Below are 57,671 nucleotides of genomic sequence, written 5' to 3' on the forward strand. Positions count from 1 at the left end.
CCCAGTTGTGCGTAGTGTTCGATAGAACACTGCGTACTAAGAATAGATGGCAGTTTTTAACTGCCCGACCAACTTGGAATATCAACCAAATAACCGTAAAAATCAATGGTATTTGCAGGCTCGAAATATCATAAAATTAAGCTATTTGGAGAGTTTATCAGGCTTGGAAGGGCCGTTACAAACGGCCTCTTATGTTCAGTACGCAGTGTTCTGCCGAACACTACGCACAACCTTGGATTTGGTAAAGGAAAATCAGGGTATGCGAAATGCTAGCCCTTACCAAACCGCAGCAACGGCCTTTGTGATACGCACCCTACATAACCCCAACAGTATTAGCACCGTTACGGGTTTTGAAACACTGATTGAAACCATCAATGACGGCGGCGAAATCAATACAGCCTTTGCAGATATTATTCAAGAGGGTGATAAAATAGTGGAATGTAAAAGCTGGGAACTCAACGGTATAGCTTTTCAAAAATTTGTAGAGGGTACATCGGGCAGTGTGCAGCAGTTTAAAACGTATCTCTCCGACCAAACCCGCGTAACCTCCATGGACAAACTCGAATACTGGTTTGACTCCAAAAAGGGCGTAAATGCACCCCAAGTGAAAGAAAAGTTTAAGCTGATGATGTATAACAATGGAGCAGAACCTGGTCTAACTCCACAAGGACTGCAAGTTTTTGACTCTATTTGGGGAAATCTTGCTTTGAGAAGTAGTATTTGGAATAATATCCCAGTAAATCCAAATAAGGCTGATTATCAATCAAGATTTGCTGCTATTGCCGCGGACAGCAATAATTCATTTTATAATTTCATTAAAGTCAAATGATATGTATCGTATAGCCAACCAAATTTACAATACTTCTGACTTTTCAGTCTTTGGAGAATATTTGAGTTATTCTAATAAAGACAATAATCTGTACTTAAATTTGGAAAAAGTAAATACTAATAGTTCATCCTGTGGCCACTTTTTTTCAAATGATTACTTCTATTTCAGCGATAGTTTTGAAGACTATACTAATTCTGTTTTTGTGTACAAACAATACATAATGGAACTAAATACAGGTGAAATTATTGACTTAAAAAATATTAATCCACAATTTTTAACCAAAAAAGAAGGCGAATTTATTGGATTTGAAAAAAAGTATAATAAAAGCAGCTTAGTGATTTACAATGTAAATACATCTGAAAAAACTATTGTTTCAGAAGATTTTGAATTTGGAATCAAGCTATTCAATAACAATAATCTCGTAATAAATGATGGTTGGATATTAGTTAAATCCCTCTCCCTTCTCACAGGCGAATACGAATGGGAAGTAGATTTGAGTGAATACGGTCAAATCCGCTCGGTACTAACGGCAGTAGAGGATAACTTGTGGGTGTTGGCCAATGATTATAAAAATAATCGCCATAGCCTGCTTCGTCTTGATGCCAATTCGGGGCGACTAATGCAGGTTTTGGGAGAGGACTTAAAACTTTCAGATGCACATGTGAAATACATTGAGGAAAAACAAACCTTATTGAGTTTTAAGAGCAGTATCAGTTCTGTTCCTTCGCCAAGTACGCTTATTGAAATAGATGCAAAAACGGGAAAAATACTCCGCAACGTAACGGTGGAAAGTATGTTAGAACCCAATCTAAAAGTAGGTCTGTGGCAGTATCAAGATAACCAACTGTTTTTTACAGCTAATACGACTATGATGACCACCACCCATATTGGCGTATTGGATTATAATACCTTAGCACTTTTGTGGTATATCGAAGTACCAGGCCGAAAAGGTTTATTAAAAGATATACAGGTCAGCACAGGCAAAATATATGTTTTAGACCAAGTAGGCACTTTACACATTTTTGAAAAAGAAAACGACTAAGATACCTTTATGAAAACCCGAATCATCCTTTTAGCAGGGGCTGCCGCCGTCTATGTAGGCTACCGTCTATTCCAAAACTACCGTACCAAATCGGGTACGCAAAACTTAATCAAGCAGCTTAAAGATGCCTCCGCTGTCGGCATGACAGACGTTGCAGAGGCATTTGCCGAGGAACTTTCTATCACGGTGGCCAAGCAAGCCATTTCCAATCCCAACTGGCAACAAACATTTCAACCTTACTTGGAGGGGCAACAAACGCGGCTTGGAGATTTTGTGATACAACACGCCCAAACCCTCGCCGATGGGAGTTGCCTTTTGGTCACCACGGCCGATTACCGCGAAAACTCCCAAGCCAGCCGAGGCGTGGCAATCAACGACGTACATAATCTCAACTTTGTCCTAAAAACCACCGATACCCAACATATCCTCTACTCCGACCTCCACACCGATTTAGTGGATAAAACCTTACGCAGTGATTTTGCCAAAACGCTTTTTCAACACATTCAATAATTCATTTCATTTAACCATTTATTTATGTTCAAACACCTTGCTGCTTTTTTCATTATTGCTGTTTTATTTATCGGCTGTAGCTCCAAATCCGAGGAGTGCGTTGCCCCCACCATTGAAAAAAATCTGGTAGGTACGTGGAAAGCCGTCATAGTGGAAGATGGAAAAGCCACCGACACTGGAGAGCTTACGAAATAACAATCATTCATCTGTAGTTCAGTCGTTAGGTAGTTTTTATTTACTATTACGATGGAACTACTAGAAAAATAACCCACTTGTTTTTCTCCCTTAATTATCCCCACTCAAAAGTAAGGCAGGCTACCAAGATTGGGGAGGGTGGGGTTGAAAAAGACCAAGTATCTTTGCAAATTACCTACTGGAAATCAACCGATGCTTCCATGCGCCTGTTTGCTTTGTTTTTTATTTTTTCGCTTTCGTTGGCAGCACAGCCCGTGCTGACCATTACTGATGCCTCCAAAGCCAACGCGATTGCTCCCTATGTTTATGTGTATAGAGACGCCACGCACAAGCTGACAGTTGACCAAATAGCAAAGTTCCCGTTGGACTCGTTCAACATGCTGAATCAAAAAGAAGTGGTTCAGTTTGGCTATTTCTACGATAAAATCTGGCTACGGGTTGACGTAAAGAATAAAACAAGCGAAGAACTATACCTCACTCACAGCTATCGAGGGTTTCGTCGGATGGAGGCCGTTATTTTTGACGAAAACGGTCAGAAACAGGCGTTTCAGGCAGGAGAGTCAACGCCTGCATTATACCAACAAGTACACCAAAAGCCTCCCGTTTTTCCAATCGGCCGTACACCTTCCCTTGTTTATCTTTCTATTGTTTCAGGAAATGCCCACGGAGATTTTGTACATATCGGTGGTTTGGAACAAGCGCTTACGTATCAACGAACAAACACCACCTGGCAAAGTTTTTCATTAGGCATTTATGTGCTCGTGTTTTTATATGCCTTTATTTTCGCGGTTCGTCTTCGTGATCCCCTGATTGGCTGGTATGCCCTGTTGATGTTGAGCATTATCTTGTTTTACCTCGACTTTTACAGCTTTTTAAAAATAAATACCTATTTCAATACGGCGTTCGCCTACTTGCTTTGCTGGTCGCTTTTTCATGTTCATCTTCTCAATCTACGTTTTTACTCAAAAAGCCTGTATTGGGCTATATTAGGTTTCAACGGGTTATACTACGCAAATGCAGCCGTAACGCAACTGACCCAACTGGTTGAGCCCTCGTTTATCTCGCCCCTTTTTCGGCTTCTCCTTTGGCTCAAATTAGATTGGGGAGGATTTATTTTACTGGTATTATTTCTTTTATTAATCAGCCTGATTTATGTAGCTATCAAAAACCTAAAACAAGTCTGGCTGTATGCCATTGCGTTTAGCATTAGCCTTTCGGCCATGATTATCAGCATGTTTGCGTTATACAACATCGAGTGGCTGCCATATACTCCCTACAATAATTTCTTTGTTCCGGGCACGTTAATCGAAATCATTCTTCTCGGTTTTATTCTCGCCGAACGAACCAACCAACACCGCAAAGACCAGACCCGCACCCAACAACAACTCATTGTGCAGCTTCAGGAAAACCTGCGGCAGCAAAACAAACTCCTGCAACTTCGGGATGAAATCGCCCGTGATTTACATGATGAAGTGGGGGCTACGCTTACAGGAATAGCCACGTCGGCCAAAGTGATTGAGAAAAAAATGGGGCATGAGCAGGAGGAGGTCAAAGCCGTATTAGGCCAAATGACCACCGACTCGCAGGAGGCCATTCATACCATTCGGGACACGATATGGGCGCTCAATCCTGACAACGATGCACCCGACAAGTTGGTGGAAAAGATGAAATCGGTGGGTTTTAAACTGCTTATGCCCCACGGCATTGCGTTTGTTTTTGAGAATGAAGTGCCCGTTTCGCAGTTACCCGTTTTTTCGATGGAACAGCGGCGAAACCTGTATCTGGTCTATAAAGAAGCCTTGCACAACATCGCCAAACACAGTCAGGCTGCTAATGCTCAGGTTCGCATTTTTCAGCAAAAGGCTGATTTACACGTCCGTATCTCAGACGATGGAAAGGGCTTCGATGTTGCTCAGACTCAGGATGGAAACGGCCTGAAAAATTTTCAGAAGCGGGCTAAAGAAGGGGGATTTGAGGTGAAAGTCAAGTCGTCGGAAGTGGGAACAGAAGTAGAAATTATCATTCTATTTAACCACAAAGTTCACCATGAATAGCACAAAGAACACAAATCCATACAAAACTGATAATCAACATGATTAGCCTCGTCATTTTTGAAGATAACAAAGCCCTGCGCCAAAGTCTTTCCCTGTATTTTAACCACACAGAAGGCGTTTATCTGGCGGGTGCTTATCAGGATGCCAACGATGCCGTTGCCAAAATTCGTAAACACCGTCCAGATGTGGTGTTGATGGATATTCAAATGCCAGGGTTATCGGGAATCGAAGCGATGCAGCGCATCAAAGCGGCCTATCCTGATACCAAAGTACTGATACACACTATTTTTGAAGACGACCACCGCATTTTTTCGGCGGTTTGTGGCGGGGCGTCGGGCTACGTCCTCAAAAGCCCTGACCCGGATGAAGTTCTTGAGGCCATTCAGGATGTGTACAGGGGCGGCGCTCACATGTCGCCCGCCATTGCGCTCAGGGTGATGCAGATGTTTCAGAGCCAGTTTGTACAAGCCGAAGCTACGTATATCGAACTCACGGAGCGGGAAAAAGAAGTGTTGACCTGCATGGTTAAAGGCATGAGTTACAAAATGATAGCGGATGCTTGTTCGCTAAGTTTTCATACGGTTCACTACCACATCAAACACATTTACGAAAAACTCCACGTCAATTCTGCGCCCGAAGCCGTAGTCAAAGCCATTGAGCAAAGGCTGGTATAAACTACCAAAATTGGGGATGCGCCAGCGCGTAAACAACCAGTAATTTTGGTGAAACAAAACCAAACATTACTATTATGAAAAAAGCACTCCTTACCCTTGTTGTATTGTCGGGGCTTATTGTTCCCAGCTTTGCCCAGTCCAACTCCACTGCCGAAGTCGAAACGGCCTTACAAGAGTTTTTGGGTGAATACTCTGTTTCGGCCTATAATTTTTTCAAAAACCGCCTTACCGACGATTTTCGGTACAGCAATGGTAGTGGATTCAGTACGCGTGAGAGTGTTTTAAAGAATAATGAAGGCGGTAAAGGTGTACAGAGTAGCGTGTCTGATTTGAAGATTTTTCGTTCGGGTGATTTGGCTGTCGTCAGTGGCATTCATCACTACGGTACAGCACAGATTTACTTTACCTATACCATGCTGAAACAGGTTGTCAATGGCTCACCCAAATGGATGTTTGCCGCCTCTCAGCATACTGCTCAAAAAGCGCAGAAATAGTCCTCTTAAATCATTTTATAGAGTTGGTATCCCTTCGACCTTCAAATACCCGCCCGTCGCATTGGGTGGAGTGATGACTTGAGGAATGCCATTAACAACGTCGAGGGTTGGCTTGTGCGTATGTCCAGCCAAAATACCAAGCAAATTGGGACAAGAGAACACTTCTTTGTGAAATTGCATGGTAGTCTGCGAATGACCCGTTTCGGGCCAGCGCTCGCGGCGTTCGAGTTGGTAATTCTTGTCGTTTTGGGCGTTCCATTTTGGGTGTCCACAGCCAAACCCCAAGGAACGCTCAGGGGCATAAAGTGGGATGTGTACCATGAGCACAAGCGGCTGTTGGGTGGTGGCCTCTTTTCGGAAAAAAGCCAACTGCTCAGGCGTAATTTGGTAAGTGGAGTTGTCGAGGGCTAGAAAACGAACGCCGTTGATTTCACGAACGGTCATTAAAGGATGATCGTTTTGGTACATTGGGCGAAGCCTTTTTTGTGTCCAAGTGTCTCTCAACGAATGACTTGAACCTTCCATGCCTTCGTAATGCCAATCGTGGTTTCCTGTCACGTAGAGGTGGGGCAGTTGCGCTTCTTTTAATTGAGACGCTACCCATTCCACGGCAGCCTCCGAAGGAAAACTGAAAATGTCACCAATTAAAGCGACCAATTTAGATTGATCTTGTTTTGCTATTTCAAGTGTTTTCCGAAAACTCTCCTCTGGGTTTGTAGCCGCTCCCGTTTGAAAATGAATGGTTTGATTGTAAGCTTTGGCCATTCTTCCGCTAAATTGCTGAAAAGGAACGCCGCGTTCATCGTCTTTAAACAGGTGCGTATCTGCTAACATCGTGATGTTAAAACGTTCTTTGATGGCGGGGTGGTAAAAGCGTATTACGTTTCCATCGAGCGCAAAACTTCCCCGATTTTGCTCGGCAACAACATTTGAATTTTTCAATCCAGCTGCTCCCACGAAGGCTATTCCGCTTTTTAGTATGTTTCTTCTGTTCATTCTGGTATGTTATTTACGGGGTTTTGCGTCGGGTTGTGAGCAACCCTCAACACGAGTTTAGTCTTTGTTGATGGCTAAATAAAGCCTTTTGGCTTCCTCCAGCGCTTTGAAAATTTTTGTCCGTTCAGCCGATAGCGACTCCATTAAACTTGGTTTTTGGCGAAATAAGCGCAGGGCTTGCCAAAGGTGAGTAAGTCGAGTAAGACGATCCCAATACCAAAGCACAAAATAGCCTAAAAAGGGCAACGACACCGCAAAAAGAAGTGTCAACCACGTATTTTTGAATAAAAGCTGGGCAAGGTAAATTTCTACGCCGTAAAAAATGGGGAAGAATACGATGCCTACTGTCATCATGATTGGGGCGCGGTAACTGATGTCGGACGAAATTAGGCGAGCAATTTTTGAAGGCAAAATATACGGTATGTAGTTGGTGATGAGGCCAATTAAATACAAAGGAAGCCCCAGTAAAAGTGTTAAAAGTGTGCTGCTCAGGTGATTATATAACCGTTTGGTTTGGGTGAAAATTCGGTCAGAAAGGTGAAGCTTTTGAAGCGACTCCAAATAATTTGTCATCCTCACTTGCAGTGATTTTAGTCTGTCAGGATGCTGCGTTTCAAAGTATCGAACGGCCGTAATTAGCTGTTTAATGAGCCCAAATTCGTCTTTTTTTACTTTTTGGTTGAGTTGAAGCTCATCAAAAAGCTGGTTTTTGTACAGTTTTTCTACCTGCAATACCAAACTATCCTCTTCGGCATCTTCGGTGATAATGACGGTTTCGGTAAGTCGTTGCTGAATCAAATCGGTTAGGGTTTCAACGGCTTCAAACGAATCGGGGCGATAACTTTCCTTAAAGTCACGGACGTGAATGGGCTCGCCTACGTTGACAAAAACCTCCGACCGAAAGTGCGTTGGATCAGAATAATTGAGGCCAATGGGTAAAATTTGAACCCCTAAATTAAACCCGTGCTCGGCTTCGGCACCAAGGGCAATGCGGGCCGTTCCTGTTTTTATCTCTCGCAAACGCCGCTCAATTTCGCTCGTACCCTCGGGAAAAATTAGAATGGTACCTTTGGTTTCTAAATAATCATAACAGCGCTGAAAAGTTTGCTTGTTGAGCTCGGCGGGAGAGAGTGAGCTTGCGGCAGTATCTTTTTTGCGATAAACGGGAATCACATGAAAGTACTTAAAAATGGGCCGAGTAAACCGATTGAAGATGCTGCCATTGGCAATAAAGGCGACCCGTTGCCTCACCAAGGTAGCGATAATGAGCGGATCCATAAACGTATTTGGGTGGTTTACGGCCAAAATGAGCGGTCCTTTCGCCCGATGCAATTTATCAAGTCCATCCACCTGAAACCGTCGAAAAAATACCCTAAGGGCAATTTTGAGGATAAATTTCAATAACGTGTAAAAAAGCATAAAGGCTAGGGGATTAGTTTTTTGCTCAAAAAAACACTATTCATTTCTAGGCACGAATGCCGTCCCAAATCACGCTGAAAGTCATTTCCCAATCGGCACTTGAAACAGGCTTTTGGGTATAAATTGTTTGTTTAGCGAGTTCATGTAACATGCCCGATACCAACGTTACCAAAAGTTCGGGATTAGCCTCTTTGATTAAACTTTGGCGTTGCCCTTCGAGTACAAGTTGGTAAATAGGCTGTAACGCTTGGTCTTCTTCTTTGCGGGTTGTATCGTCTTCTTGAAAATAAGGCGAACGAAAATATTGTTCTAAAAAAGCACCGTATTCTGGGTTTTGAATGTTGTTTTCCAGAAAATTACGGGCCATTTTTTTGATTTTTATTTTCAAAGGCTCGTCGCCCGTGAGTTCTTGGGTAAGGTCATTGGTATTTTCGTGCATTAAGTACAAATACAACTCCCGAATCAACTGATTTTTGTCTTCAAAATAGATATAAACAGTTCCCGTCGCCACCCCTGCTTCTTTCGCTAAATCCGACATTTTGAGGCCAGCCAAGCCCACCCGAGCAATCATCTTTAGGGCCGTTTTTAGAATCAATTGTACCTTACTTTCGTCTTTGGTTCTCATGGCAGCTTATTTTTCACTTTTGGAAGCATTGATTAATTCATACGCACGCTCAACGTCCAAATCGCGGGCTTTTCTGACATCTTCAAAACGGTATTCAATCGGGAAGTTGGGTTGAACTCCGTGGCCTATGTCGGCGCCTGGAATGTTTAGTACCAACTTAAATACGGGAATGCGCACTTTTGCTTGCGTATGCGGCAGGGTCAGGTAGGGAGAAATAAACGCATTGCAGCCGTGGCGCCCGCCGCCTGTTTCGCGGCCTATCACTACCGCCCGAGGGTTATACTGTTGAATCATGGAGGGAAATATGGCTGCAGCAGAAAACGACCCGCCATTGGTGAGCAAATACACCTGTCCTTTGAAACCATAGCGACGGGTAGGTTTTTGAACGCGCTGGGCAGAACGACTGCTTCGGCGACCGTCAGGAAGTTTTTTTGACCAAAAATAACGCGTAAAAAAGCGTGGAAATTTGTGCCCGTAATAGTGTTGGTACGAAGGACGAAGGGTGATGGCCGCCGCCGTGTCATAGACAGTATAATCGGAATCGAGGAGGTACGACATCAAATTAATGCTCGCGTCTGATTTTCCCCCACCATTGGCCCGCAGGTCAATGATTAAGTGTTTGATATTCTGGGTTTTTAATGCCTTGAAAGAACGGCGATAAAATCGGCGATAACGGTCGTCACTAAAGGTGTTGATGTCCAAAATAGCCACTGTACTGTCTTTTTCAGATTGCTTCAATGTGCGCAATTTTGGGTTGGTCTTGACCATCAACTTGGGCGTTGCTACGGGTGTTTTTGGTGGTTGATTGCTGGTAGGTTTGGCAGGAACGCTGGCTTTTTTTGTGGGTTTGGGTGGTTTATTAAAACTAAGTTTAAGCCCCCGTTTTTTTCCTAATGAATCTTGTACGGTGATTTCAAATGTTTCTTTATTTCCGTACAAATAGCGATAAAAGCCGCCAAAATTGCCGTTGATTACCGTCGTTTTAAACGTTTGATTATAACCGTCGGAAGGAACAAGTTGGCGCATTTTCGCAACAATATCAGCCGCAGGTTGCCCATCAATGGAGACCACTTCGGTGCCAACGACCAAGGTAGTGTCGTCCGTTCGATTTTGGAGAATACGAAGCTTGTTTTCAACGTAATACAACCCCAAAGGAAACTCTTTTGGTTTGTTTTTTTTGATGTATTTTGAATACCCTTTCGACGGATAAATGTCGGTATGACCACAACGGATGTACGAAAAGATGGGGTTGACCGTGCGCCGAAATTCCAGCTCCGTCATGGGATGGTCGAGCAACTTTTCGGTTTGTTCAAAAACCCAACGAATAGAATCAGGGGAGGTGTAACGATAAATACCTGGGTGAGATTCTTCCAAAGCATGGCGCATGAGCTTAAAATCTTGCTTGATTTGTTCGACACTGTAGGTAGTGTCAGGAACGTATTGGCGGCTACACGAACTGAGCAGAAGAAAAATACCAAACAGGAAGGTGGAGGGTACAAATTGTTTTTTTGGGGTCATGATTGATTGTAATATTCATTGACTGCTTTACAAAAAAATACATAAATTGCTTGAAAACAAAAAACCTAGACACTCGGTTTGATTTCTCATAAACCATAAATAAAAACGTATAAGGCTATGGCACGTCCTAATCTCGACCTCATTGTCGCTCTTCGTCGAACGGCTCGTAAGATTGAACAAGGCTCTCCGTACCAATGGGGACACATGGGGAGCTGTAATTGTGGAAATTTAGCGCAAGAAATTACGAAGCTTACCAAAGCCGAAATTCATGCCCATGCCCTAGCCAACGGCAGGGGAGATTGGAATGAACAATTGAATGAATATTGCCCTACGAGCGGGCTACCGATGGATTTGCTCATCAATGAGATGATAGACGCAGGTTTGGATTCGGACGATTTGAAGCATTTAGAACGACTTTCGGACCGACGAATTTTGAATCGTTTGCCCGAAAACAAACGCCATTTGCGTCATAATTATCGCGATGACGTGGTGCTGTATATTTCGGAATGGGCAAATATGCTGGAGGAACAACTTTTGAGTACCATAAAACTTCCTCAATTTACTTGGGAAACGGAAGCCGTTTATGTTTAGTAAAATAAAAAAAGGCAAACCAAAACTAGCTTGGTTTGCCTTAACATAAAATAGAAACAGTGGTTATTTCTTATCCCACCACACTTTAGAGGTATATGAGTTGCCGTTGGCAAGACGCTTAACGGCTTCGTCATAATTGGTTTTGTTTAGCAAAGTCTCACGCGACGAATAAATGGCTCGGCGTGGAATTTGGCCGTTGGTCGAGCCCAAATTTGGCCCTGCTTTTAAGGCAGGATAACCCATTCTACGCCATTCGATAAAAGCTTCGTACGAACGACCAAATAGCTGAATCCATTTTTGGGTACCGATTTTTTCCAACTTTTCGTCTTTACTCAAACCCGTAAATGAGAGTTCCTTTTGAAAATCAGCAGGTACTGTGGTGATATTGTATGGGTTTTGCGCCAAAGCAGCCCTTACCCCATCCTGATAAAACTTCTCCGCTTGGTCAGGCGTCGCACCCCAGCTTTCGAGGGCCGCTTCTGCTTTGTAAAAACAAACATCTGAGTACGACATGGCCAAACATGCAATGGCGGGACTGTAAGCTTTGTTGAAAAATGTGGTTTGTGAGGCAGTTGAATAGTCATCTTTGATGATGGTTTTCAAAAGCTCATCCGTAAGGGCCACACCAATACCTTTATAGGCAGGTGCGCCAGCCTTCACCGAATTGACCGTGGGTTGCACAAGGCGAGCAAGGCGCGGGTCTTTAGAGTTTACCAATTGCGCTACCAAGGGGGCGGCCAAGTATTTGAGGTCGGGGCTACCCGCCAGCCAATGGTTCAATACTGGGTGTACGTTGGCGTTGGTAGCGTCGTTAAACGTTGGTACGGCTGCATTGTCGGTATTGCTTTCAAGTAGGGGTTGACTCATGGCCTCGGTAACGGTTTTTTGAGCCAAAGCCGCGTCTGCGTAACGGATACGCATCCCAAGGCGCAACTTGAGTGAGTTGCCGTATTTTTTCCACTGCGTAATATTGCCTTTGAAATAATAGTCAGCTGTCCCGTAGCTATCGTCGGTAGGCGTAATTTGAGAGAGCGCAGCGTCCAAGTCTTGTATCAACTTTTTATAAATAGCATCTTGCGTATCAAACTTGGGTTGATTATTGACTGCATCTACGCCCAAGGCAGTTTCGGAGAAAGGAACGTCGCCAAACAAATCTGTCAAACGTTGCCAAATCGAAATCTCTACAATCCTTGCAATGGCTAGTTTGGTACGTGCTTTGGGGTCATTTTCGCGCCCTTTGAGCAATTGAGTTCTGATTTGTGAAATATTCCGAATCAAGGCATAATGGTCATTCCAAAGGTTATCATCGGTTTGTTGGATGTACCTAGAACTCGAAATAAGCACGCCACCTGCCCAGTGCTGTATCCACGAGCCAAATTGGTTATTGGGGTATTCGTAGCCTTCCGAAAAGGCCGCATCTTTTTGAGCTTTGGACAAAATAAGTCCTGGGTCGATGGTGGAGAGGGTGGTGGGAGGCGTATTGATTTTTTCAAAATCTTCGGTACAGCCTTGCGCTACAAAAAGCGCCCCTACCATCACAAGCGATTTGATTTTTATAGATTTCATGAGTTGAAAGTCGTTAGAGGAAAGTGGTGGTTAGAGTTCTAAATTCAAGCTAAAGCCAAAATAACGTAACAATGGCAACGAGGTGGACTCAAGACCTAGCGACGAATTGTTGACGTTGAACGACGAGGCTTCGGGGGCGTAGCCGTCGGTTTTGCGTTGTAAGTAGAACAAATTGCGTCCGTAAACTCCCGCACGAATGTTGCGGAAAGGCGTTTTGCTGATGATTTTAGACGGCAATTGATAGTTGAACGTAAGTTCTCTGAACATGATATAACTGGCGTCGTTGAGCATTTCTTCCGACACAACGTTGTCTTTGTCAGGAGCAATGACGTTCCAGTAGTCTTGGGCTCTTACTTGTTTGGTATTGGCTTGGCCTGTGCTTGTCCAAGTACCGTCAGCATTTTTTTGTGCCACCACACCATCCGCTACGTATGAGCCATCGCGCCCAGGAAGGGTCTTTTTGTTGGTTCCGAATACCAATTCTTCCCGCAAACTTTGTGAAAATATTTTTCCACCTTGGCTTACGTCCATCAAGCCAGACAAGCTGAAGCCTTTGTAGCGGAAGGTATTGTTAAAACCACCAATCCAGTTGGGTAACGCGCTGCCAATTTCGTACAACGACTTCGCATTGGTTTTGAGCGGTAAACCCGTCGTTGGGTCAATCAAACGGTTGCCTTTGTCGTCGCGCAGCCATTGAAAACCGTTACCGATGATGGTTCCGAATGGCTTGCCTGGGGTAGCGATAACTTGTACGTTGCGGTCGTCGCCCAACAAGAAAGTCGAAACTCCCTCGGCCAATTCAACGACTTGGTTGCGGTTGCGAGAGAAGTTGAAAGTGGCATCCCACGAGAAGCCTGTTTCGGTCCGCACGGGCGTACCTGTAATGGACAATTCAATGCCGTGGTTACGAATTTCGCCCGCGTTGATGCGGCGTGACGTGAAAGTACTCGACGGAGGCAATGGAATATTGAGAATTTGGTTTTTGGTACTTGCATCGTAGTATGCAAACGTCAATCCCAAACGGTTTTTGAAAAAACGTGCTTCAAGCCCCAATTCAAGCGACGTTGTTAGCTCGTTTTTGAGGTTAGGGTCTGGAATAATTGAGGTAAACGACCCCAAAGGCTGCCCGCCGTGTGGTGTTTGGTCGAGCGCATAGTTCCCCGTCAACTGGTACGGGCTTCCTGAACTTCCCGCTTGTGCCCACGAGGCACGAACTTTTAAGAAGCTGAGGGTCGAGTTTTGGAGATTTAAGGCATCGGTTACGACCAAACTACCGCTGACAGCAGGGTAGAAAAAGGAGTTGTTGGCGGGAGAAAGTGTAGAAGACCAGTCGTTTCGTGCTGAGAAATCAACAAACAAATAGTCCCGAAAACCTACCGAACCTGCGGCATAAACGGAATTGATGGATGATTCTGAGAGGTTGAAAACGTAGGAATTGATGAGGGTGTTGTTGATGGAATACAAATTAGGCGCAATAAACTCCGTACCCGTATTTCCTGTGGTACGGGCGTAAAATTTCTGGTGGTTGGCACCGAGGTTGAGCGACAATGAAAAATCTTTTGACAACTCAGGCGTCAACGACAGCAATACGTCGCTGTTGTCTTCGCGAACGCGCGTCACTTCTTCGATAATATCCCCGTTGCGATTTTGGCTTTGGTAAGTGCCTTTTTCGCGGTAGCGAAGGCGCTGGTCAGTATAAAAGTCGGTACCTGTTTTGGCAGTCAAACGAATCCAGTCATTAAACTGATAACTCAATTTTATCAAACCAATCAAACGCTGACGGTCGTCGGAGTTGCGGGTATGGTCGCGCGTCCAATAAGGGTTGGCCGTTGAAGAGTTGGTGGCGTACGTTTTTTCCAAACCAATAAACGGGGTGGTGCCGTAGCCTAGTTGTTTGCTTACATCTTCCGCCGTCCAGGTCGAGTTTTCCAAAATGCTCATCGGAATGGAGCGCGGTTGGCTGATCCAAAGATAGGCAGGGTTGTCGGCGGCATCCGAAACCGTCGGGCGATTGTTGCCCCGTTGACCGATGTAATTGGCTTTTACGTCAAGGTCAAGCTTGGGAGTAAGTTTGGCCATTGTACGGAGGCTAATGTTATTACGGTTGAGGGTATTTCCTGGGGTATAACCGTCGATTTTGGTATTTCCAAACGATAAGCGATAGTTGACATTGTCGTTTCCACCTTCAAGGCTAATGTTATTGGCCATCTGTCTTTCTTTGTTGAAAAACGTTTGGAAAGTGTTGGGTTGAGGGGTTAGGCTCAATACATTTCCCCATTGGTCTTCGTACTGTTGTCCTTCCATTTTTGCTCCCCAACTGGCACGGGTAAAGCGGTCGCGTCCGCCACTCATTTTGGGAATGCCTTGAATATTAGCGGCTTTTGCGGCTGCCCACGTGTAAATTTTGCCATCGTTGCCACGGAAATGGGTAAATGTTCCGTCAAGTCCTTGGCCGTATTCATCTTGAAAATCAGGCAAAACTAGCGCGTCTCCAATCGAATAATCAATGCCGTATTTGATGCCTACACCCTTGCGTGATTTGCCCGATTTGGTCGTAATCAAGATGACCCCGTTGCTTCCGCGCTGACCGTATAGGGCGGCGGCGTTTGGCCCTTTCAACACCGACATGCTTTCAATGTCTTCTGGATTGATGTTTGAAATACCATCGCCGTAGTCGATTCCTCCCCAGCGGCTTGGTGAATTTACGTTGCTGTTATCCATCGGAATCCCGTCGATGACGTACAAAGGCTGGCTATTTCCCACCAATGAGTTGGCACCGCGAATCACGACCCGCGACGAACCGCCTGCCCCGTTGCCTGCGCGCGTCACTTGTACACCCGCAATTTTCCCTGCCAATGAGGTAGCTACGTTGGCTTCTTTGGCTTGAGCAAGGCTTTCTCCGTTGATTTCCTGAATCGAATAACCCAAGGCGCGTTTGTCGCGTTTGATACCCAAAGCCGTGACAACCACCTCACCGAGGGTTTGGGTGTCTTCGTTTAAAACAAGGTTGATTTCTGTCTGATTGCCAACCACCATTTCTTTCTTGATGTAGCCAACAAACGAGAAAACCAGGGTTTCGGACGGTTGGGCGACGAGGCTATATTTCCCTTCGCCGTTGGTAGAAGTTCCGCGATTGGTTCCTTTGACCAATACACTTACCCCCGCCAAAATTTCCCCTTTGGCATCGGTGATGGTTCCCGTGATAGGTTGTTCAACCGCGAAGGGTTCATGGCTAGCGGACGCTTTTTTCTCGACGGGTTGAGGTAAGGTCTCTTGCTTTAAAATAACTTGTTTTCCCGCCACTTCGTACGAAACTTGCAGCGGACTAAGCAGCGATTCAAGTACTTTGCTGAGGGGTTCGTTAACGGCATTTAGGTTGACCTTGCGCTCCGACTTAATGAGGCTAGGGCTGTACAAAAACTTGACCGATGTAAGCTTTTCGATTTTTGTTAAAACCGATTTTACCGATTGTTCGTCGGCTTTAAGGGTAATGCGTTGCTGAAGCAACTCTTGGGCGAATGTTTCGCGGGCGTAAGATACGCCAATCAGCAATACTGACAGTAGGAGCAGGGTACAGGTTACACAAACCGTCCGCATCGCCAAACTGCGTAGTCGTAAAGGATTTCTCATAGAAGAGGGATGATTAGGTATTAAAAAATGAATATAAAGAGTGGAACTAATGGCAACCTTTGGAGTAAATAACAATTTGAGCATCAATGGTTTCTGAGGTAGCGTCTATTGCCTGGCAAATCAATTTGATTTTTTGGGCGAGGGATTCTTCCGAAAGCGAAGCCGTGAGGGTGCAAGAGGAGAGAAGCTCGGCATCATAGACAATATTGACGCCATAGGCTTTTTCAATGAGCTCTAACACCTGCGGAACGGGCGCTTCTTCAAACTCGAATGCAGGCAGGGGTATAGGCTGGGCCAAGAGCTGGGGCTCGGGTACCAAGGCCCGCGCCAGTCGAAGTTCTTGCCGATTGAGCGTAATTTGTTGGTTAGGAGTCAATACAATTCCTTCTAATTCGCGGTTGCTCAATTTTTGGGCTTTTGAGGGGTCGTTTTGGGTAAATACCGATACTTTCCCCGTCTTTACTTGGACTTCAACTTGCTTGTCGTTGGGGTAGGCTTGTACCACAAAACTGGTGCCTAAGACTTTGGTGACAAGCTCGTTGGCATACACAAAAAATGGCGAATTTGGCTGTTTTTTGACCTCAAAAAAGGCTTTCCCCGACAAATAAACGCTGCGATTCTTTTTTCCAAAAAAATTATCAAAACTCAAACGACTTTTGGCAAAAAGGGTGACTTGCGAGCCGTCAGGAAGCTGAAAATGAAGAGGTTTGTCGCCTTGGTTTACCTTCTCAATTTTTGATTCATCGAGGGTCGCCACGTAGGCTTGGTAGGGTTGAGTGCGGCGTTGAAATGACTGCTGTCCCCACCAGCCGATACCTATCAAACTTATCACACTGGCTGCTGCCACGTACCGAATCCACGGCTGATTCCAGAGCGAGCGAATGGGCGCTTCCTCTTCGTCATGCAGTCGGTTGGTAGCCTGAATGCGCGACAACAACATCGCTTCTGTTTCGGGGGTGAGGTAGGTACGGGTATAGTCATTCAATCCCAAACGCACGGCTTCGAGCAACCGCACTGCTTTGTTCCATTCTTCTTGTTGGGACGGGTTTTCAGAAAGCCAGCGATTCCACCAGTCGATTGAAGCAGGGGTGGGGGTAAGTTGGTGCTTTAAAAAAGCATCGTCGATGACAAAATCTGCTGCCGAGTAAAAAGCGTATTGGTTTGGCACAGTGTTTAGGATTTTTGTCCGTAGATGACCAATCTCTCGCTTCTATACTCACTTACTGCTAAAAAAATCTTGAAAAAGATAAAAAAGGGAGGGAAGTAGCCAACTTCTTAATTTTTCGACAGCTCTAAAGACCAGATTTTGAGCAGATTGCCGATTCATGGAGAGGAGTTCGGCGATTTGGGTGTATTCCATGTTTTCTACAAAACGTAGTCGTATGGCTTCCTGCTGGCGCGGGGGGAGCTGGCTAACAAGGCGTTTGATTAACTGTTCCCGATCAAAAGACTCCTCTTCTTGCATCAGGAGTTCATCGCTCGAAGGTTCGGCCCAGAGGTCATCAAAATCGGGTTGAGAAACAAACAAATGCGGGCGCTCGTGGCGTTTGAGAAGGTGTAATATGCGGGTTTTGAGGGATTTGAGCAGGTAGTACCGTACGTTTTCTGGAACCGTAAGGCGTGTTTTTTTTGCCCAAATTTCGGCAAATACATCGTGAATACAATCCAAGACAAAAGCTTCAGAAACAGGCACTAAACTAAGTCCATAACGGTACATGGCTCTGACGTGGAGGCGATAAAGCTGGGTGTATGCGTCGTCGTCACCTTGCTGAAAATCCTGCCAAAGTTGTTGCTCGTCGATGGGGGTATCCATGTTAATTCTTTGGGTAAGGAAATGGACTAGCCGCTGAGGTACGGGTTTTAATCGTCGTCTCAGTGGCTAGTCAATCCTGTCATTGGGTTACTTTTTTCCCAACGAAATCATATTGGCAAACAAACGATAAGCACCAGGTACGCCCGCGGGTAATTCGCGGAAAAATACGATGCCTGTGTAAATGAAGTGGCCTTTTCCGTATTGGGTATAAATCAAACTTCCCTCTTTGGCTGCTTCGCCTGTGTCATTGGCCGAGAAAAGTGGTACGTAGTTTTTGTCCCACTCTACGGCAAAATAAATTCCGCGTTCTTGTATCCAGCCTTCAAAATCTTTGGTTGTTATTTTATTAGGTGTATTCAAAATCGGGTGAGCAGGCTGTAAAATCCGCATTTCGGCATCTTCTTCCGTCACGCGGTCGCGGCCAACTTTGAAGGGATACGGTCCCATTTCTTGTACTTTCAGCGTATTCCCAAAACCACCCGCCGTCACGTATTGAACCACCATTGTACCACCATTTTTGACGTATTCCATCAGTTTTGGTTGAAAATACTTGATGCGCTCTTCGGTGTTGTAAGCTCGTACCCCTACGACGATGGCATCATACACTGACAAGTTTTTGTTGAGTGCTCCTTCATCGAGCAACGTCACTTGGCAGCCCATTTGGCGGAGCGCCGCAGGAACTTCGTCGCCAGCCCCCGCAATGTACCCAATGTTTTTTGCCTTGTTTTTGATGTCCAATTTTACCAAAGCGGTTGTAGCACTTGGATAAATGGTTTGGGTAGGAATGTGCTTGTATTCGACCGAACGAAGGCTGTACGAATTTTCGCCGTTGTCAGTCTTGGTAATTACTTTGAGCTTGACGTCACTTTGCTGCGCCGATGGAAACACTTTGACCGAAACCGTTTGCTCTTGGTATTTGTCGCGGATTTCAAACGGCAATTGCATGGGTTCTACGCGCCAGCCCGTGGGTACGTCAAACGTCAACGTGCCTTTGACATTGGCGCGGTGGGCTTTTACTACGATGTCCACCGTTTTGGGTTGATTGTCAGCAAAAACATAGACTTTTTCCGAAACGTTTGCGGTGGCTTCGGGGCGAATTTCAAACGGTCGATAGACTTCGCCGTCCACGGGATCGGTTGATTTAAAGACCCACGGTTTGGTAAAGGTGAATTTTTGCCCACTGATTTCAAAGGTAAAGGCCGTTTGAAGCGTAGGAATGTTTTCGGGGGTTGATAATTTCGATTGGTCGTCGATTTGGAATGCCCCGTTTTTGATGGGTTTGACCAACCAATAAGGCTGGCTTATGGGTGTGTTGGCAGGTACAGTAGGCGCAAATGAAAATACCGAAAGCTCATTGTTTTTCATTTCCAACGTCATGGTTGTGTCTTTTGATGCCCCAACAAACTGCAAACGCGTTAGTTTGATGGGAAAATCGCTGCGCTTCACCACGCTAACTTTCAGCGGTGCGCGGTCGCCCACGGCTACAGCATAATCCGTCGGATTTGTTTCAAACCAAAGGCCAAGGCAATTTTGAAGCAATACTTCCACTTCGGCCTTTTTTTGCTGTACATACAGGTTTTTGGCGTCGAGTTTGCCCAATTCTTCGTAAATTTTCACCAAAACAGGCACCGACGACGCGGGGTAACTCACGTTGTAATTGCGGATGGCTTGGTCAATGAGCTGGGCTACTTGCTCGCTGCCTTTGACGCGGCTCCAAGTAAGATCAACGCCATCAAATACGTCTTTTTCGGCAGGGACGCCATCTTTGTGAAGCATAAAATCGACGCGGGCATTGCGGTTGGCGCCCGAACCAAACCCTTGGCTTTTGTGCGAACTGCGGCTTTCTGCGGCAATTTCGGCGTGCGATTTTCCAATAAGTGGGTTATAACCGCCAATGTCCACCGTGATGAATGAGCCTTTGTCGGTAGGTTTTTGGTTGTTAAAGCCTGGAGAAAACGAGTTCCAAACGATGCGCTTGGGTTGCCAAGTTTGTACTTCTTTGAGCTGCTCAGGGAATTTGGTGGGGTCGTTAGCCATTTTAAAGGCGATTTCGGCCAAAAATGCCGAAGAGTTGTGGTGACCGTGTCCCGCGCGGGCATCAGGTGGAAAGCGCGTAATAAGTACGTCGGGCTGGTTTTTACGAATGTGATATACGACATCCGACAGCACGTTGTTTTCACCCCAAAACTTCAGGGTTTCTTCGCGGGTTTTGGAAAATCCAAAATCGTATGCGCGCGAGAAAAGCTGCTCTGCGCCGTCAATCCGACGGGCGGCCAACAGCTCTTGCGTACGAATAATACCGATGTACTCGCCTTGTTCGGGGCCGATGAGGTTTTGGCCACCATCGCCACGGGTGAGGGCAAGGTACTGCGTTTTAACAAGCCTTTCTTTGGATAAATAGGTGAGTAAGAGGGTGTTTTCGTCGTCGGGGTGGGCAGCAATGTGCATGGCACTGCCTACGACGTTCAGTTTTTTTAGGTTCAGTAAAATTTCACTCGATGTGAGGGGCTTTACTTGGGCGTGGATGAAGTGACAAATTGTGGTAAGCAACAAGCAATGAAAAAGAAATAGGGGTTTTCTCATGGTTTAGACGGTTTGCGAGTATTTTGACAAAACTACAAAATCTAAAGAAAATGTAACAATGTGGCGGATGAGTTTTGCGCTGCGGCTGCGCGTAGGGTTTTCTAATGCTGTTCTAATTTGGTTGTAACATTATTCTAAGGCACAAACCTTACATTTGTCTTCTAACAAAAAGATACAACGGTATGGAAGCACTATCACCACTATTATATTCAGGACTTGGATGTATTATCTACGCACTCATTAAGGTGGATGGACGTATTCAGTCGGAAGAGTCATTAAATGCCCGTTTGATTTTGTTGGATCAGGGGCCTTTGGGGGTTCAAGCGGTTCATTCTTTTCAACTTTGTGAGCATTACCGAAAATCAGTTGATGAGGCGTATCGTTCGGCAATGAATTATTTTGTTTCACATAAAAAAGAGCTGAACCATGAGGTGAAGCAGTACTTTATTGGTGTGATGAAAAAAATTGTTAAATCGGATAACCGAGTGACGAAGGAAGAAATTGAATTTTTGAAGAAATTTAGGGAAGATTTGCACAATATTTAAGCAAACAAATAAGGGGTCAAATTTGTATGTAAGGTTATGGATATTAAACCACACCTTCTCTTGGTAGAAGATGAAGCAAAAGTTGCGGCTTTTATTAAGAAAGGACTTGAAAAACACAGTTTTGCCGTCGAAATAGCGGAAGACGGCCGCGCGGGTCAGCAGTTTTTTGACCAAAGTAGCTACGATTTGCTCATTTTGGATGTGAATTTGCCCCACATGGATGGGGTAGAATTGGCGACGTATGTGCGCACAAAAAATCCAGATGTCCCGATTCTCATGCTGACAGCGCTTGATACCACCGCCGATAAACTGGCAGGGTTTGACGCGGGGGTAGATGACTATCTTGTAAAACCATTTGATTTCATGGAGCTCGTCGCGCGGTTGCGGGCTTTGCTCAAACGTTCTCAGAAATCAAACGAACAACCGACAAATCGACTAAAAGTTGCTGATTTAGAGTTGGATTTGGATCAAAAACTGGCACTTCGCGGAGGAAATACGATTGAACTTACCGCCAAAGAATTTGCTTTGTTGGAGTATTTGATGCGAAACCGTGGGCGGGTTGTTTCAAAAATGGACATTGCCGAGCAGGTTTGGGACATTGATTTTGATACAGGGACTAACTTTATCGAAGTGTATATCAATTATTTACGCAAAAAAATTGACAAAGAATCTCCCACTAAACTCATTCATACCGTCGTAGGAATGGGTTATACTTTGAAAGAAAAATGACCATCCGTGGGCGTCTGACGCTTCTCTTTACGGCCGTAGTTTCTGCGCTGTTGTTGGTGTTTTGTGTGGTTATTTATTTGTTGTCGGAGCGGCATCGCAGCAATGAGTTTTACGAACGACTCAAGGTCGAAGCTACCACGTCGGCTCAATTACTCTTTGGGACGGAAACGGTTAGTTTAGAGCTTTTTAAGCTATTGGATAAAAACCATTTAACCGTTTTGACGGAGGAGGAAATTATCATTTACAACGACCGAGATTCGCTGGTGTACGAAAGTGGCACCGATTATTTGCAGGTGACAAAAGCGCTTTTGCAGCAGGTTCGGGAAGAAAAAGAGGTTCGTTGGGTGCAAAAGGGGCGTGAAGTGGTTGGGGTTTTGTTTGTAGATCGACATAACCACCTTGTCGTGCTTGCTTCGGGCATTGATATTTATGGGTTTAGCAAAAACCGTAATTTGCTTTTGGTGCTTGGGCTGGGCTGGTTGTTGGCAAGTTTTGTGGTGTTTTTTGTGGGTTGGGTATATGCTTATCGTGCCTTGCTACCGCTAAAAAAACTCATCGGAAGGGTAGATCAAATTTCGGCCAATCGGCTGGATTTACGGGTAGATGTGGCCAATAAACAAGATGAGATTGGGCAATTGGCCGTGCGTTTTAATCGGATGTTGGATCGGTTGGAAGAGGGTTTTAAACTGCAACGGGCTTTTGTATCGAATGCCTCCCACGAGCTTAGAACGCCCCTGACGGCAATTACGGGGCAGATAGAAGTGGCGCTGATGGACGAAGACCCCAAGGAATGGCAAGAGACGTTGATGTCGGTATTGGAAGATGTGCGTCAGCTCAACCAACTTTCCAATGGGTTGTTAGCGTTGGCCAAAGTGAGCATGGAGGAATCGGTGGTGAAATTTGAAAAAGTACCGATTGATGAGATATTTTGGCAGGTTCGTAGTGAGTTGTTGAAGGTCTATCCGCATTATACGGTGAAAGTGGACTTGAGCGAATTTTCAGAAACAAACTCCCATTTTGTGGTTGAAGGTAACGAAGCCTTGCTCAAAATTGCGTTGGTCAATTTGGTAGAAAATGGGTGTAAATTTTCCCCAAATCATACCGTTTCAGTTCGTTTTCAGGCACTAAGAAATACAATTGAATTGCATTTTCATAACATTGGCCCACCCATTACCCAAACCGAATTGCCTACTATTTTTAAGCCTTTTCGGCGGGGAATCAATGCCCGAAATATCAATGGACACGGTATTGGTTTGCCGCTGACTGAGCGGATTGTTTTGCTTCACTACGGTCACTTGCAGGTATATTCTACCCTTGAGGAGGGGACAACGTTTATTATGACGCTGCCGTTTCGGGCGGGCTAGTTTTTCTTATATATATAGCTACTAGGTTAAACGCATCAAAAAAGTAGCCTCAGCGAGGCTACTTTTTTGATGCGTTTAACCTGTATGGTTGCAAAGTGGTTGCAGTATTACCCTACTTTCACCAATTCCGTCTCAAAAATGAGCGTAGCTTTGGCGGGGATTGGCCCGTAACCATTTTTACCGTAGCCAAGTTGGTAAGGAATCAAAAGCGTATATTTGGCGCCTTCCTTCATCAAGGCAATACCTTCGTCCCAACCTTTGATGACGCGGCCTTCGCCCAAACGAAAATCAATGGGTTGACGGCGTGAATGCGACGAGTCAAACACTTGGCCGTTTTGGAAAGAGCCTGTGTAGTGTACCGAAACGTTTTTACCAGCTACAGCTTCTTTTCCCGTTCCCTCATTGTTTACGACGTATCCAAGACCAGAGGCGGTAAATTGTGCCGTTGGGTAGTTGGCCAATGCCCATTGCTTGAAGGTTTCTACTTCTGCTTTTTCTGCTTCTTTTTGTTTTTCCGCAAGTTGGCCAATGTGGGCATCAAGTGCAGCTTTGTCGGCCTTAAAAGCTTGGGCTTTTTCGCCTTGACGAACAATTTTTACGGCATTGATGGCATCGTTGGTTTTCATTTGATTGACCACTTCTTGTCCATCAAGTACGAAACCAAAAACGGTATGTTTGCCGTCGAGCCAAGGAGTTGGCACGTGCGTGATAAAAAACTGACTACCGTTGGTGCCTGGGCCAGCGTTTGCCATCGACAATACGCCTGGACGGTCGTGGCGTAATGTGGCATCAATTTCGTCGGGAAAACGGTAGCCTGGGCCGCCAGAGCCAGTGCCTTGTGGATCGCCACCTTGAACCATAAAATCGGAGCTATCGCCGTTGATTTTACTGATAACACGGTGAAATTTAAGCCCGTCGTAAAATGGCTGTCCCAACGGTTTGGCGCTGTTTTCCATTGTTCCCTCGGCCAATCCTACAAAATTGGCTACCGTCATGGGGCATTTTTCGTACAATAACTCTACGGTAATTTCGCCCTTTGCGGTGTCGAATATGGCGTAGATTCCTTCTTTTTCAGTCATTTATTTAATCGAAAAGTTAATAATGTCAAAAGCAAGAATTGCGGGGCAAAGTTCCGAAAAATGCGCATTTATACCTAGTTTAACTTCTCAAGCAAGCTTTGTCCGATCAATTTTGCCGAAGTACGAACGGCAATGGTAAAGCCAAAGAACGGCCCAAAATCCTGCCCAGCCATTAAACTGGTGAAATAAAGGCCAGGGATATTGCTTTGAAAATGAGCATCTAAACACGGAAAACCGTTGGTGCAATGAAGCGACGCCAGCAGGTTGGGGTGTAGAAAAGGCAATTGGCTTGTTTCTACTTTGTAGCCCGTTGCCGTAATTACGTGGTCAACCTCGATTTCTTCGCCCGAACTTAATTGGATTTTTAACGAATTTTGTGGCGTAACTTCTGTACTAATCAGTTGTGTTTGAGGGTGTAATGTTACGTTGTCTTGATGAATCCGTGCATCGAGCCAAGGTTCTAACTTTAATCGACCTTCTGCCCACAAACGATACCGATATTCTTCTTTGCCTTCGGGAGAAAGTTCTCGAAACCACGTTGGGTGATTGCCAATGGTGTTGACAACGTCCATTACCCAGCCCCAGTGTGCTTCGGAAAATTTGGGGGTTTCGTGGCGGTAACTGACGTGAACTTGGGCAGTTCCTTTTTCACGAAGGAGGGCTGTCCACTCAAACGCACTTTGTCGTCCGCCAATAATTAATACCCGTTTTCCTGAAAATGCCGCTAGGTCAACTGCGTAGCAGGTGTGTGAAAAAGACCCTTGGGGCAGCAGTTGTGCGATTTCGGTGGGAGTGAATGGGAAATAATAAAAACCGACAGCGACAACTACATGTTGGGCTTCTAGGACGTTTCCGTCGTCTAGTTTTACCAAAAAATAACCTTCTTTTTGTTGTAAATCAGTGACATACGCTTGGCGAATGGGGAGCGCAGTTTGCTGCATAAACCACCGCACATATTCCAAATAGAAATCAAGAGCGATGGGCTCTACCTCCGCTACGGTCAGGCCACGTTTTTGTAGAAAAGCCTCCATCGTATGCTCGCCTTCAACATCGAGGTGCCAATCGCAACCTGAGCGTAAGAACATTCCTTCGGGCATGTTTTTCTCCCAAAATTCCATCGGCTTGCCGACTATCACGTGAGAAACCCCTTGTTTTTTGAGGTGTGCAGAAAGGGTGAGGCCAAAAGGCCCCGCACCAATGATGAGCGTATGTAACATTTGAGTACGAAGGTTTATCCCAAAAAGTACAAACTAACGCGCAGCTACTTTCTCCAAAACTTCAAAAACGCCTTTTTCATCGTTTGATTTTGCCTGAAAACGAGCGGCTTCCTTGATGGCAGGATGGGCGTTTTCCATGGCATACGAATGGTGCGCTTGTTGCATCATTTCGAGGTCGTTGAGGTAATCACCAAAGGCCATGGTTTGCTCGGGTGTGATGCCGTATCGGTCTTGTAATACTTTGAGTGCCTGACCTTTGTTTGCCAATTTGTGCGAAATATCAAGCCATTTTCCTCCCGAAACCTTGACCTGTAATTCTTGTTCCCACGGTTGAAAGTACGGGTAGCTATTATTGGCAGAACCGTCAAAATCGCACAAGCTAACCTTGAGGCATTGGTCATCCTCAATGGTGGTTAAATCATCAACAAGTTGGTATTGTTCAAAATGCCTAGTTACTTGGTCCCAAAATTTGGGAACATTACTTTCAACGTACGCTTTTTTCTTTCCACATAAAATAATGTAGGTATTAGGAATCGTACGGGCAATTTCGATCATTTGACGCGCAATCGAAAGTTCCAGCGATTGAACGTACACTTCTTCGTCGCGGTGCATGACATAGCTACCGTTTTCAGCCACAAAAAACATATCATCCTTGATGGCATCGAAGTACTTCGCTAAGTTGTAGTACTGTCGCCCGCTGGCAGCGGCAAACAGAATTCCTTGCGCTCGGAGCTGAGAAAAGAGGGTAAAAAATGAAGCGTCGAGTTCGCTTTTGGAATTGAGCAACGTACCGTCCATGTCCGTTGCGATGAGCCTAATATCGGTCATTGAGTGCGAATAATGGTGAAAATAGGCTCAAAATTGCACAAATTCTTCTAATTTTTCACTACTAAGGCTCAACCCTAAACCAATCAAAATCAGCGTAACCAGCATCGTTGATTTGGGTCGTACGCGTACAGAAAATGCCCACTTTGGCGCCAATCCACCCGCCGACTTCGGCCTTAAACTCACTGCCAGTTTCGGTAAAGTTTTGACCATCAGTGCTATAGCTGAACTGGCATTTTCCACCTTTTGAAACTTTTACCCTCAAAAAAACGGGTTTTCCTTTTTCAAACTTGCCAATGACGGTTTCTTCTTCGGGGGCTTTGTCAGACGCTTTTTTACAAACGGTATAAACGAGCGAAACTTCACCATTTTTGGATGATTTTAGCCCAACGTTGGCGTAACTTTTCCCCATGACGACAAGTCCGACTTTTTCGTTTTCTAATTTGGGGTTGGGAGAAAAGGTCAATTTGGTCGTTGCCGTAAAACTTTCAGTTGGAAACTTTTGCATCAAAATGTTTGGAACGTCCCAATAATTTTTAGCATCGTCGGGGATTTTGTCGGAATATAGCCTCAGAAAACCAAGATTGCTCGTTGTGTGCCAAGTACCTTTTGGATTGGCCTGCCACTGCCATTGAAGCCCAAGCTTTATCGAATCAAATTCGTCAGACTCCGCAGGGGTTTCGATGGGGTAGGTTTTCCCAACATTTGGTTTTTTGTACGAAAGAACGGGGTCACCGTTGCCATCGCCGTCGTTGTCGGTTCCAATCACAGGCCAATTGTTAATCCATTTCATCGGTTGAAGGTGAACTACGCGACCATACACGCCTTTATCCTGAAAATGTAAAAACCAATCTTCGCCCGTGGGAGTATCCACCCATGCACCTTGGTGTGGGCCGTTGATGGGCGTGTTTCCTTGCGCCATGACCACTTTTCGCTCGTAAGGGCCATAGACATTTTTGGAGCGAAGCACCAGCTGCCAACCCGTAGCAACGCCCCCCGCTGGGGCAAAAAGATAATAGTAGCCGTTGCGTTTGTAGAGTTTAGGCCCTTCGATGGTCGGGTCTTTTTCGTGGCCGTCATAGACTATTACCCCTTCGTCGAGAACAGCCGTTCCTTCAGGGTTCATTTTTTTGATGGTCAAAATACTTTTTATTCCAGCTCTACTCCCTGCCCATCCGTGCGCTAAGTAAGCCTGTCCGTCTTCGTCCCAAAAAGGGCAAGGGTCAATCAAGCCTTTGCCACCTTCCACCAAAATAGGTGCTGACCACGGCCCCGTTGCCTGTTTTGCTTTGGTGAGATAAATGCCAAAATCGGGATCAGGATAGTAAATCAAAAACTCGCCCTTGTGGTAGCGAATGGCAGGTGCCCAGACGCCATTTCCGTGTTGGGTTTTGGAAAAATGGTCGAACGGGGGCTGGCGCTTGAGGGCATGACCAATGAGTTTCCAGTTGACCAAATCGTTGGAATGAAGAATGGGTAAACCTGGGACGGCATCAAAACTGGAGGCAACCATGTAAAAATCATTGCCCACCCGACATGCATCTGGGTCGGAATAATCGGCGTCAATTACGGGGTTTTTGTAACTTCCGTTGCCGAGGTCGGATACCCATACTTTGGAGATGTTGGGTTTCTGGGCCTGAGCGTGACAAAGAAAGATGGTTGAACTGAGCAAAAGGCTCAAGGTATTTTTAAAGTTCATATTGCTTATTTTTTTAATGACAGTGGAGGTTTTGAGAAACCTCCAACACCGCTAGGTTGTGAGCAACCAAGCGTTTGGGTTTTGAGAAACCCAAACACACCAGCACTACCACCATTTTCCTGTGGAATCGTTGCCTGAAAGTATTTTATCTAAGGTATATTTTTTGAGATCTTTGGTTGAGAGCTGCTTACTCCACTTGACTCGGTTCTCGGTTTTTCCACCTTCACCAGTTGACGCATATTCGGCGTACAATGTCGTTTTTTCATTGTCGGGATTTCGCCAATTGTCCCAGCCTTCGGGTAAAATATGGTTGCTCATGTTCGTTCTGATAAAAATGGTTTGAGAATGCGGACGCCATGGACGTCCCAAAAAGACTTTTTTGGCTTCGGGGGCGGCAGTGAGTTTACAATCAAAAAAGACAAATCCGTAGGGCTGATAACTGGGCGTAGCTGCCGCAGTAATATACGAATTGGTCAGGCTGTGAATGGTACAGTTTTCAAAAACGGAAATGGATTTTCCAAAAATAAAGTCGGTTGTGCCTTCAATGTAGCAGTTTTGGTAATACTGACGACTACCTTCTCGGGCGGCGAAAAGGGTGTCTTGGTTTCCTATTAACTTACAGTTTTTACACACAAAACGGTCGCCCTCAACGTGTAAGGCCACCGCCTGTCCCACCCGACCAGCGGTATTTTGAATGGTGAGGTTTTCGATGACAATGTCGGGGGCGTCCACAAGCACAACGAATGAGGTGTAAGTGCTGAACTTATCTTTTCCAGTGGCGTCTTTAGCGCCATTGGGATATGGCTTTCCCGAGAAGTCGTCGCCCGTGATGATGACGCCTTCTTTGCTTTCGCCTACGAGGTGGATGTTTGGTTTCCAAGCTGGAATGACCAGTTTTTCGTGATAAACGCCATTTTTAACGTAAAGCGTTACGCGTACTTGCGAGTGGTCACGGAAATTATTGACGGCCTCTTGAATGGTTTTGTAATCGCCGCTACCGTCTTGGGCTACCACAAATTTAGACGGGTACGTGGGCGGAGGTGGGGTAGTAGATTGGGCAAAAATGACCTGAATCCCTAAATAAAGACAAAAAAGGAAGTATCGTAACATGATTAAAAGAAAGAGAACAGAACATCCCGAAAGTTCAAAACTTTCGGGATGTTTATTGGCTATTTATTGGTAAAAATCAGTTCTTTTTCAGAAGCACCTTCTAAAAATTCTGCTTTGGTCTTAGCGTTTTTAAATTCCGTGTTTTTAACACTGATGTTTTGGGTGCGGCTGCCATTGATGGAAAATAATACGTCAGCGTTTTGAGTATATTGAATCCCATCAAATGATAATAAACTGCTATTTAAGACCGAAATGACAGGCTTAGTTTTGGTCGATTGGAGTTGGGCGTTTTTGATAGAAACTCCCTTGGTATCCACCAATTCAGCCCCAATGTCGGTTTGTAGCATCAGGTTTTCCATTTGGATATTTTCAATGGGCATTTCGGGCAAACCCCGTACAAAAATCCCTTTGTTTGCGCCGTGACAAACGATGTTTTCAAACTTCATGTTTCGGAAAATGGGCGTACCTTCATTGACCACAGGCCGTTCGTCGCGCGGGCTGTCAGTGGCAAATTTTACGAAATAGTACATATCGAAGAAAATGGCCTCTTGGGCAATGTTTTTCATGTAAATGTTTTTGGCGTAAATGTGTTCTACCACGCCGCCACGACCGCGTACCGACTTGAAACGTAGTCCTTTATCGGTGCCCATAAACGTACAATCATGCACAAACAAGTTGCGTGCGCCGCCGCTCATTTCGCTGCCTACCACAAACCCTCCGTGGCCGTTATAGACAGTATTGTAGCGAATAATGCCGTTTTCGGTAGGAATCCCCCGTTTGCGTCCTTCTTCGTCTTTGCCTGATTTGATACAAATCGCATCGTCACCTACGTCGAGGGTGCAGCCTTCGATGAGGAAGTTTTTACAAGATTCAATGTCCATTCCGTCGCCGTTGTGTGCGTACTCAGGGTTTTTGACGAACAAATTACGCAAGGTCAAGTCCTGACACATCAGCGGATGCAAGCACCAAGTCGCTGAGTTTTGGAAAGTAATGCCGTCGAGCAACACCTTCTTGCAGTTTGTGAAAACGACCAAGTTCGGGCGTAAAAAGTCTTTGATGTCTTTGTAGTCATCGAGCGATTTTCCTGGTACGAGCAACATACTTTTGTTATCAACGCTGGCTTGTTTAAACTGCTCGCTCGGATACCATGTTTTACCGTCATCTTTTAATACACCTCCCGATGCTATTTTTTCTTTCCACTGGCTTTCAGTGAGTTGGCTTTTGTTGACGGCGCGCCATACATCGCCATTGCCGTCTACAATACCGTGCCCAGTGATGGCGACATTTTCGAGGTTTTTACCCGAAATCGGGGATTGGTTGCGCGCGGCACTTTTGCCTTCATACACGCCTTCAACGATGGCATACTGTGTTTTATCGGTCGTAAAAAGCAACGTTGCCGACTTTTTTAAATGCAAATTAACGTTGCTTTTGAGCACAACAGGGCCCGTCAGCCAAAGGCCAGGCGGAACCAGCACCACGCCGCCGCCTTTTTTGCTACATTCCTCAATGGCGGTATTGATGGCCTGCGTATTTAGCGTGATTCCGTCGGGTTTTGCTCCAAAACGGGTGATGTTGATGGTATCTTTGCGAAAGGTAGGCTGGACAACTTTGGGTAGATTTTTCCAACTATAGGGGGTGTTGGATTGGGCTAAAAGTGTGCAAGAAGGGAAGGCTAACAAGGTAGCGACAGCAAGAAAATGGAATCGTTTCATTCGGTGGGGGAAAAATGCAGGTACCGACGGTGGGTCGATACCTGCGTGGGTTTGTTATTGGTAACCTTTATTTTGTGCAAACTCTGTTTTGTTCGTAACGGCGTCTAACTGAGTTTGTGGAATGGGACGGGCTACGTGGTGCTCTTGCAAGTTTATGGCGTTGTCGGGTGCGTAAGCTTTGATACGCTCAAGCAATTTGCCCGTTCGTTTCAAATCAAACCAACGGATTTGTTCGCCTGCCAATTCCCGCGCTCTTTCGTCTAAGATAAAATCAAGGGTTACTTGGGCAGGGGTGATTTGCATGACGGCTGTTTTGCCTGCTTTGGCAGCGCGCGTACGCACGATGTTGACCAAATCAGCCGCAGCTTTGGTGTCTCCCAGTTTCATTTGGGCTTCGGCGGCAATCAAATACACTTCGGCCAGGCGAATTACAAAAACGTCGCGGGCGCTTTGGGCTTCGTTGAGGCTGGCCCGCGTCGCATCCATAAATTTGGAGAGTGTAGGGTAGCGTAAATTATCTTTTACTAAGCCATTGGCGTTGTAAATTTTGCTGCGGTCGTACGTTTGGTATTTGCGGGTTTTTTCAAAAGCATCCGAAACTTCTTTGCGGGTACAAACTACGGCCGTATCACCAATGGCCATGCCCGCAGGGCGGGAGGTAGAATTGGCAAACCACACTTCCATGAACGAACCCTCGTAGCGGGCATCGTTGTCGCTGTACAAATCCAACAAAAACTGAGTCGGCATGTAGCGATTAAACGGACGGCCGTTGGTGACATCACGTATCATGCCTGCGCGGTCGTCGTATTTCATCAAGAAAAGCAAATGCCCATTGTTGCTGCCACGTCCATGCCCGTAAGGGTTAGAAGTGGAGTTGGCTAAATCGTTGATGGCCAAATTGGTGGAGTAGTCGATGGCATAAATGACTTCCTTGTTTTTTAGGTTAGTCATTTTCCACAAATCGGCATAGTTTGCTTCCAATTTGTAGGTGTTAGAACTAATCACCGCTTGCGACATTTCGAGGGCTTCTTTGTTCATGCCGCGTGTCAAATACATCCGAGCCAAAAACGCCTGCGCAGCACCCTTGGTAGCACGGCCGTATTGTGCTTGCGTCGTGGGTAAATTAGCGACGGCAAATTTTAAGTCCTCAAAAATAAGGGCATAAAATTTGTCCACAGGTGTACGGTTGGCGGTGGCGACAATGCCATTGGTTTCTTCGGTTGATAAATGTACATCGCCCCAGGTTTCGACAATGTGCCAGTAGTAAAATGCCCTCAAAAAACGAAGCTCTCCTTCTCTCACAGGGCGAAGGGCTGTGGATAAACCTGCTTTGTTGATGCGATTAATCCCGCCGTTACAAAGATTTACTGCCGCATATAGCTCCCGCCAAAGGTTACTCAGTGCGGCATTGTTGCCTTGGAGGTTGAGGTACTGCGTCAAATCGCGATAGACTTCACCCGCGCCCGAGGTCCAAATATCGGTGCCTGTTTCGGCGATGTTGTATCCTTCTTCTTTGCCATACCACCAGCGTTGGTACGAGTAAGCGGCGTTGACCAAGGTTTCAAACCCTTCGGGCGTCGTAAATACAGTTTCTGCGGTTTGGCCGCTGGGGTTATATTCTTCGAGAATGGATTCGCAGGAAGCAAACGTGAGCAAAAATGCCCCTAGAATACCTGTTCTTTTGATGTATGATTTCATGATGATAAGTGTCAGTGGGTTTTAGAAATTAGCGTTAAGACCGATGATGTACAGCTTGGTCATTGGGAAGTTTTCCGAACCACCACGCTCGGGGTCGTAGTCTAACTTCGTAAAAGTGTAGAGGTTTTTGCCCGTGGCATACAAGCGAATACCCTTGATGATTTTGCCTTTGAATACATTGGCGGGAAGGTTGTATCCCAACGATACGTTACGAATGCGCGCAAATGAGCCGTTTTGGTAACCCAAAGTAGAAAGGTATTTTAGCCCTCCGTTTTTGTTGGGTCTTGGGTAGGCATTGGTTGGATTTTCGGGTGTCCAGTAGTCCAAGCCAGCTGTACTGTTACCAACTCCCTGCGCATCAAAACGGGCGTAGCGGTCGGCGTTAATCATTTGGCCAATCCGTGCAAAAATGAAGAAGTTCAAATCAAAGTTTTTGAATTTGAGCGTATTATCAAGTCCGCCGCTCCAGCGTGGACGAGGGCTTCCCAAAATCACGCGGTCGTTGACGGCATCAATTTTTCCATCGCCATTTTGGTCTTTCACCTTGATTTCGCCTGGGAGCTGCGTTGGCGACATTTTTGCGGCTTGGTCGGCCTCGGATGATTGCCAAATCCCCGTTTTTTCGTAGTCATAATAGACGTTGATGGGGTATCCAATAAACCAGCCGTTGCCAATGTCGTTACCGCCAGTGACCAATTCGATGATTTCTTCCTTGTTTCTAGAGAAAGTAATGTTGCTATTCCACGTAAAATTATCGGTACGGATATTGGTTGTTCCAATGGCCAATTCTACGCCACGGTTACGGGTTTTTCCAATGTTTTGCTTAACGGTCGTTACGCCAGTGGTAGGTGGCAAACCTCTATTTAGCAATAAATCGGTGGTGCGGGTGTCGTAAAAATCAACCGAAGCTTGAACTCGACCGTTGAACAAGCCCACATCAAGCCCTACGTTTTTGGTGTCCGACAACTCCCACGCCAATTCGGTATTTCCGACAACTCGGGAGAAAGTATAGGCAGGAACGGCAATGTCGTTGAAGCCAAAAGCTACGCGGGCGAGTGTTGTTTGAGTAGCATAAGGGCCAGAGGGGTCGTTTCCTGCGATACCATAACTTACCCGAAGCTTCAAATCGCTCAACCCCTTGACGCGCTGCATAAATGACTCTTCAATGATGCGCCATGCAAATGCCGCCGAAGGGAAAAACGTCCATTTGTTGCCAGGAGCCAACTTCGACGAACCATCTTTACGGGCCGTAAGGGTCAATAAATAACGGTCGCGGAAGCCATAGTTGAGGCGACCTGCGTACGAGAGCAAGTTGTTTTTTGAATACTCTGAATTGATTTTGATTTCTTCCGAAGCACTTCCCAGTGAATAAAATAATTGGGTCGATAATAGCTGGTTGACGCCCGATGCCGAGACATTGTCTGACGAATTGCCTAAATAACTCGCCACTCCTGTAACGGTGAGGGCATGTTGGCCAGAGGTACGCTGGTAGGTAACAACGTTTTCCCAGTTGACGGTTTTTCCATTGCTGGAGTTATAGCTTGCGAGCGATTTCCCCGTGAGTGAGCGGTCAATGGACTGAGGCGAAGCATAGGAACCATTGCGGCTGAAGCCCAAATTGACGCCTAAAGTGCTTCTGATGGTCAAACCTTTGATGGGGGTAAATTCCAAAAAACCGTTGGTTAATGAGCGCGTTGTGAGTACCGAGTTGGTGAAAACGTTGGGTTGTTCGTCCGCCAACGGATTGGCTGTTTGGCCGTCGAGCATGAGGAAGTTGAAATTGCCATTGCTGTCGTACAATGACCCCAACGGGCTAATTTTGTTGGCTTGGTTGAGGGGATCGCGGCGTACACTTTGGTCATAATAAGTCAATTGGCTTTGAAGACCAATTTTCATCCAATCGTTGATGGTATAGTCCACGTTGAGACGGCCTGTATAACGTTTGATTTCGTCGAGTTTCAAGATGCCTTTTTCGTTAAAAAAGTCCACCGAGATGTACGATTTCAAGCGGTCGTTGCCTGCCCGTACTCCTAGCTGGTAGTTTTGCTGAAGACCTTTATGAATCAAAGCATCTTGGTAGTCGGTCCAGATGCCTTTTTGAAGGGCTTCATATTCGGCAACGTTGGTAAAAATGGCAGGGTCGTCGGTGGGGCTATTCCAAACGCCTGCTGCACGCCATGCTTCTCTTTTTAGGTCACGAAAACCGTTGATGTCCATCGCTTTGGGGTACATCGTTACTTGCGAAATCCCCGAATAGGTATTAAACGAAATATCAGGTTTGCCCGATTTTCCTTTTTTAGTGGTAATCAAAATGACCCCGTTGGCCCCGCGCGAACCATAGATGGCAATCGAAGAGGCATCTTTTAGTACATCCATCGTTTCGATGTCGTTGGCGTTGATGTCTTCGAGGTTTCCGTATTGGACACCATCCACGATGATAAGTGGTGCGTTGTTGCCACCAATCGAACGGTTTCCGCGAATACGAATGCTAACACCCGCGCCTGCTTGTCCGCTGTTACGCGTAATATCAGCACCCGCAATTTTACCTTGGGCAGCTTCCAACACGTTGGCCGTGGGTACTTCTTTGAGTTGCTCGCTTTTGAGCTGAACCACCGAGCCGGTAAGGTCACGTTTTTTGACAGCTCCGTACCCGATGACGACTACTTCCTCCAGGGCGTTGACGTCTGGCGACAGCGACACAGTAAGGGCGGTTTTATTGCCAACGGCCACGTCCTGACTTTGATACCCAACAAAAGAAAAGGTGAGCACCACGTTGTTGCCTTCGGGCAAAGCGAGTTGAAATGCCCCTTTTGCATCGGTCGAAGTACCACGGATTGTTCCTTTAATAACCACATTAACGCCTGGGAGTGGCACATTCTTTTCATCTGTTACTAGCCCCGACACACTACGTTCGAGCTGAGTGGCCGACAGCGAAGCTACTGTAACGACCTCGGCTGGTTCAATGACAACTTGGCCATTGAGGTAGCGGTAACTGAGATGCAAGGGCTTGAGAAGCTCTTGGAGCGATTCTTCAAGGGTTTTGTGCGTGAGCGAAATGGTGACATTGCGTTCAGAACCAATCACTTTGGAGCTATACACAAAACGAGCATTGGTTTGTTTCTCGATTTGGGTTAGCACATGTTTAAGTTTTTGTTCTTCAACTTTTAGCGTCACCGAACGATGCATCATTTCTTGGGTGTAGCCGTCATAAGCGAAGCTCATACCTACACACGAAAGCATCAAAAAGAAGGGAATAAGGGAAAGTTTCATAAGCCGCAAAAACGTTTTAGTGCGCCAGCGTTGCGAATGGCTTATTGGAGATAAATCATTTTTTTTCATACCTTTAAGGTGTTTTGTTGGTTGGAAAATCGACAAAATACACTTCCTAACGGGATAGGATTCGCGGTCTGGCCCCGTAGGAAATGCGTTTCAAAAGCACCAGTTTGTGTTGGAAGCACGGCTGGTGTTTTTTATGGGAGATGGTTATTCGATTTGTAGAAATAGAAACATAGCCGTAGAAAAAATTAGGAGGTTTGAAATGTAGTTATGTGTTGAAAATGGATTAGTTACAGCCTTTACCACTTAAAAGAATGGTGGTGCCTTGGATTTCATATTTGGCTTTCAACGCCGCACAAATCAGGTCGAGCTGATTATAGAGTGGTTGGTTGGACAAATCAGCAGTAAGCAAACAATTATTTTGTTGTTCGTTTTCTACTTCGATGTCGATGCCGTAGGCCAGTTCCAATCGCCTAATGACTTCCGACAGGGGCGTGTCGTCAAACTGAAAGGTTAATTCTTGTTTTCTAGTCTCTGGCGTTTCAAGTAGGGCAGGTTTTTCTACCAGCCCCGTCACAAAGTGTTTTTGGTCGTCGTAGTAGGTGGCTGCTTGGTTGGGACTAAGCACAACGCCATTGGCAACGGGGCTACGTTTTTCGGCTGATTGCCCATAGACAGCCACGCGGCCTGTTACAACCTCTACGCGGACGTGTTTGGTATCGGCATCGGTACGAACAAAGAAACTCGTTCCGAGTACTTTGGCAATGACCCGGTCGGTATGTACATAAAAAGGCCGTAATGGTGATTTCTGAATGTCAAAAAAAGCATCGCCGCTGAGGTAAACGGTTCGGTTATGTTCTTCAAAATGTTGAGGAAAACGTAAGGTGCTTTTGGGCGATAGTTTTACTTTGCTCCCGTCCTCCAAGCGAATGAGTAGGGGTGAAGTAGTGGTGTTGGTACGCTGCAACCAATCGCTGGCAATTACGCTGTCGGTCGGCGTTTTTTTGTTCCATAAAGCAACAAACCACCAAGTAGCCACCAGCAATAGCGATGCTGCAAGACCAAGCCAACCAAATGGGAGGCGTTTGCGCAGCGGTTGGGCGTCGTCAGTCGATTCCTCTACCGCCATTTTTGACTGAATTTGCTCCCACAGGCGCTCCTCCAGCTCGTCGGTATCCATGTTTTTTTCTAACTCGCCCGTTTCGGCCTCAAGTAGCCCGTACCAGTGCTCAACAAACGACTTTTCTTCGGCGGTACACTCTCCTTGGAGGTATTTCTGTAAGAGTTGCCTAAAACTCTTTCGGCTCATAAATGTAGTGCTGTGGTTTCAATCTATAAGTCAATGAAAGCACCACGAGACCGCAAATGTTTTTATTAATTCTATGATAAATACAATTTTATTTCAGAAAAGAGGAAAATATTCTTGATAAAATACTACAAGAACAAACTCAATGAAAGGAGCGTTGGAAGGTAGTCGCGCAAGTAATGGCGTAAAGACTTGAGGGCTTGGCTGAGGTGGTATTCGACTGTTCGCTCGGGTACTTTCAACTTGCTCGAAATCTCTTTCACTGATTGGTACTCCAAGCGGTTCATTTGAAAAATTCGGCGTGTTTTTTCGGGTAAGTCGTTGAGTTGCTGTTCAACCACTTGAATCAATTCGTCCAATTCAAGTTGCTCTTCCGTCACCGAACAGGCGTCTGAGTAATGGTGTTGGGCATAATTGGCATACTTTTCTTGCACCAAATTGGACTTGATGTGGTTGATGACCGCGTAGCGAACAGACGAAAAAAGGTACGCATCCAGACGTTCGACTTGCAGACCTGCTCGCCGTTCCCAGAGTTTTAGAAAAATATCTTGAATGAGTTCTTCTACAATATTGGCTTCTTCAATTTTTCGGACTGCGGTGAAGAAAAGTTTTTTCCAATAACGCTGATAAATCTCACGAAAAGCCTTTTCATCTCCAGTTCGGAGGTAGAGGAGAAGCATTTCGTCGGAGAGAGATTTATAATTCACAGTAAGTAAAATTCGTCGGCTTTTGTGCGGTAAACAAGCGGAAATATGATTTTTCCTCGTCGAAGTTTTACTTATTTGTTGAATATTACAAATAAAATATTGGCTTTTTTAATGCAATCGTTATCGGGAACGTTGCCAATAAATGTTTATCAATCCAGTTACATCCATCCCCTTCGACGAAAATAAATCAATAGCCCAACGGCCAATACGGCCATCCCGCCAAGGGTGTAGAAGTAGCCATTGGGTTGGCGAAGTTCGGGCATGTTATCGAAATTCATGCCATATATACCCGCGAGGAACGAGAGTGGCATAAATACCGCCGAATAAATGGTCAAGGTCTTCATCACGCTGTTCATCCGCGAACTGAGGGTTGAATAATGAATGTCAATCAGCCCAGTCAGAAGTTCGCGATTGGATTCAATGGAATCAATGGCGTTTGTAATGTGGTCGTGGACATCCCGAAAGTAAGGAATGGTGCTTTTCTGAATGAGTTTTGAATTTTCGCGCAAACCCTGACTCAGCATATCGCGCAGTGGCCACACGTACTTTCGCATGAGGGTGAGTTGGCGTTTGAGGTTGTACAATTGGCCGATGGGATCTTTGTGTTTACTTTCTAAAATTAGTCCTTCCAACTCTTCCAGCTGCTCGCTCATTTTTTCCAAGATTTCGAGGTAATTATCGACGATAAGGTCAACGAGCGAAAACAGCAAATAATCGGCGCCGTTTCGTCGAGTTTTACCTACGGAAGCCTTTATTCGTTCCAAAACAGGATGAAAGATGTCATTGGTACGTTTTTCCTGAAACGAAATCAGGTAATTGGAGCCAAGCAAAAAGCTGACGTGCTCGGCGTCGATGCTCAGTTCTTTGTCGTCCCAATACAGCATTTTTAGAGAAATAAACACATAAGCGTCGTTATAAAACTCTATTTTCGGCTTCTGACGGGTGTTCATAACGCGTTCCAACAACAGCGGATGGATATGGTGGATTTGCCCGACGGCTTCAATCACCTCGGGCTCGTGTATTCCGTCCACGTCGAGCCAACTGATGTAGGAGGCATCGGCGGCAATCTGACAATCGGCCACTTCTTCAATGGTACGCTCCTTGTGGTATTTTTCATTGTATTCAACCATCGTAATGGTCGTATCCTTGACGACCGTAGGGCCGACGTATATCAATGTTCCAGGTGAAAGACCAAAAGTAGAGGAGTTAGATGAAGGAGGCGGTGTCATAATCAAAAAGAATCATTCATTGGTTTAGACAAAAATAGCAAGCCTTATCTTACATCAAGTATTTATTTTTGTCGGAAGCCTATCAAAAAAGGCTATTTGACAAATCAATTGCTTGCCAAATAGCCCCCAAAATCAGAGTCAGCCGAAAACTAATACGTATTCTTTGTTTCCGTATAGGTCAACCCCTTATATAATTCATGAGGAAAGACATCCAAAATAAAATGCCTCTTCATACCTTGTTTTAAACCGTATCCATAGTCAAATGTCCCCATAGTTGTCGGAGGATTGGTTAAAATCTTAGTAACATGATCATATGTACATTGAAACCCACGTTCACTTCGAAATGTCAATTGCCCTCCATGATACATTTTAGAGACAACATCAAAATCTTTATCCCACACAGAACCCTTATTATCAATATAATCTCCAAACATACCTTTTGATTGAGGGGCTACCTTGGGGCATCGATTATAATAGTTTCGATTCAGGTGCTGCGACTTAGTCATTTTTATTACGCTTACAGAAAAAAAACCACTATTATTTTCGGGCTGTAAATCGTTTATTTCAAACTCAAGCACTCCCGATTTTGGTGCTAAGAATATCCATCCTTTCAAATCACTTAAATCCGCTCCTAAAAACCAATCCTCTTTCATTGACATTCTTTGATACCAAGTAGTGTGTTGTGCAAATACTTTAGTACAAGGATGAACCCAATTATCAATCCAACACATTAACGTTCCATGCGGGAAGTCCCGAAAGTTAGGTTTGTCAAATTTGTCCAACGCATGAGGATCAGGATTCTCCTGAAATCCATCTGCGGGGACATAACTCACAAAGAAATAACCTACTCTAACCTCTCCCAAAGCCTCAATGTAAAGATAATCCCCCTCATTAATATTCAAATTCGTAGTAAAGCGCCCTCTATGGCCTCCAGGTATTTTAAATACTTTGGGCTCAAAAGTGGGTATTATTTGGGACATTGAATTTTCTGCTGCTAGTAATAGCAGCAGAAAATAAAGAAGTTTCTTTTTCATATCTCTGAATATATCTCTTTAGTTAAACTGGTAGTTGTCGTAAAAAAACCTTTAAAAACTAAATTGTTTTTGTTGGAGTACTTAGACCAAAAACTATCTGTTTTTTGGAGCATAATCGGGGAATAAGACTTTCCTTGATTGCCCATAAAGAAGAGCAGTTCTGTTTGAGGGATAGATGAAAAATCTATAGAAGGGTTAATTTTGTCGACAAGTTTGTTCCAATCACCGTTTCCCTTCATTTGCACACCTCTAGCTTCATGTAAACCATCACTAAGAATCACAATTTGACAGCGATTTTCAGGACTAAAATATTGTTTTGCAACAGCCAGGGCTCCGACTATGTCAGTTGAGTCACCATAAATCTTAGAGTTGTTTACTGCCAGTGCAAACTTATTTCTAAAATTCACTTTAATTGAATCCATAAACACCTTGCGACGTGCCTCATACTTGGATTGTTGTTCGCTGAGAGCATCAGTCGGATCCATAAATTTTGAATCTTGCTCTTCAGTATAATGAAATTGAAAAATCTCACTATTTGTAGTTTGTGACCCACCATGAACCCCTGTAAAATAAATCTTATATCCGGGTCGTATCTGACCCAAAATATGGATAGCTGTTTCAAGGTAAACAGCTTCCGTCTCAGAGGAGCTTAAGCTAAGATCAATAGGGACGACTATTGTATTTTCGCGTTGGTCATTGAATATCGAAGAGCAAGATATCATTCCCAAACTAACCATTAGCAGAAGCCCTAAAATCGCTTTATTCAAGTTGTTCAGAAGCTTATGGCCGTAGCTTTTAGTGGCTTCTTCATGAGCTTCCATTAAATCGTTTTTTTCGGACGATTTGCGAAATTTCGTCTCATTCAATTCCTTGAGTTTGCTTTCTAACATGCTTGATTTCTTCAATTGAAATCTAAAGGACGCATCTCTTTTTATAGCATAGGCAAATAGTTCAAAACGCAGTCCGACTACGTTCTCAAATCGCTTAAAAAAATCTTCATTAATAACAGGGTTCTTTCTAAGTTCTTCTTCCAGCTCACATGCAAACTGCTCGTGTTCATCATCAAATCGTCGCCCTAATACTTCAAAAGTATCCAAAACCAGCTGGTAGCTTCCTGATATTGTGACGGCGATTCGGTCGTTAAAGTAACTTAAGTGACGGGTTGCTTCAATAAGAAGACTGCTTCTTTGGCGTTCGTACCGAATCATTGAGCGATAAATGCTGACAATCAATAAGCTATCCCTTAATATATGCTTCAGATAAGCAAGCAAAACAGGGGCTCCTACAGTAGCTGAGATGACTACAACATTCAATGCTCGATATACACCCACCTTCTTCGGGTCGGTACCCATCGCAAAGAAATGTTCCCTCGCGATACCAGCATAAAGTGCCATAAGAGTAGCAAAAACAATCATCAAAATTCCTAAAGTTAGCCAAACTCCATCCCGCATGACCTCATAAATCGTCTCTTCGCCTTTTTTATAAGCCTTGAAGGTGTCGATAAACCCAAATACTGTTTTTAATCCCGAATGGATCAAAAACGCCCCTATAGATGCGAGAAACAATGCGACAACAGGCTGAAGGTCTTTTACTTTAGGGTCATTTGGTAGTAGAAAGCCAGCAAGAAGTACATACAAAAAGGTCTCTGCAGCTATTAGAAATAAAATAACTGCGGGATAAAACCACGTCTGTAGTAGTGCATGTTGATATTCTTCTTTTGTAACAAAAGGATATTCCTTCTCGGCCAAATGAGAACGCTCTTTTGTTCTCAAAATTCGCTGCCAATCTGACTTGTCCAAGTCAGATATCTTCGCTAAATTTGTCTCTACTTTCGGCAGGAAGTGGTTTGCGCACTCTATTATGGAGTTGAGTGCTCCTGTCATCAGTTGATGAACTCGAAGCCAAACGGAAAAGGGCAATTTTCGATGGCGCCAAAAAGTTACGAAATTGCGCCAGCTGAGGAAAAAAATCCTCACGATTGTGTCAAATAAATTTTTCATAAATCAATTTTTTTTGGTTTCTACAAATTTCATAAGTTTAAAAATCCAGAAAAATATGCAGTTTGTCCTTTTTTGTCCTTTCCTGTCCTTTGTTTTTATTTTTTGTCCTTACTTGTCCTAGTTTATCATTATTGTACAAAAAAATGAGCAATTACCATTTTTATCATACATGCCTTTTTAATGCATTAGTGCAACATGCTTTAACCGAAAGCTATGTAGTTGGAACAAATCCAACCAAAGGTGACTTCAAAAAAAAGGCTATAGAAGTGAATAAAAAAACAGGATATGCTTGGGGCAAACAACCGTCGAATAAAGATGAAAATAGTTTTGCAGATCAACTAGCTGACACTATGCGCAAAGCTGTTGGAAGAGAATCTAGCGAAGGTTTGTTAGATAGGTTTTGCAAAGCTTTATTTAGAGATGATTCTCTGCCTTATTATTATGAAGACTGGAAAGATTTTAAGAACAAAGAACCAATCCCAAAAAATATTTTACAAATAGACGATAAAAGCAAAATAAAAAAGGCTGTAGAAAGTGCCATTCTTAGAATTATTAATTCAGTCAGCGATGCCGAGCCTTTACCTCTTGGACAAGAGCCTTTTACAAATATCATTACGACAGGATTCGAAAATCAATTTTATAATAACGATAATCGCTTTATTCGTAAAATATTAAATAAAATAAATCATAATCAAGTTTTTTGTCTTATTGGCGCACCCGGGCAAGGTAAATCTTACTTAGCAAAGAAGATAGCAATAGAAAGTATGCGCTATTACTATGTTATAGGATTGATTAATGCTTCAGAAGATGCCATTGGAGAGTCCTTAAGATTATTCGCTAAAAAATTTAGAGACCATGAAATTGAGAAGGGCAATATTCAGACGGGTGATCAGAGGTACTTCATTCCAGAAAAAACAGATGATGTGCTTAGTCTCTTAAAAAATCAACTTCTAGAGGGTAAATCTTTCCTACTCATTTTTGAAAACGCTGCAGATACAATAGAAGATTTAGAAGGTTTTAAAAAATATATTTCTTTTGCAGGTAATAATACAGATAGTAAGCAACGGATCTTAATTACGAGTCGAAATCGTCGTTGGAAGCATTTTTTATCTCCGAATTGTGTCGATGAAATTCCACCTTGGAATGAAGAAAAAATACAGTCATACTTAGAATATAACACAGATTATAAAATTATTATTAATGACAGGGAGCAATTGAAAATTTTGGAAGGACTTCCCTTGATTTCTTCTATTGCTAAAAGTTTTTTAATTGATACAAAAAAGCCTTTTAGCTATTTCTACAATTATTGGATAAATGACAAATCAGAAATACTTGATTCTAAAGACAAGGCAAAACAATATGATTATGCTTCAGAAAAAGTATCATTATTAAAAGCTATTAAAATTTCATATAATAACATTCATGCTACTGAAGAGAACCGAATTAAATTACAATCTTTGCTACGGCTTTTGTCTTATCTTACCCCTGACAAAGTCCCTTATATGGAATTATATATTGAAAATCAATCACTTTTCAATACTTGGTTTGGAGTAAATAATAGATGGCAATTTGAAGACTTAGTTTTGAAATTATATAACTTTTCTCTAATTTCAGACTTGATAGATGATTTATCTTCTATGCATAGGTTTGTGCAAGAATGTGTACTATTGATTTCAAAAGAACACAATACTATTCAGTCTGATTACGAAAAAGTAATATTTTTTTTAAGTTCTACAAAACAATTAGATATATCATTACAAGTAAATCACTTGGCTAAAAACGCTGAATTAACCATTATCAATAAAATGAATAATCAAGCAAAAGAGCAGGCTTTTCAATTGTTTTCCACTGCAGGCGATATTAATTTTAAAATTGGAGACAATAGTAATGCAAAATCCAACTATGAAAAAGCATTAGAAATTATCGAAAATGAAGGTTCTCCAAGAGAGGCTGAGCTTAATAAAAAGTTAGCAAACGTTTTATTTTTAGAAGGAAAGACTGGATTTAGAAAAGCTGAAGAAAGGGCAAAAAAAGCTCTTGATTTCTATGAAAAAGAAGCTATTTATAAAATGATTGTAGAAGTTAAAAATGATGTAATCAATAAAATATATCAGCGTCAATGTCGCTTTGAAGAGTGCGAAAAAGAATTAGAAGAAGCCCAAAGAATAGCCTTAGATAACTCATTTAAAGATAAACTATCAGGCATTTACCACAACTTTGGTTCTCTTTACTGGACATGGGGGAGAGAAAAAGAAGAAGATTATAAAAAAGCGGATAGCTTTTTTATGAAAGCTTATCAAGTAACAGAAGAAAGTATAAAACTTAAAGATAATGACAAAGAAGTTTCTCATACTGAGAAAGAAAAATACAAAGACAATAAAATCTTTTATGTGAATGTTAGCAAGATGATACATGGTGCAATTCTTGGCTTACTCGGTCGATATGGAGATCAAGAAAAGACGCATGAAGAAGCTTTCGAATTTTTTGAAAAAGTAGGAGAACAACGTCGTTATACTTACACGGCCTACTATCAATTAATTTATGGATGGGATAAAGAAAAAATAACAGGCTCCCTACCAGCTAATTTTACTCAAGAGGGTCTTATTAAAAAAGTAAGAAAGTACGAATCTACTTTAATAGATGTAGATGAAAAATATCAGGTTATCGAAAAAACCGTACGACTTAGATTAGCTGTTAGGGAAGGACAAGCAGAAGTAGCTTCTAAAGCCTATTCTGAGCTCTGGGCTCAACTAGAAGGAATGATGTATAAGGAACGGAATAGGTATTATGATGTAGATTGTTGTTCAGTAAGCGGACTGGTAGATTATTCTGATTATTTAAAGAATCTTGATAAAGAGAAATCAAAAGAAGTTGCTAAAAATGCCCTCATGATGATTCAAGATATACAATATCCCAGGCGAGAAGAACTTAATAAACTTGCAGAATAAAACGTCTATTAAAATTAAATATGCTTGGCTCAATGTAAGCCAAGCATATTTAAAATCATGCCAATATCTTCTATTGTATCTATACAATGACTTTCATATTTAGTGAGTGCCATTTTAATTTTATAACCATTCTGTACCCAACGCAATTGTTCTAATGATTCAGCAATTTCTAAATCTGACACAGGAAGCTGAGTGATTTTTTCTAAAATGTCAGCACGATAAGCATACATGCCTACTTGTCGATAATAGGTATGGTGTTTGTACCATTCTTCTTGAGGAATTCCTTTGAAATATGGTAGCACATGACGACTAAAATAAATAGCTTCCTGATTAGTATTTACTATGACTTTCGCTTCCCTTTCATCAAACAAAATAGCATTGTCACTACAAGGAATAATTTGGGAAGCAATTTCTACTTTTCCATCCAAAATAGCCCCTAATTCATCCACTTGTTCAGCAACTAAAAAAGGCTCATCCCCTTGTATATTAATTATATATACCTGCTGAGAATCTGTCAATTCTAATTCAGATTTTTTTATTAATTCGTAAGCCTCAAAACATCTTTCTGTGCCACTAAAATGGTTTGTACTTGTCATAATAGCCTGACCACCAAACGATTCTACGTGGTCAACTATTCTTTTGTCTTCAGTAGCTACTATTACTTTAGAAAGGCATTTTGCTTGCGAGGCCTGCTCATATACACGCTGAATCATAGTTTTTCCTAAAATATCAGCGAGGGGTTTTCCAGGGAAGCGCGTTGAAGCGTAACGGGAAGGGATAATTCCTATAATCATTAATTAACTATTTTGTGTTTTAAAAAGTATTCTGTCGAAAATTAACAATGTTTTTGGTCAAAAATTACTCAAAAACGCTCAAATCTAGCTCAAAATCCAATAATACATCCTCGCCAGAGATTTTTGGGGCAGTAAAAGCTACGCGTGAAATCGTCCCGTTTTGTCGATATACCCATACTTCTTTGCCCGCAAGGTCGATAAGCCAGCCCAATCGGACACCATTCTCAATGTACGATTCCATTTTAAGCTGTAGTTTTTTTAGGCTATCTGTTTTAGAACGGAGCTCCGCCACAAAATCAGGAGCAATGTGTGCAAACTGATTTTTTTCACTATCGGGCAAGGCGTCGAACCGTTCTTTGAGGATAAATGACGCATCTGGCGCGCGCATCGAGCCGTCTTTGAATGTAAAGCCTGCGGAGGAGCTAAAGGTGTATCCTAGCTTTGCGGTATGATTCCACAGCTCAAGAACAAAAAGCAATTTATTCTCGTAAAATCCTGATAACGTATTGGTAGGTGACATAACAATAATGTTTCCTTGGGCGTCTCTTTCGATATTGAGTTCGTCGTTCATGCGGCAAAAGGCCAAAAACGCGGCATCATCCCAACGAATTTCGTCAGGCAACTTCAATACATATTCATTCAAGGCAACCATAATTCTAATTGCGTTTTTTTACCAAAAATAACAATTTCAGTCCCAAACCCCAAAAGTCATCAAAAACCTGTAATTTTGCGGCCTATTTTGTAACCGTTATCTGTTGAATTGTTCATAGTCATTCGTTGAAGCTATCATCAATCGCCAAATAACGGATAACTGATATACTGATAACAGAAAAAAATGGAATACAATCACCGCGAAATTGAAAAAAAATGGCAGAAGTTTTGGGAAGAAAACCAAACTTACAAGACCGAAATCGACCCAAGTAAGCCTAAATATTATGTGCTCGACATGTTTCCGTATCCTTCGGGAGCGGGGTTACACGTAGGCCACCCGCTGGGCTACATTGCTTCTGACATTATTTCGCGCTATAAAAGACTCAAAGGGTTTAATGTTTTACACCCAATGGGCTTTGATAGTTTTGGTTTGCCAGCGGAGCAGTACGCGATCCAAACGGGTCAACACCCAGCCATTACGACCGAGCAAAATATCAATACGTTTATTTCGCAGCTTAAAAACATTGGTTTTAGCTACGATTGGAGTCGTGAAATTCGTACATCTGATCCTAACTATTATAAGTGGACGCAGTGGATTTTCATGCAGTTGTTTAACCACTACTACGACCGTACGGCCGACAAAGCATTGCCAATCAGTCATTTGGTTGAACAATTTGCGCAAGGTGGGTCGGCAGCGGTGAATGCCGTTTGTGATGAAGACGTGGCTGAGTTTAGCGCAGAAGAGTGGAACGCCATGAGCGAAAAAGAACAACAATTGGTGTTGTTGAAATACCGCTTCACGTTCCCCGAAGAGTCGTTTGTGAACTGGTGCCCAGGCTTGGGAACGGTACTTTCAAACGACGAAGTGAAAGACGGCGTATCGGAGCGTGGTGGATTTCCTGTGGAGCGTAAGTTGATGAAACAGTGGTCGATGCGTATCACTGCGTATGCCGACCGTTTGTTGAGTGGTTTGGATACAATCGACTGGCCAGAGCCATTGAAAGAGCAACAACGCAACTGGATTGGCCGCTCACAAGGAGCTTCCGTAAAGTTTGCTGTTGACGGTCAAGATAAATTGATTGAAGTATTTACCACCCGCGTCGATACTATCTACGGGGTGAGTTTCATGGTGTTAGCCCCTGAGCACGAGTGGGCAGCTGAACTTACCACTACTAACCAAAAGTCGGATGTAGAAGCTTACATTAAGTGGGCAGCGAGCCGCAGCGAGGTAGATCGTATGGCCGAGAAAAAAGTCTCTGGGGTATTTACGGGAAGTTATTGCATTAACCCATTCAACGGAGAAAAAGTACCAATTTACTTGGCCGACTACGTATTGGCGGGCTACGGTACAGGTGCCGTTATGGGCGTACCTTCGGGCGATCAGCGTGATTGGAACTTTGCTACGCATTTTAATTTGCCAATTATTCCAATTTTGGATTCCCAAAAAGATACCGATCAACAAGCCGATAATACCAAAGAAGGGCATTACATCAATTCGGGTATTATCAACGGAATGACGTACCAAGAGGCAACCGAAACCCTTATCAAGTGGTTGGAAGAACGTAAATTGGGCAAAGGGAAAGTTCAATACCGTTTGCGTAATGCGGTGTTTAGCCGTCAGCGCTATTGGGGAGAGCCCGTGCCTGCTTATTTCAAAGATGGCGTGCCGTACTTGATTGATGAGGCTGATTTACCGTTAGCATTACCTAAAATTGACAAATACTTGCCCACCGAAACAGGTGAACCGCCATTAGGTCGCGCCGAAGGTTGGAAATACAAAGGAGAATACGATTACGAATTGAGCACGATGCCAGGTTGGGCGGGCTCGTCGTGGTATTGGTACCGCTACATGGATCCTCAAAACAATGAGGCATTTGCTTCCAAGGAAGCCATCGACTACTGGCAACGGATTGATTTCTACCTAGGCGGCTCTGAACACGCTACGGGACACTTGTTGTACAGTCGTTTTTGGAATAAATTCTTGAAAGACTTAGGCTTAGTTCCTCACGAAGAATTTGCCGCTAAGTTGGTGAACCAAGGCATGATTCAGGGACGAAGCAACTTTGTGTATCGAGTTAAAAGCCCCCTAGCCCCCAATGGGGGAACTGTAACTCATCCAGTTTTTGTAAGTTATGGCTTGAAAGACCAGTATGAGACGACCAAATTGCACGTTGATGTCAATATGGTAGAAAATGATGTTTTGGATACCCAAGCCTTCAAAAACTGGCGAGAAGACTTTGCCAATGCAGAGTTTATCTTGGAAGATGGTAAATACATCTGCGGTTGGGAGGTAGAGAAAATGTCAAAATCGAAGTACAACGTCGTAAACCCTGATACTATTGTTGACAAATATGGTGCTGATACCTTGCGGATGTACGAAATGTTCTTGGGGCCACTGACGGATGCTAAACCTTGGAACACCAACGGCATCAGCGGAACGTCGAACTTCTTGCGCAAGTTTTGGCGGTTGTTTTTTGAGGATCAAACGGGCAAATCGAAATTAGTAGATGCCGAGCCTACAGCCGACGAATTGAAGGTGTTGCACCGTACCATCAAGCGCGTGGAGGAAGACATTGAGCGTTATTCGTTCAATACCGTTGTTTCGACCTTCATGATTGGGGTCAACGAATTGAGCGATTTGAAGTGCCACAAAAAAGCGATTTTGAAAGAAATGGTTATTTTGTTGTCGCCGTATGCGCCGCACATTACCGAAGAACTTTGGACAGCATTGGGCAACGAAGCGGGTACACTTACGACGGCTCCTTTCCCAGTATTTGAGCCTAGTTATTTGGTAGAAAGCTCGTTTGAGTATCCTATCCAAATCAATGGTAAAGTTCGTGCCAACCTCGCTTTCCCAGTCGATATGTCAAAAGAAGACATCGAACAAAGTGTATTGGCCAACGATACCGTTCAAAAATGGTTGGAAGGAAAAGCCCCTAAGAAGGTGGTAGTGGTTCCGAAACGGATTGTAAACGTAGTATTGTAGGAAATAGAAAGCCCTTCCAAGGTTCAAAACCTTGGAAGGGCTACTTTAAGCACTCACTGAGTTTGCTTTGGCCTTACATTCGCCCCACTGTCAGAGGAAAAGAAACAAACCCGTGGAATAATTACCATGTCTATCCGCGCTTGCTGTTCGCCTTCGATTCGAGCAGTAGTGACATCAAAGCTAATAAGTGTACGAGCCATTTTGAAAAGTTTATAATAAAGCTACAAATAACGTTTTTACACTTCTAGTGTAACTAGAAGTGTAAAACAGCAAGGCTAGACTTGTACTGCCGTGAATCCAGCTTTTTCAATCGTTTCGAGAATAATTTCGCTCGATAACTCTTCGCCGTTGATGGTCAAAATTTTATCGGGGTTAGCGGTATCAACGCGCCAATCTTCAATTTCTTCGACTTGATTTAAGAACGGCGTCACTTTGGCAATGCAGCCTCCGCAGTTGATGTTGGTTTTGAATTGTAATGTTTCCATATTTTATGAATTGTAGATGAAATTTTTCCATTTAAGTCTAAGGCTATTTGCTACTACCGACACTGAGCTGAGTGCCATCGCCGCCCCCGCAATCATGGGGTTAAGTAAAAAGCCGTTTATCGGATACAACACTCCTGCTGCCAGTGGAATTCCAATGAGGTTGTAAATAAATGCCCAAAAAAGGTTTTGGCGAATGGCCGCCACTGTCCATTTTGACAGTCGGATGGCTTGGGGGATTTTTTGTAAATCGCTGGAAATAAGCGTCATTTTCGCAACATCCATGGCAATGTCGGAACCTTTCCCCATTGCAATACTTACGTCGGCTTGGGCTAAGGCATGAGAATCATTGATGCCGTCGCCGACCATCGCAACGATTTTTCCTGCTTGCTGAAGTTGTTCAACAAAAGCAGCTTTGTCTGCTGGAAGTACGTGTCCTTTAAAGTGGCTAATTCCAACTTCTTGGGCTACTTTTTGGGCCGTAAATGCGTTGTCACCCGTCAGCATATATACTTCTACTCCTTCACGTTGAAGGTCAGCAACGGCCTGCGCTGAGGTGGGTTTGACGGGGTCTGTGATGGCCCACGCCGCCAAAACTTCGGTGTTATTGGCAAAAACCACCACTGTTTTGGCCGATTCTTGCCAGGAATTAATTGGAAAATTGGCCAAAGATAACCCGCGTTCCTCTATCCAAGATACGCTTCCAATCACGTATTCATTTCCTTCAAATAAAGCCTTGACGCCCTTTCCAGCCACATTTTCAAATTGTAACATCGGAACACTTTTGGCACCATCGACTTTGAGAGTTTGCACAATGGGTGCGGCCAAAGGGTGCGACGATTGGCTTTCTAGTGCCAAGGCAATGGATTTGAACGCGGGTTCGCTGGAAGCCCAGTAAGTATCGGTTACCGTCGGTTTGCCTTCGGTGATTGTGCCTGTTTTATCTAGTACAACCGCGTTGATACGGTGTGCCAACTCAAGGCTTTGGGCATCTTTGATTAAAATGCCGTTTTCTGCTCCTTTCCCGACTCCTACCATGATGGCAGTGGGTGTAGCCAAACCCAGCGCACAGGGACAAGCAATGACGAGGACAGTTACGGCGGCTAACAGTCCTTGGGTGAGGGCATTTTCTCCGCCAAAACTCGCCCAAATCACAAACGTCAGCACTGAAATGGCCATGACGATGGGTACAAATACTGTTGCAATCTTGTCAGCTAGTTGTTGAATGGGAGCTTTGCTGCCTTGGGCTTGTTGAACCATCCGAATGATTTGGGCCAAAAGCGTAGTATCTCCCACTTTTTCGGCCAAAAAACGAAAACTCCCTTGTTGATTAACCGTTCCTGCAAACACTTTACTGCCTTTGTTTTTTTCAACGGGGACAGGTTCTCCCGAAATCATACTTTCATCGATGTACGAAGTACCCGAAAGCACTTTCCCATCGACCGCAATTTTATCGCCAGGTTTTACCACAATTCGGTCGCCTACCCGTACTGCTGAAATTTCAATTTCTTTTTCTTCCCCATTGTCAATAATCCAAACCGTTCGCGGCTGTAATCCCATCAATTTTTGGATGGCAGTTGAGGTGTTGGCTTTGGCTTTTTCTTCCAACCATTTGCCTACCATAATAAACACAATAACCACCGCTGATGCTTCATAATATACGTGCGGATGAAGTCCACGGTGGTGCCAAAATTCGGGATAGACGGTATTGAAAAGGCTAAATAAAAAGGCGATTCCCGTACTTAATGCCACCAGCGTATCCATATTGGCCTGACCATATTTGGCCTGTTTCCACGCATGAATAAAAAAATCACGACCAAAAATAGCCAACACGGGCGTTGTCAGTGCCAACATAACCCAGTTGACGTAAGGAAGTTCCATAAAAAACATGCCCAATACCACGACAGGGAAGGTCAGTATGGCTGCCCAAAATAGACGTTTTTGAAGCGTAAGTAGCTGATTCACTTTTTGTTCAGCTTGTTGTGCTTGGGCGTTTTCAGGATGGAGCAATAAATCATATCCTACCGCTTGAAGGGCGTGTTTTAGAGCCTCAGGATTGGTTTGGGTGTTGTCAAAAGAAATGCTGACTGATTCATTGGCAAAATTGACCGCACATTCCAGCACACCTTCTTGTTTTTTGAGTATATTTTCAACACTCACGGCACAAGCCGCACAGGTCATCCCCGTGACGGGTACCAAAAGTTGTTGATCATCAGTTTTAAGCTCGGTTTCCATTGCGCTATTGATTTGTCGTTACAAAAGTAGTGGCTTAAATCGGGAAGCTAGTTACACGATTTTCAAAAAGGATTACAGGATTTTCGTCAGTCTGGAAACTTTTGTATTATCGTTGGTCTTTACCATTTAAAAGAACATTTTATGCCAAACCGCCTCATCGAAGAAACATCGCCTTATTTGCTTCAACACGCTCACAACCCAGTAGAATGGTATCCTTGGGGAGAAGAAGCCCTTACCAAAGCCCGTACCGAAGACAAACCCATCATTGTAAGTATTGGTTATTCGGCTTGCCATTGGTGTCACGTAATGGAACGGGAAAGTTTTGAAAATGAACAAGTTGCGGCGGTTATGAACGCAGGCTATGTTTGCATAAAAGTGGACCGTGAAGAACGCCCCGATGTGGACTCGATATATATGGATGCCCTTCATGCCATGGGTGGGAGAGGTGGCTGGCCGTTGAACGTATTTTTGACGCCCGAGGCCAAGCCATTTTACGGTATGACTTACATGGCACCACGGAATTGGGTAAACCTACTCAATAGCGTGCAAAATGCTTTTCTGAATCATCGGGATGAATTGGAAAAATCGGCAGCAGGTTTTGTTGAAAATATGCTAATGAAAGAGTCCAATAAATACCATTTGGACGGTTCAACGACGGAATTTCGTCAGGAGGATTTGGATGAAATGTTTGAGCATATCAAACAAAGTTTTGACTTGGAAAAAGGAGGGATGGAGCGTGCTCCCAAATTCCCGATGCCTTCTATTTATAAGTTTTTATTGCGGTATTATGCCCTTTCGCAAAACCCCGAAGCATTGCGCCAAATTGAGTTAAGCCTAAATCGGATTGCGCTGGGAGGTATCTACGACCACGTAGGTGGCGGATGGGCTCGGTATTCGGTAGATGAAGACTGGTTTATTCCTCACTTTGAAAAAATGCTCTACGACAATGGACAACTTTTGAGTATGTATTCGGAAGCTTATACGTTGACCAAAAATGAGTTGTACAAACGTCGGGTGTATGAAACTGTTGACTGGCTGCGTCGGGAAATGCTAAGTCCTGACGGTGGGTTTTATTCAGCCTTAGATGCTGATAGTGAGGGCGTAGAAGGAAAGTTTTATATATGGACGCAGGCAGAATTGCAATCAATATTAGGTGACGATTTTGAATGGTTTTCAAAATTATATTCCACTCGCGCCGCAGGAAACTGGGAGCATGGTTACAATCATTTGCATTTGACTCCTCAGGCAGATTGGAACCTAGTTTTTACTGAAAAGTACCGAACAGCGTTGGACAAACTTTTTGAAGTTCGAGAAAAACGGGTGCGTCCTGGATTGGACGATAAAATTCTGGCTTCGTGGAATGGCTTGACATTGAAGGGGTTGACGGATGCGTATCGTGCCTTTGGGGATGAACAGTTTAGAGAATTGGCGTTGCAAAATGCGAACTTTCTCAAAACAAAAATGACCAACGAAAATCACCGCCTTTGGCACAGTTATAAAGCAGGGAAAGCCACAATCGTTGGATTTTTGGAAGATTATGCCTCAGTGATTGATGCCTACATTGGGGTGTACCAAATTACGTTTGAGGAAGAATGGCTCGACGAAGCCCTCAAATTGACTGCTTATACGATCGAACATTTGTACGACGAAGAAGACGAACTTTTTTACTTTACAGATAGCTCATCTGACGACTTGATTGCCCGTAAAAAGGAAATTTTTGACAATGTTATTCCTGCCTCTAACTCACTAATGGCGCATAATCTATATACTTTGGGGATGCTTGTGAGCTATGATGAGTATATTGAATTGGCCGATTGGATGTTGTCAAAATTGAAACGTTCGATGATGACCGATGTGCAATGGGTGACAAACTGGGCGGCACTGTACGTGATGCGGGCGCAACCTACCGCCGAAGTAGTATTGGTAGGGCCTGAAATTGACGCGTTCAGAAAAGAAATGGAGACAACTTTTTGGCCAAATAAAATTATTGTTGGTGCCAAAACTACCTCAGACTTACCACTTTTGGAAGGACGGTTGTCTTCGACTGATACCACAACGGTATATGTTTGTTTTAACAAAACGTGTCAATTACCTGTTCATTCTGTGGCAGAAGCCCTACAGCAACTAGCGGTTGGTGTTTAAATGGGCCAAGAAGTAAATTGGCTAAGGGCGCGCTCCAAAATAAAAACTCACAACCCCAAACTGTAAACCCAAAATTCGTTCTTGACATGCCCACTTCAAACACGTTCGAGCAGAAAAAACAGTTTTTATTCCTGTTTTTATGTGGATTATTTTTAACCAATGCACTCATTGCCGAGATTATTGGAGTAAAGATTTTTTCAGTAGAGACATTGTTGGGGACAAGCCCCGCTCAACTTGACATTTTTGGCACAAAACTCGATTTTAACATGTCGGCAGGAGTCGTGAATTGGCCCATCGTTTTTATCACTTCTGACATTATTAATGAGTATTTTGGAAAAAAAGGTGTGAGACGTATATCGTACCTTACGGCAGGATTCATTGCCTACATGTACATTGTGATTTATGCAACTACGTCGCTTCCACCTGCCCAGTTTTGGTTAGAAGTAAACAGCCAAGATAGCCACGGAAACGCCATGAATATCGACGGAGCATTCAACCAAATATTCCGCCAAGGGTTGGGCATTATGTTGGGGTCTATTGTTGCGTTTCTTATTGGTCAGGTGCTGGATGTGACGGTTTTTTCTTGGTTACGGCGTCGTACGGGAGGAAGATACATTTGGCTGCGGGCAACGGGCTCTACCCTTTTCTCACAGCTTGTTGATAGCTTCGTTGTGATTTTTATTGCTTTCTATCTTTTTGGAAATTGGTCCGTGACCCAAATCCTCCAAGTAGGGACTATCAATTACATCTATAAAGGCTGTATCGCACTTTTGACAACGCCTGTATTATACGGCGCCCATTATTTAATTGATCAGTATTTAGGAAAAGAGAATGCCCATCAGTTGGCCAACGAAGCTGCTGCATCGAGTTTCACCCCCATGTAAAACAGAGGTAGTCAATGAGTAAAATGAAGGAATGTATAGCGAAAAAGTGGTAACTTAGCCGAAAATCCCTATTTTATTCATAAGACAAAACTCTACATGGAATCCATTGTTACGTTCATCAATGACATTATTTGGAGTAATGCCCTCATCTTACTTTGTTTAGGTGCGGGCATTTACTTTTCGGTTACTACCCGTTTTTTGCAAGTTCGATACGTTCGAGAAATGGTAACACTGCTTTTTGGAGGAAAAACCTCTGACAAGGGTGTGACTTCGTTTCAAGCTTTTGCGATTGCCATTTCGGGTAGAGTAGGGACTGGAAACATCGCAGGGGTGGCTACGGCCATCGCGATGGGAGGCCCAGGAGCCGTATTTTGGATGTGGGCCATCGCGTTTTTGGGCGCTGCTTCGGCCTTTATTGAAGCAACCTTAGGCCAAATCTACAAGCAAGTTCAAGATGGCCAATACCGTGGAGGGCCTGCTTTTTACATCGAAAAAGGACTCGGAATGCGCTGGTACGCCTTGCTTTTTGCGGGGGCTACCATTTTGAGTACCGCGCTGTTTTTGCCTGGTGTTCAGAGTAATAGCATTGCACTTAGCGCAAAATCTGCTTTTGATATTCCTGTGGAAATAACGGGAGCAGCGGTGACAGCTCTGTTGGCACTGATTATTTTTGGGGGGGTCAAACGCATCGGCCAAGTGGCAGAAGTGGTGGTGCCATTTATGGCGGGCGCTTATATCTTGATGGCCTTGGTCGTTATCGCCCTAAATATTACCCAAGTACCCGCCGTACTTGGTCTAATCATTCGTTCGGCTTTCGACATCGAGCCAGCCTTTGCGGGAATTTTTGGCATGGCCGTTTCGTGGGGGGTAAAACGTGGTATTTACTCCAATGAAGCAGGCCAAGGAACGGCTCCGCACGCTGCGGCCGCTGCCGAAACCAGCCACCCTGTAAAACAAGGATTGGTGCAGGCTTTTTCAGTATATGTCGATACTTTGTTTGTCTGTACTGCTACTGCCTTAATGGTTCTTTTTACGGGACAGTACAACGTTGTCAACCCAGCAGGAGGGTTTATTGTCGAAAATGTACCTGGTCTTGCCATTGGTTCAGAATTTACCCAAGCGGCTATCAACACGCATTTTCCGTCGTTAGGTAGTGGCTTTGTAGCCATTGCGCTGCTATTTTTTGCCTTTACGACTATCATGGCGTATTACTACATTGCTGAAACAAATTTGAGTTACCTTTTATCAAATAGCAATAACAAGTGGCTAGTACAAGCGCTACGGGTGATGATCATGGCCGCTACTTTTTACGGTTCTATCAAAACGGCAGCGTTGGCTTGGACAATCGGAGATATTGGGGTAGGAGTGATGGCTTGGTTGAACATTATCGCCATTTTCTTGCTACGAAAACCAGCATTCAAAGCATTTAAAGATTACGAAGAACAACGTAAAGCAGGGCTTGACCCTGTGTTCCATCCTAAGAAGTTGGGCATCGAAAATACCGACGAATGGGAAGGATAGAAAAGTACTGGTGAAATGATGAAAAGGTGGTTGTGGAGTTAATCCCGCAACCACTTTTTTTAGGCTTCTAAAATGGCTAAAGCAGCCGTACAGTCGTCGTCGATGGCTTTTTTGAGCGCTTCAAGACCATCAAATTTTAACTCAGGACGGATGAACGCAACGTTCTCAACGGTCATCTTTTCCCCGTAAATATTCTCCTGAAAATCAAAGATATACACCTCTTGGGTTCGGCCAATACCGTTGACGGTGGGCCGAAATCCAATGCTCATAACGCCCTTGAGCCATTGACCACGCACATGTACCCGAACGACATAAACGCCATCCGCAGGAATCAGCTTGTAGGATTCAAGCACTTGTACGTTGGCCGTTGGGTAACCAATCGTACGCCCCAGTTGGCGGCCTTTCACAATCACGCCCGTAAAAGTGTAGATACGCCCAAGAAGCTCGTTGGCCACCGAGGTGTTTCCTTCCACCAGTGATTGCCGAATTTTGGTGGAACTTACCGTTAAATGGTCAATTTCTTGGCGCGGAATTTCTTCAATTTCAAAGCCAAATCGGTGGGCATTTTTTTGTAAATACTCAAAGCTTCCCTCTCGATTTTTTCCAAAATGATGGTCATAGCCAATGACCAATTTTTTGGTACCGATGGTGTCAATCAAAATTTGTTGAATAAATTCATCGGACGTTAGCTCGCTAAATTCGCGGGTAAAAGGAACGACTACGAGGTGCTGAACCCCATTTTGACGAAGCAATTCAATCTTTTCGTCAATCGTGGAAAGCAACCGAAGGTTTTGGCTGTCGTTAGAAACCACCATGCGAGGATGGGGCCAAAAGGTAATCACCACCGTTTCGCCACCCGAGGCTTGGGCAGCTTCACGAAGGCGACTCAGAATTTTTTGGTGCCCCAAATGAACACCATCAAACGTCCCGCTGGTCACAACGGCGTTACTCAACGGACG

43 protein-coding genes (1 of these 43 running past the window's edge) are annotated in these 57,671 nt (G+C 44.1%); 16 read left to right on the forward strand and 27 right to left on the reverse strand.

All coding sequences use genetic code 11. The features are described 5' to 3' along the window. Nucleotides 1-73: 73 nt before the first annotated feature. The 7 genes from K339_RS0106970 to K339_RS0107000 all read left to right on the forward strand — a co-directional run bounded on the left by K339_RS0106970 (nt 74) and on the right by K339_RS0107000 (nt 5,798). The gene (locus K339_RS0106970) at nt 74-829 is read left to right on the forward strand and encodes a hypothetical protein (RefSeq protein WP_028522967.1); all 756 of its coding nucleotides are present in this window, start codon (nt 74-76) and stop codon (nt 827-829) included. A gap of 1 nt (nt 830) precedes the next feature. Beyond that, nucleotides 831-1,871 carry a hypothetical protein gene (locus K339_RS0106975; protein WP_028522968.1) on the forward strand — a complete coding sequence of 347 codons (1,041 nt, stop codon included), beginning with the start codon at nt 831-833 and terminating at the stop codon, nt 1,869-1,871. 9 nt (nt 1,872-1,880) lie between these two features. Further along, complete coding sequence (locus K339_RS0106980) at nt 1,881-2,381, forward strand: hypothetical protein (RefSeq protein ID WP_028522969.1); 501 nt, start codon at nt 1,881-1,883, stop codon at nt 2,379-2,381. A 24-nt stretch (nt 2,382-2,405) separates the two neighbouring features. Continuing rightward, the gene (locus K339_RS37015) at nt 2,406-2,576 is read left to right on the forward strand and encodes a hypothetical protein (protein ID WP_157607505.1); all 171 of its coding nucleotides are present in this window, start codon (nt 2,406-2,408) and stop codon (nt 2,574-2,576) included. Between the two features lie 77 nt (nt 2,577-2,653). Further along, nucleotides 2,654-4,630 (forward strand): sensor histidine kinase, encoded by a 1,977-nt coding sequence (locus K339_RS0106990; protein WP_028522970.1) that lies wholly within the window; start codon nt 2,654-2,656, stop codon nt 4,628-4,630. 38 nt (nt 4,631-4,668) lie between these two features. Further along, entirely contained in the window at nt 4,669-5,304 is a 636-nt protein-coding gene (locus K339_RS0106995; RefSeq protein ID WP_037299499.1) for a response regulator transcription factor, read from the forward strand. A 74-nt stretch (nt 5,305-5,378) separates the two neighbouring features. Beyond that, a complete protein-coding gene (locus tag K339_RS0107000; RefSeq protein WP_028522972.1) occupies nt 5,379-5,798 on the forward strand; it encodes a nuclear transport factor 2 family protein in 420 nt (139 codons plus the stop codon). A gap of 15 nt (nt 5,799-5,813) precedes the next feature. Here the strand turns inward: K339_RS0107000 and K339_RS0107005 are convergent, their stop codons facing one another. Genes K339_RS0107005 through K339_RS0107020 form a run of 4 tightly spaced genes read right to left on the reverse strand, consistent with a single transcriptional unit; the run spans nt 5,814 to nt 10,356 of the window. Continuing rightward, nucleotides 5,814-6,794, reverse strand: coding sequence for a metallophosphoesterase family protein (locus K339_RS0107005; protein ID WP_028522973.1), 981 nt, complete (start codon nt 6,792-6,794; stop codon nt 5,814-5,816). A 57-nt stretch (nt 6,795-6,851) separates the two neighbouring features. Further along, nucleotides 6,852-8,213 (reverse strand): lysophospholipid acyltransferase family protein, encoded by a 1,362-nt coding sequence (locus K339_RS32830; RefSeq protein ID WP_051397862.1) that lies wholly within the window; start codon nt 8,211-8,213, stop codon nt 6,852-6,854. Nucleotides 8,214-8,259: 46 nt separating this feature from the next. After that, nucleotides 8,260-8,838 (reverse strand): TetR/AcrR family transcriptional regulator, encoded by a 579-nt coding sequence (locus K339_RS0107015; RefSeq protein WP_028522974.1) that lies wholly within the window; start codon nt 8,836-8,838, stop codon nt 8,260-8,262. 6 nt (nt 8,839-8,844) lie between these two features. Beyond that, complete coding sequence (locus tag K339_RS0107020) at nt 8,845-10,356, reverse strand: S41 family peptidase (protein ID WP_028522975.1); 1,512 nt, start codon at nt 10,354-10,356, stop codon at nt 8,845-8,847. A gap of 117 nt (nt 10,357-10,473) precedes the next feature. On the opposite strand from K339_RS0107020, the gene K339_RS0107025 reads away from it, so the two are divergent. Beyond that, nucleotides 10,474-10,947: a hypothetical protein gene (locus tag K339_RS0107025; protein ID WP_028522976.1), complete on the forward strand. Its 474-nt coding sequence runs from the start codon at nt 10,474-10,476 to the stop codon at nt 10,945-10,947. A 63-nt stretch (nt 10,948-11,010) separates the two neighbouring features. Here K339_RS0107025 and K339_RS0107030 read toward each other — a convergent pair whose 3' ends face one another. The 5 genes from K339_RS0107030 to K339_RS0107050 all read right to left on the reverse strand — a co-directional run bounded on the left by K339_RS0107030 (nt 11,011) and on the right by K339_RS0107050 (nt 20,539). After that, nucleotides 11,011-12,513, reverse strand: a complete 1,503-nt coding sequence (locus K339_RS0107030) for a SusD/RagB family nutrient-binding outer membrane lipoprotein (protein ID WP_028522977.1) — start codon at nt 12,511-12,513, stop codon at nt 11,011-11,013. Between the two features lie 30 nt (nt 12,514-12,543). Beyond that, nucleotides 12,544-16,143: a SusC/RagA family TonB-linked outer membrane protein gene (locus K339_RS32835; protein WP_229598707.1), complete on the reverse strand. Its 3,600-nt coding sequence runs from the start codon at nt 16,141-16,143 to the stop codon at nt 12,544-12,546. Nucleotides 16,144-16,189: 46 nt separating this feature from the next. Next, nucleotides 16,190-17,311, reverse strand: coding sequence for a FecR family protein (locus K339_RS32840; RefSeq protein WP_051397863.1), 1,122 nt, complete (start codon nt 17,309-17,311; stop codon nt 16,190-16,192). Between the two features lie 48 nt (nt 17,312-17,359). Next, entirely contained in the window at nt 17,360-17,956 is a 597-nt protein-coding gene (locus K339_RS0107045; protein ID WP_028522978.1) for an RNA polymerase sigma factor, read from the reverse strand. 87 nt (nt 17,957-18,043) lie between these two features. Beyond that, a complete protein-coding gene (locus K339_RS0107050; RefSeq protein ID WP_028522979.1) occupies nt 18,044-20,539 on the reverse strand; it encodes a PIG-L family deacetylase in 2,496 nt (831 codons plus the stop codon). Between the two features lie 182 nt (nt 20,540-20,721). On the opposite strand from K339_RS0107050, the gene K339_RS0107055 reads away from it, so the two are divergent. From K339_RS0107055 to K339_RS0107065, 3 genes are read left to right on the forward strand one after another with little or no spacing between them, the layout of a single operon-like run. Beyond that, nucleotides 20,722-21,084, forward strand: a complete 363-nt coding sequence (locus tag K339_RS0107055) for a hypothetical protein (protein WP_028522980.1) — start codon at nt 20,722-20,724, stop codon at nt 21,082-21,084. Nucleotides 21,085-21,120: 36 nt separating this feature from the next. Beyond that, entirely contained in the window at nt 21,121-21,813 is a 693-nt protein-coding gene (locus K339_RS0107060) for a response regulator transcription factor (protein ID WP_028522981.1), read from the forward strand. Beyond that, on the forward strand, nt 21,810-23,177 hold the full coding sequence (locus K339_RS0107065) for a HAMP domain-containing sensor histidine kinase (RefSeq protein ID WP_028522982.1): 1,368 nt from the start codon (nt 21,810-21,812) through the stop codon (nt 23,175-23,177). Before K339_RS0107060 ends, K339_RS0107065 begins: the two co-directional genes overlap by 4 nt. A gap of 107 nt (nt 23,178-23,284) precedes the next feature. Here K339_RS0107065 and K339_RS37995 read toward each other — a convergent pair whose 3' ends face one another. From K339_RS37995 to K339_RS0107130, 13 genes are all read right to left on the reverse strand, one after another. After that, on the reverse strand, nt 23,285-24,256 hold the full coding sequence (locus tag K339_RS37995; protein WP_028522983.1) for a peptidylprolyl isomerase: 972 nt from the start codon (nt 24,254-24,256) through the stop codon (nt 23,285-23,287). A gap of 74 nt (nt 24,257-24,330) precedes the next feature. Continuing rightward, nucleotides 24,331-25,473: an NAD(P)-binding domain-containing protein gene (locus tag K339_RS0107075; RefSeq protein ID WP_028522984.1), complete on the reverse strand. Its 1,143-nt coding sequence runs from the start codon at nt 25,471-25,473 to the stop codon at nt 24,331-24,333. A gap of 33 nt (nt 25,474-25,506) precedes the next feature. After that, nucleotides 25,507-26,301, reverse strand: a complete 795-nt coding sequence (locus K339_RS0107080; RefSeq protein WP_028522985.1) for an HAD family hydrolase — start codon at nt 26,299-26,301, stop codon at nt 25,507-25,509. Between the two features lie 61 nt (nt 26,302-26,362). Further along, nucleotides 26,363-27,997, reverse strand: a complete 1,635-nt coding sequence (locus tag K339_RS0107085) for a glycoside hydrolase family 43 protein (protein WP_028522986.1) — start codon at nt 27,995-27,997, stop codon at nt 26,363-26,365. A gap of 105 nt (nt 27,998-28,102) precedes the next feature. Further along, nucleotides 28,103-29,107, reverse strand: coding sequence for a pectinesterase family protein (locus tag K339_RS0107090; protein WP_028522987.1), 1,005 nt, complete (start codon nt 29,105-29,107; stop codon nt 28,103-28,105). 59 nt (nt 29,108-29,166) lie between these two features. After that, on the reverse strand, nt 29,167-30,819 hold the full coding sequence (locus tag K339_RS0107095; protein WP_028522988.1) for a glycoside hydrolase family 28 protein: 1,653 nt from the start codon (nt 30,817-30,819) through the stop codon (nt 29,167-29,169). A 54-nt stretch (nt 30,820-30,873) separates the two neighbouring features. Further along, nucleotides 30,874-32,517: a RagB/SusD family nutrient uptake outer membrane protein gene (locus tag K339_RS0107100; protein WP_028522989.1), complete on the reverse strand. Its 1,644-nt coding sequence runs from the start codon at nt 32,515-32,517 to the stop codon at nt 30,874-30,876. 21 nt (nt 32,518-32,538) lie between these two features. Beyond that, nucleotides 32,539-35,787, reverse strand: coding sequence for a TonB-dependent receptor (locus K339_RS0107105; RefSeq protein ID WP_229598708.1), 3,249 nt, complete (start codon nt 35,785-35,787; stop codon nt 32,539-32,541). 292 nt (nt 35,788-36,079) lie between these two features. Further along, complete coding sequence (locus K339_RS32845; protein WP_051397864.1) at nt 36,080-37,102, reverse strand: FecR family protein; 1,023 nt, start codon at nt 37,100-37,102, stop codon at nt 36,080-36,082. Nucleotides 37,103-37,227: 125 nt separating this feature from the next. After that, nucleotides 37,228-37,779 (reverse strand): RNA polymerase sigma-70 factor, encoded by a 552-nt coding sequence (locus K339_RS0107115; protein ID WP_229598709.1) that lies wholly within the window; start codon nt 37,777-37,779, stop codon nt 37,228-37,230. Nucleotides 37,780-37,964: 185 nt separating this feature from the next. Then, a complete protein-coding gene (corA, locus tag K339_RS0107120; protein WP_028522992.1) occupies nt 37,965-39,035 on the reverse strand; it encodes a magnesium/cobalt transporter CorA in 1,071 nt (356 codons plus the stop codon). Between the two features lie 149 nt (nt 39,036-39,184). Next, nucleotides 39,185-40,069, reverse strand: a complete 885-nt coding sequence (locus tag K339_RS0107125; RefSeq protein WP_028522993.1) for a hypothetical protein — start codon at nt 40,067-40,069, stop codon at nt 39,185-39,187. Beyond that, the gene (locus K339_RS0107130; protein ID WP_157607506.1) at nt 40,066-42,069 is read right to left on the reverse strand and encodes a hypothetical protein; all 2,004 of its coding nucleotides are present in this window, start codon (nt 42,067-42,069) and stop codon (nt 40,066-40,068) included. Before K339_RS0107130 ends, K339_RS0107125 begins: the two co-directional genes overlap by 4 nt. Nucleotides 42,070-42,212: 143 nt before the next feature. Between K339_RS0107130 and K339_RS0107140 the strand changes: the two genes are divergently transcribed. Next, nucleotides 42,213-45,017, forward strand: coding sequence for a tetratricopeptide repeat protein (locus tag K339_RS0107140; protein WP_028522995.1), 2,805 nt, complete (start codon nt 42,213-42,215; stop codon nt 45,015-45,017). A 29-nt stretch (nt 45,018-45,046) separates the two neighbouring features. Here the strand turns inward: K339_RS0107140 and kdsB are convergent, their stop codons facing one another. Beyond that, on the reverse strand, nt 45,047-45,811 hold the full coding sequence (gene kdsB / locus K339_RS0107145; protein ID WP_028522996.1) for a 3-deoxy-manno-octulosonate cytidylyltransferase: 765 nt from the start codon (nt 45,809-45,811) through the stop codon (nt 45,047-45,049). A 64-nt stretch (nt 45,812-45,875) separates the two neighbouring features. Then, the gene (locus K339_RS0107150) at nt 45,876-46,463 is read right to left on the reverse strand and encodes a Uma2 family endonuclease (RefSeq protein ID WP_028522997.1); all 588 of its coding nucleotides are present in this window, start codon (nt 46,461-46,463) and stop codon (nt 45,876-45,878) included. Nucleotides 46,464-46,646: 183 nt separating this feature from the next. Between K339_RS0107150 and leuS the strand changes: the two genes are divergently transcribed. Beyond that, the gene (leuS, locus tag K339_RS0107155; protein WP_028522998.1) at nt 46,647-49,448 is read left to right on the forward strand and encodes a leucine--tRNA ligase; all 2,802 of its coding nucleotides are present in this window, start codon (nt 46,647-46,649) and stop codon (nt 49,446-49,448) included. Nucleotides 49,449-49,723: 275 nt separating this feature from the next. On the opposite strand, the gene K339_RS0107160 is transcribed toward leuS, so the two are convergent. Together K339_RS0107160 and K339_RS0107165 are read right to left on the reverse strand one after the other, a co-directional pair. Further along, nucleotides 49,724-49,933: a heavy-metal-associated domain-containing protein gene (locus K339_RS0107160; protein WP_028522999.1), complete on the reverse strand. Its 210-nt coding sequence runs from the start codon at nt 49,931-49,933 to the stop codon at nt 49,724-49,726. A gap of 3 nt (nt 49,934-49,936) precedes the next feature. Further along, nucleotides 49,937-52,165: a heavy metal translocating P-type ATPase gene (locus K339_RS0107165; RefSeq protein WP_028523000.1), complete on the reverse strand. Its 2,229-nt coding sequence runs from the start codon at nt 52,163-52,165 to the stop codon at nt 49,937-49,939. A gap of 141 nt (nt 52,166-52,306) precedes the next feature. On the opposite strand from K339_RS0107165, the gene K339_RS0107170 reads away from it, so the two are divergent. The 3 genes from K339_RS0107170 to K339_RS0107180 all read left to right on the forward strand — a co-directional run bounded on the left by K339_RS0107170 (nt 52,307) and on the right by K339_RS0107180 (nt 56,712). Next, nucleotides 52,307-54,307 (forward strand): thioredoxin domain-containing protein, encoded by a 2,001-nt coding sequence (locus K339_RS0107170; protein WP_028523001.1) that lies wholly within the window; start codon nt 52,307-52,309, stop codon nt 54,305-54,307. An 86-nt stretch (nt 54,308-54,393) separates the two neighbouring features. Continuing rightward, the gene (locus tag K339_RS0107175) at nt 54,394-55,191 is read left to right on the forward strand and encodes a queuosine precursor transporter (RefSeq protein ID WP_028523002.1); all 798 of its coding nucleotides are present in this window, start codon (nt 54,394-54,396) and stop codon (nt 55,189-55,191) included. Nucleotides 55,192-55,287: 96 nt separating this feature from the next. Continuing rightward, nucleotides 55,288-56,712 carry an alanine/glycine:cation symporter family protein gene (locus tag K339_RS0107180; protein ID WP_028523003.1) on the forward strand — a complete coding sequence of 475 codons (1,425 nt, stop codon included), beginning with the start codon at nt 55,288-55,290 and terminating at the stop codon, nt 56,710-56,712. A 59-nt stretch (nt 56,713-56,771) separates the two neighbouring features. Here the strand turns inward: K339_RS0107180 and K339_RS0107185 are convergent, their stop codons facing one another. Beyond that, nucleotides 56,772-57,671 carry the 3' portion of a bifunctional riboflavin kinase/FAD synthetase gene (locus K339_RS0107185; RefSeq protein WP_028523004.1) on the reverse strand. 30 nt of this gene lie beyond the right edge of the window, so the window shows 900 of its 930 coding nt (coding positions 31-930); its start codon lies off the right edge, out of view; it ends in the stop codon at nt 56,772-56,774.

This window comes from Runella limosa DSM 17973 (assembly GCF_000482465.1).
GTDB lineage: Bacteria > Bacteroidota > Bacteroidia > Cytophagales > Spirosomataceae > Runella > Runella limosa.

Excerpts from the sequence above, each read along its gene's own strand:
- K339_RS37015 (WP_157607505.1), top strand. The coding sequence starts at position 2,406 with ATGTTCAAACACCTTGCTGCTTTTTTCATTATTGCTGTTTTATTTATC.
- K339_RS0107115 (WP_229598709.1), bottom strand. The coding sequence starts at position 37,779 with ATGCTTCTCCTCTACCTCCGAACTGGAGATGAAAAGGCTTTTCGTGAG.
- K339_RS0107005 (WP_028522973.1), bottom strand. The coding sequence starts at position 6,794 with ATGAACAGAAGAAACATACTAAAAAGCGGAATAGCCTTCGTGGGAGCA.
- K339_RS0107090 (WP_028522987.1), bottom strand. The coding sequence starts at position 29,107 with ATGTTACGATACTTCCTTTTTTGTCTTTATTTAGGGATTCAGGTCATT.
- K339_RS0107125 (WP_028522993.1), bottom strand. The coding sequence starts at position 40,069 with ATGAAAAAGAAACTTCTTTATTTTCTGCTGCTATTACTAGCAGCAGAA.
- K339_RS0106995 (WP_037299499.1), top strand. The coding sequence starts at position 4,669 with ATGATTAGCCTCGTCATTTTTGAAGATAACAAAGCCCTGCGCCAAAGT.
- corA (WP_028522992.1), bottom strand. The coding sequence starts at position 39,035 with ATGACACCGCCTCCTTCATCTAACTCCTCTACTTTTGGTCTTTCACCT.
- K339_RS0107175 (WP_028523002.1), top strand. The coding sequence starts at position 54,394 with ATGCCCACTTCAAACACGTTCGAGCAGAAAAAACAGTTTTTATTCCTG.
- K339_RS0107160 (WP_028522999.1), bottom strand. The coding sequence starts at position 49,933 with ATGGAAACATTACAATTCAAAACCAACATCAACTGCGGAGGCTGCATT.
- K339_RS0107000 (WP_028522972.1), top strand. The coding sequence starts at position 5,379 with ATGAAAAAAGCACTCCTTACCCTTGTTGTATTGTCGGGGCTTATTGTT.
- K339_RS0107015 (WP_028522974.1), bottom strand. The coding sequence starts at position 8,838 with ATGAGAACCAAAGACGAAAGTAAGGTACAATTGATTCTAAAAACGGCC.
- K339_RS0107095 (WP_028522988.1), bottom strand. The coding sequence starts at position 30,819 with ATGAAACGATTCCATTTTCTTGCTGTCGCTACCTTGTTAGCCTTCCCT.
- K339_RS0107075 (WP_028522984.1), bottom strand. The coding sequence starts at position 25,473 with ATGTTACATACGCTCATCATTGGTGCGGGGCCTTTTGGCCTCACCCTT.
- K339_RS32835 (WP_229598707.1), bottom strand. The coding sequence starts at position 16,143 with ATGAGAAATCCTTTACGACTACGCAGTTTGGCGATGCGGACGGTTTGT.
- K339_RS0107045 (WP_028522978.1), bottom strand. The coding sequence starts at position 17,956 with ATGGATACCCCCATCGACGAGCAACAACTTTGGCAGGATTTTCAGCAA.
- K339_RS0107130 (WP_157607506.1), bottom strand. The coding sequence starts at position 42,069 with ATGAAAAATTTATTTGACACAATCGTGAGGATTTTTTTCCTCAGCTGG.
- K339_RS0107065 (WP_028522982.1), top strand. The coding sequence starts at position 21,810 with ATGACCATCCGTGGGCGTCTGACGCTTCTCTTTACGGCCGTAGTTTCT.
- K339_RS0107025 (WP_028522976.1), top strand. The coding sequence starts at position 10,474 with ATGGCACGTCCTAATCTCGACCTCATTGTCGCTCTTCGTCGAACGGCT.
- K339_RS32845 (WP_051397864.1), bottom strand. The coding sequence starts at position 37,102 with ATGAGCCGAAAGAGTTTTAGGCAACTCTTACAGAAATACCTCCAAGGA.
- K339_RS0107050 (WP_028522979.1), bottom strand. The coding sequence starts at position 20,539 with ATGAGAAAACCCCTATTTCTTTTTCATTGCTTGTTGCTTACCACAATT.
- K339_RS0107165 (WP_028523000.1), bottom strand. The coding sequence starts at position 52,165 with ATGGAAACCGAGCTTAAAACTGATGATCAACAACTTTTGGTACCCGTC.
- K339_RS0107080 (WP_028522985.1), bottom strand. The coding sequence starts at position 26,301 with ATGACCGATATTAGGCTCATCGCAACGGACATGGACGGTACGTTGCTC.
- K339_RS0107140 (WP_028522995.1), top strand. The coding sequence starts at position 42,213 with ATGAGCAATTACCATTTTTATCATACATGCCTTTTTAATGCATTAGTG.
- K339_RS0107030 (WP_028522977.1), bottom strand. The coding sequence starts at position 12,513 with ATGAAATCTATAAAAATCAAATCGCTTGTGATGGTAGGGGCGCTTTTT.
- K339_RS0107020 (WP_028522975.1), bottom strand. The coding sequence starts at position 10,356 with ATGACCCCAAAAAAACAATTTGTACCCTCCACCTTCCTGTTTGGTATT.
- K339_RS0107100 (WP_028522989.1), bottom strand. The coding sequence starts at position 32,517 with ATGAAATCATACATCAAAAGAACAGGTATTCTAGGGGCATTTTTGCTC.
- K339_RS0106980 (WP_028522969.1), top strand. The coding sequence starts at position 1,881 with ATGAAAACCCGAATCATCCTTTTAGCAGGGGCTGCCGCCGTCTATGTA.
- kdsB (WP_028522996.1), bottom strand. The coding sequence starts at position 45,811 with ATGATTATAGGAATTATCCCTTCCCGTTACGCTTCAACGCGCTTCCCT.
- K339_RS0107150 (WP_028522997.1), bottom strand. The coding sequence starts at position 46,463 with ATGGTTGCCTTGAATGAATATGTATTGAAGTTGCCTGACGAAATTCGT.
- K339_RS0106975 (WP_028522968.1), top strand. The coding sequence starts at position 831 with ATGTATCGTATAGCCAACCAAATTTACAATACTTCTGACTTTTCAGTC.
- K339_RS0107060 (WP_028522981.1), top strand. The coding sequence starts at position 21,121 with ATGGATATTAAACCACACCTTCTCTTGGTAGAAGATGAAGCAAAAGTT.
- K339_RS0107170 (WP_028523001.1), top strand. The coding sequence starts at position 52,307 with ATGCCAAACCGCCTCATCGAAGAAACATCGCCTTATTTGCTTCAACAC.
- leuS (WP_028522998.1), top strand. The coding sequence starts at position 46,647 with ATGGAATACAATCACCGCGAAATTGAAAAAAAATGGCAGAAGTTTTGG.
- K339_RS0107105 (WP_229598708.1), bottom strand. The coding sequence starts at position 35,787 with ATGAAACTTTCCCTTATTCCCTTCTTTTTGATGCTTTCGTGTGTAGGT.
- K339_RS0107180 (WP_028523003.1), top strand. The coding sequence starts at position 55,288 with ATGGAATCCATTGTTACGTTCATCAATGACATTATTTGGAGTAATGCC.
- K339_RS37995 (WP_028522983.1), bottom strand. The coding sequence starts at position 24,256 with ATGACTGAAAAAGAAGGAATCTACGCCATATTCGACACCGCAAAGGGC.
- K339_RS32830 (WP_051397862.1), bottom strand. The coding sequence starts at position 8,213 with ATGCTTTTTTACACGTTATTGAAATTTATCCTCAAAATTGCCCTTAGG.
- K339_RS0107085 (WP_028522986.1), bottom strand. The coding sequence starts at position 27,997 with ATGAACTTTAAAAATACCTTGAGCCTTTTGCTCAGTTCAACCATCTTT.
- K339_RS0107055 (WP_028522980.1), top strand. The coding sequence starts at position 20,722 with ATGGAAGCACTATCACCACTATTATATTCAGGACTTGGATGTATTATC.